Genomic DNA, 57,671 nt, shown 5'->3' on the forward strand with positions numbered 1-57,671 from the left:
CCATGCCGCCGAGGGTGCCGAAGGCGCCAAACAGGTCAGCGGAGCCGAACAGGGAGAAGTCGGGCAGCTTGCTGGTGTTGGAGTCCCAGACGGGGACGTTCAGAGACCAGCCGGTGGGGGACTGAAGCGAGCTGCCGGAGGGCACGACCTTCTCCAGGATGATGGAGAGGGCGGTGGAGGCGAGCACACCGTAGAGGATTGCACCCTTCACATTACGGATGAACAGCGCAATGGTGAGGAACAGGCCGAACAGGAAGACCAGGGTGGGCCAGCCGAGCAGGTGGCCGCTCACGCCGAAGGAGACGGGCACGGTGGTGCCGGCTGCGTCGGGCATGCGGCGGATGATGCCTGCGTTAACGAGGCCGATGAAGGCGATGAAGAAGCCGATACCGACGACGATTGCAACCTTGAGCGATTCGGGAACCGCGTTGAACACTGCGGTGCGGAAGCCGGTCAGCACGAGGATGGTCATCAGCACACCAGCCCAGACGACGAGGCCCATGATGGCGGGCCAGGTCAGGTTGGGGGTGGAGGCGATGGTGGTTGCCAGCAGCGCGTTCACGCCGAGGCCTGCCGCCATGGCGAAGGGCTGCTTGGCGATGACGCCCATGAGGATGGTCATGACGCCTGCGACCAGTGCGGTCATTGCTGCGACCTGCGGTACGCCGAGGGCGTTGCCGGATGCGTCCTTGCCGAGGCCGATGATGAGGGGGTTCAGCACGACGATGTAGCTCATCGCGAAGAAGGTGGCGAGGCCGCCGCGGAATTCTGCGGCGATGGTGGAGCCTCGCTCAGTGATCTTGAAGTAACGGTCCAGTGCGCCCTTGGCTTCTGCCTTGGGGCTCTGGGGAGCCGCGGTGTTCTCAGAAGACATTCGTGAAAATCCGTAGATACTCATAGTCGGGGCGTGACTCGGGGTTCCGAGCCCGCATAAAAAAGTGCCACTTCCCGGTGTGTTGGGGAGGTGACACTGTTGTTACCGAAATATTCTACGGTTAAAGTTTCTCTAAGCGTTAATCCAGGAAATTCCCAGCTTTCGTTCAGAGATCTTTTGTGGGAGGCGTAATAGCGGTAACTATCTCTCGCCCCTGCGCGAACAATGATAGTTTGTTAGGTTAGTAGACCCTAAGTTTCTGCTATATTCGAGGTGAAACATGCGTCGCCGGATGCCAGGTTCCGTGTGGTGAGCCTTTTTCGGCATAGATGAGAATTCGGCATAGATGAGAAGGAGCCCACCGTGACTGAAACTCCCCAAGAAAACACCGCTGAGAATTACCCCGCCGCGGAATCCCTGCCGGTACGCCAGCGCGCCATCGTAGCAACTGACCGCCCCGCCCGATACATCAAGCAGCTCGGCTCGCACATGGGCCGCAAGCTCGGCACCGCAGAACTACCCGACGGTCTGCGCCTCACCTTCAACCGCGATGGTATTTTCCGCGGCTACGGTGACCTGCGCGAAATCGACGGTGCCCTCGTCATGGAGGTACGCGCCGAAAACGACGAGTTGGCTGCTGGTCTGGCGGATGTGCTGGACCGCCACCTGGTCCGCTTCGGCGAACGCGACGAACTGGTCGTGACCTTTGAGGCGGTACCCGCCTCCTAGTCCCTGCTTTCTAGTCTTCGTTACCCTGCCCCGCCCTCCTGCACCTCGGAGGGTGGGGCAGTTCTATGCCCGCTGCGTGCGGAGGTGCCCGGGGTCGGATGCGCCGCCCTGCCCGGATTAGGCGACCCCTCCTGAATTAGGTGACCCCGCCCGGATTAGGTGACAGAAAATTATCCTATTTAGTGGGCGAAGACATATAAGCCACCGAACACCCGTCAATCCCCGGTAAAATAGGCAAGAAGTGAACACTAAGCTCACCGCCTGTTCGCGCCGCACCGGGCGCCGGACGGTGAACTTCGAAAGGAAGATTTTCGTGTCTGAAGCAGCACGCCCCCTGCGCGTCGCCGTTATTGGTGCAGGTCCCGCCGGTATTTACACCGCCGACATCCTCACCAAGTCTGAAGAGGTCCGCACCGGCGCCGTCGAGGTCGCCATCGACATCTTCGACCGCTACCCCGCCCCCTTCGGCCTGATCCGCTACGGTGTGGCACCGGATCACCCCCGCATCAAGGGCATCATCACCGCACTGCACAAGGTCCTGGACCGCGGCGACATCCGTTTCTTCGGCAACGTTGAATACGGCAAGGACCTGACCCTCGCCGACCTGCGCGAACACTACGACGCCATCATCTTCGCAACCGGCGCGATTTTTGATGCACCCCTGAACATTAAGGGCATCGACCTGGACGGCTCCTACGGCGCAGCAGACTTCGTCTCCTGGTACGACGGCCACCCCGACTACCCCCGCACCTGGCCGCTCGAAGCTGAGCAGGTTGCAGTGCTCGGTAACGGCAACGTCGCTCTGGACGTCTCCCGCATCCTCTCCAAGCACGCTGACGACCTGCTCGTCACCGAAATCCCCGACAACGTCTACGAGGGTCTGAAGGCTTCCCCCGTGACCGACGTGCACGTCTTCGGTCGCCGCGGCCCCGCACAGATGAAGTTCACCCCGCTCGAGCTGCGCGAACTCGCACACTCCCGCGACGTGGACATCGTCCTGTACGAAGAGGACTTCCAGTTCGACGCTGCTTCCGAAGAAGCAATGGAGAAGAACGCACAGACCAAGGTCATGATGAAGACCCTGCGCGGCTGGCTGGAAGACCAGAAGACCAACGAGCAGACCGCATCCCGCCGCCTGCACCTACACTTCCTGCAGTCCCCGCACGAGATTCTCGGCGAAGACGGCAAGGTCGTGGGCCTGCGCATGGAACGCAACAAGCTCGACGGCAACGGCGGCATCATCGGCACCGGCGAGTACGTGGACTACCCCGTACAGGCTGTCTACCGCGCAATCGGCTACTTCGGTTCCGAACTGCCCGAAATCGGTTACGACGACAAGCGCGGCGTCATCACCAACGTTGAGGGTCGCGTCGTGGACGAGAACGGCGAGGTCGTTCCCGGCCTGTACGCATCCGGTTGGATTAAGCGCGGCCCTGTCGGCCTGATCGGCTCCACCAAGTCTGACGCGCTCGAAACCATCACCCACCTGCTCGAGGACCGCGAGAACCTCTACACCGCACCCGAGCCGGAGGCAGAGGCATTCAGCGCCTACCTGGACTCCAAGGGCATCAAGTACACCACCTGGGAAGGCTGGCACCGCCTGGACGACCACGAGAAGGCACTGGGCGCCGCATCCAAGGATGCAGCCGGTGAGCCTCGCGCCCGCGTGAAGGTTGTGGACCGCGACGAGATGGTCAACATCTCCCGCGGCGAGTAATCCTTACCTCTAGCACGTAGAGCATAGAAATCGACCCCGTACCGTGAACCGGTGCGGGGTCGATTTTTGTCTATATATAAGGAAGCGGGGGAGTAGGGGGCTCTCGGAAAGTGCTCGCCCGGAAGAGTTATCGAAAGAGCGGTTAAAGAAACCCACCCCGCACCATGAGGTCATGCGGGGTGGGCTGGGTAGGTGCCGAAGACACTCGAGGACATACCCTCCGGCTACCCGGACGCGCAGCGAGCCCATGCAGTGACTCCACGTGCGGCGCATCCCTTAACGGGGTCTAGAAAGCTAAAGAAACACCAAGATTAGCTCTCTAAACAAGCGCATAGCCGTACGGTGTGTAGACTATGCACACTTTTTGAGGACGTCTTCAATGCCCAAAATGGCCTTGAGTACGGTTTCAGTTTCAGTACCCAGCTTCTTGCGGGTTTCACCAGAAATGACGGCCTTCACGATGTTCTTGAAGGTCTTCCACTGCTTGAAGGCGTTAACGAGTGCCTTAATAAGCTTGTAAATGGCGATGCCCAGCTGAATGACAAACTTTGCAATACTGACAACGCAGGCAATAACACCAACGGGGGAGAGCGCTGCGTGGGCGCGTCCATCAGACTTACGAACAGCGGCCTTAGCGCTTGCAATCTGACGGCCTGCGTCAGTGCCCTGGACGGTGGTCAGGTTGCCCAGTGCGCTCTCAATGCCGCTATTAACGCGGTTGGAGGATCCAGGCTTCGCATACTTCAAACGGGCGGGTACCTGCTCTAGGCGGCGCAGAATCAGCTTGAGCTGCTGGTCGGCAGTCATTGCCTTCTGCGGGTGCGCCATCTGCTGTGCCTGCGCTGCGGGTGCAGCTGCACAGCCGAGAGCGATGGTTGCGGTGCCTACGCCGAGTGCACGGAATGCCGTGCGGCGATTCATCGTTGCGGACACTGGATCCCCCTTTGGATCTCTATGCGGTTTATCGGTGCTGTAATGTGCGGTGACTTTACGTCTGGGGCTCCGGAAGTGGCCCCGTGCAAGGTCCGGAAGTGACCTCACGCCCTCTATAGTACGGTGCTCAAAGAGGGGGCTTCAAGCTATTTCAGGGGGTATTTTCAGCTGGCTTTCATCTCTCCTTGTCAATCGCTAGAGGTTTATCAAATCTTTATATTTCTGCGTCGTCATAATTGCATAGATATCTGCACTGAGAGAAAAATAAGCGTCTGACAAGCCGGTTTATTGTATTCCCAAGAGTGAATATTTGCATCTACGTGCATTCTGGCCTGTAGTTGCTTTGCGCGGCACATTTTTGAGGGTTCCGGGGGGTGCTGGGGTGAACCCTCTAGAGAGGTGTTGCTGTGCACTCTCTTGCAGATATTTGCGCCCAGGGTAGCGTCTTGCCTGCATGTCCTATATAAGCGCGTAGAAAGTTGTCGAAAATTTTTTGGAGATATTGTGGAGTTTTTTGGCCGCTGCGATGCGCATAAGAGGGGTGTATAAGAGATGTGAAGGTGGGTTTTTGGAATTCTTGCGGGACTGATGCCGGCATCTTCGGAACAAAATTTTGGAAGATTCTGAAGAAAATCTGTAGAAATCAGAGCGGGAAATAGGGCTTCTTTGAGGCCTCTGTAGGCGCCCAAAAGTCGCTAAAATCCCTCCAAAAGCTCCTGATATGGGGTGTTGTGAAGAAATTTTAAAATTTTTTGAAGTTTTTCTGAATCGTCATTGACTAGCTTAAATACATATGTGCCAGGCTATAAATGGTCGAAAATGGGGGTCAAAATCGGGCAAAATCGAACAAAACGGTTTGCGCGCCTCCGCAAACCTGTCATAGACTAGTGGAGGTTCGAACGACGGGATGAAGAAAACGGAACCTGTTCGATCGACTAGGCCCCCATCGTCTAGCGGCCTAGGACGCCGCCCTTTCACGGCGGTAGCACGGGTTCAAATCCCGTTGGGGGTACTTGCAAATCTCACGATTTGCAAAGCCAAGTTAGATGATATAGAATTTACTTCTGTTGATTCCAACAAGGCCCCGTAGCGCAGTTGGTTAGCGCGCCGCCCTGTCACGGCGGAGGTCGCGGGTTCAAGTCCCGTCGGGGTCGCTCTGGCCGCGTAATTTCAGATGATTATTCATCCGAAGACGCGGTCATTGCGTATCTAAAAGTAAATACGCAAGGCTCTGTAGCTCAGTTGGTAGAGCGTACGACTGAAAATCGTAAGGTCACCGGATCGACGCCGGTCGGAGCCACGAAATCCGCCTCCAGGCTTCTACAGTGGGGCGGGTTTTGTTTTTAAAAAACTTTGCGGTTGCAGATACTGAAAAACCGTCGAAAAGGCGGCATCTTGGGAATAAAACCCTCAGATGCCGCCTTTTTGTATATAGATTGTATACAGAGGCACCTGCCCTATAGCCACTGCAGAAAGCACCAACGCACCCATGACTGCCCAAAATTCAGCCGCCCAAAATTCAACCCACCAACGCCTAGAGGACTCACCTCAAATTCCGTGGGCAAAAAATGCTGCCACTGGTAGCACGCAGGCGGGCGGAATCCGCTTCGAGAACATCACCAAGAGCTACCCGAGCCGAACCGGTGAACCCACCACGGTGCTGCAGAACCTGAATCTGCATATTCCCGCCGGGCAGATTACCGTGTTCGTCGGACCCTCCGGCTGCGGTAAAACCACTAGTCTACGCATGATTAACCGCATGGTGGAGCCCAATAGCGGAACCATCACCATTGACGGCGTGAACGTGCACGAGAAGAACCCCTACGAGCTGCGCCGCAGCATCGGCTACGTGATGCAGCAGGGTGGGCTCATGCCGCACCGCACCGTCGCGCAGAATATTGCCACCGTGCCGCGCCTGCTCGGCGCCTCCCGCAAGGAGGCGCAGGTGCGCGCCCTCGAACTGCTCGAAGTAGTCGGTCTGGATCCTTCGTACGCCAAGCGCTACCCCTCCCAGCTTTCGGGCGGTCAGGTGCAGCGCGTTGGTGTGGCGCGTGCTCTCGCCGCCGATGCGCCCGTCCTGCTGATGGACGAGCCGTTCTCCGCAGTGGATCCGGTAGTGCGCACCGACCTGCAGAAAGAGCTGCTGCGCCTACAGGGGCAACTCGCCAAGACGATTGTGTTCGTCACCCACGACATTGACGAGGCGCTTCTGCTCGGCGATACAATTGCCGTCTTCGCGGAGGGTGGTCGCCTCGCACAGTTCGGTACTCCCGAAGAGATTCTCTACAGCCCCGCCGATGATTTTGTGCGCTCCTTCGTGAGTCGCTCCGTTGCCGGCCTGCTGGATGAGCAGACGGTGCGCCAGGCGCGTGCACGCCGACTTGCCGCCTCCCGAGAAGCACAGAATGGTGTGGTAGAAGGCGAGAAAAGCGAATGAGTCTTCTAGAAAATATTGTGCTCGCGGCACCACCTCTCGCCGCGCAGTCCCTAGTGGCATCACCCCTGGCGGCAAGCGATATGCACTGGGAGTGGGTCGCCACCAACAGCCAGCGCATCCTCGAGCTGACCCTCAGCCACCTCTACCAGGGCGTCGTGCCCGTCGCGATTGGCGCTCTCGTCGCGCTGCCGGTCGCCTACTACGCGAGCCGTCGCCGTGACCGCGGTTCCGAACGCCGCATCGGTGCGCGAACCCTCATGCATCTCTCCTCGCTGCTGTACACCATCCCCTCGATCGCGCTGTTCGTGCTGATGCCGCTCATTCTGGGAACCTCCATTATTTCCCCGCTGAACGTGCTCGTCGCCCTGAGCGTTTACTCCTTCTCGCTCATGGTGCGCTCCGGTGTGGATGCCTTCGACTCCGTACCCGATAGCGTGCACGAATCTGCACGCGCCCTCGGATACACGCCCCGACAGGCGCTGATGGAGCTCTACTTGCCCCTCGCTACGCCCGTCATTATGGCGGGAATCCGCGTGGCAACCGTGGCGAATATTGCGATGGTGTCCGTGGGTGCCCTCATCGGTGTGCCCTCGCTCGGCACGCTCTTCACCGACGGACTCGCGCGCAATATCCCTTCGGAAATCCTGGCTGGCGTGATCCTTAGCCTGCTGCTCGCGTTGGTCCTCGACCTGCTCCTTATCCTTCTGACGAGGGCATTTACGCCCTGGCAGGCGGCTACGGTTGCGAACCGCCGCAGTCCCGAAAGGAAGGCATAACCCGTGAACGTCATAGAACGAACCTTCGCCTACCTCATGGACGGCGCCAACTGGCAGGGAAGCGGCGGAATCCTCGTGCGCCTGCTCGAACAGCTGAGCGTCACCGCCCTTGCCACCGTCTGCGCGGCACTCATCGTCGTGCCCCTCGGCCTCTGGGCTGGGCACCACCGCCCGGGTTACGGCACCAACCGCGGCCGTAGCAACCTGCTCATGAGCACCGTTGCTGCCACCCGTGCGCTGCCCGCACTCGGTCTGCTCACTATCCTGGCACTCTGGCTGGGCGTCTCGACCCTGCCCTCCCTCATCGTGCTCATTATTATTGCGGCGGCGCCCCTGCTCGCCGGAGTTCTTGAAGGCCTCGCCGCCGTGCCGGAAGACCTCGTGGACGCAGCCCGCGCCCAAGGCCTGACCGAATGGCAGATTCTGACCCGCCTCGAAATCCCGCTCGCCGCAAACATGATGCTCGGCGGGCTCCGCTCCGCACTCGTGCAGGTCATCGCAACCGCGACCATCGTCGCCTACCTGAGCGGCGGAACCCTCGGCAGGTACCTCTTCGACGGGCTCGCCGTGCGCGACTACCCGCGCATGCTCGTCGCAACCCTGCTCGTGGCGCTTCTCGCCTTCGCCGTGGACGCGCTCATGGGCCTCGTGCAGCGTACGCTCACCCCCGCGGGGCTCACCATCAACCGGAAGAAGGCATGAACCCGATGATTCAGGCACCTAAAACCTTCTCTCGTCGCACTGCCCTAGCCGCCGCCGGAGCGCTCGGCATGGCGGGTATTCTCAGCGCCTGCGGGCTCAGCGGCGACAAAGTCTTCAGCGGCGAACATGAAGGAATCATTGTCGGCTCAGCGGCCTTCGCTGAATCCCAAATCCTTGCCGAAATCTACGCCGGAGCCCTCGCCCGGGCGGGATTCAACGCCCGTACCCAGCTGAGCATCGGCGCCCGCGAGGCGTACCTGGGGGCACTCGCCTCCGGTGCGGTGGACGTTATCCCGGACTACTCCGGCAACCTGCTGCTTTACCTCGACCCGAAGGCTACAGCTAGCACTGCGCAGGAGATTCTGCAGGCGCTACCCGCCGCCCTCGGCACCCTCACCACGGGTGGCTCCGGGGCTGAAATCCGCGCCCTGAACGCCTCCGAGGCGGAGGATAAGGACTCGCTTGTCGTTACCGCGCAGACCGCCCAGAAATACGGTCTGCGAAGCCTTGAAGACCTCGCCTCCCGCTGCACGAATCTGAAGCTCGGCGCCGCCCCGGAGTTCGCCGAGCGCGCCTACGGCATCCCGGGTCTGAAAGAGAAGTACGGATGCGCCCCCGCCGAGTTTGTGCCCCTCTCGGATGGTGGTGGCGCGCTGACCGTCAAGGCCCTGCTGGATGACACCGTGCAGGTGGTTGACCTCTACTCGACCACCCCCGCAATTGAGCAGAATCAGCTGGTGGTGCTGGAGGATCCGAAGAACATGATTCTGGCTCAGCAGGTGCTGCCCATTATCAATACCTCGCGAGTTCCCGACTCTGCGGCGGAGGTTCTGAACCGTGTCTCGGCGAAGCTCACCACCGCTGATTTGCGCACTCTCAATGACCGTGTTTCGGGTACCTCTAAGCAGGAGCCCGCGCAGGCGGCGGGTACCTGGCTGAACGAGCACGGCTTCTAAGATTCTGCCTGATATTCCACATAAATTCCTCTACAGGAATGGTTTAAGCAGAACCGACCTGGGAATATTCTAGAAATAGAATATTGCCAGGTCGGTTTATAGTCGTCCTTCTCCCACACGTCTCCCCACAGGTCAGGGGAGGGGCATACAGTAGCTTTTTAGCCCTCAATCAGTAGCGCCAGAGCCTCGTAGGGGCGCAGGCTCAGTGTCACCGTCTCAGCTGAATCAGATACGGCAGAATCCGCCGCAGCGGAATCGACCGCAGAATTCTTGTAATTACACACCAGCACGCGACCGGAACGAACGAATTCAGCCGGAACCTCAACCTCGGTCGGCTCACCGTAGAAGTTCGTCAGCACTAGCAGACACTGCGCCGGGCGGGTACCATCAGCAGGCAGCTCACGCAGGTACGCAAACACCCGCTCGTGATCCAGCGCGTAGGGCGCGTACGAACTCGCAGAGATGACCGGGTACTGCTTACGTAGGGCAATCAGGTTGCGGTAGTAGGGCAGAATCACGCCGTCGCGTTCCTCATCCTCCACCGAAATACCGGCACCGGTCGCCGCGTCACGCACCGGGGCGGGAGTCAGCCACGGCGACGTGGAACCAAAACCGGCAGTCGCCGGATCCGCGGCCCATTGCATCGGCACACGCGAATTATCGCGAGCCTTCGAGGCTACAATCTCCAGTGCCTGCTGCTCGCTCAGACCGCGCTCACGCAGCATCGCATAGGCGTTGTGCGCCTCCACATCCACATACTGCTCAATCGAGGAGTAGACCGGGTCAATCATGCCGATTTCCTCGCCCTGGTACACGTACGGGGTGCCGCGTAGCAGGTGAATCACGGTCGCCAGCATGGTTGCCGATTCGGCACGGTAACGCTCAACGTCACCAAAACGGTTCAGCGCGCGCGGCTGATCGTGGTTATTCCAGAACAGCGCGTTCCAGCCGCCGCCGGCCTGCATACCCAGTGCCCAATCGTTCAGGATCTGCTTCAACTTGGCAAAACGGAACGGCACCTTCGACCACTTCTCGCCGTTCTCGTAGTCCACCTTCAGGTGGTGGAAGCTGAACACCATGTCCAGCTCGTGGTTTGCCGGGTTGGAGTAGCCCACGCAGTTTTCGATGCTGGTCGAGGACATTTCGCCCACGGTCACGGTGTCATCATACTGACCGAAGGATGCGCGGTTCAGCTGCTGAATGCGGGTGTGCACAATCGGGGTGTCGGTGTATTGTGCCTTGTCCACGGTGCCTTCGGGGGCGTCGAGTAGCTCTTCACCCTTACCGATGACGTTAATGACGTCAAAGCGGAAACCGCGTACACCTTTCTCGTACCAGAAGTTCACGACCTTAAACAGTTCGTCGCGCACAGTCGGGTTGTACCAGTTCACGTCCGCCTGGGTGCGGTCGTACAGGTGCATATAGAACAGGGGCGTGCCGTGTTCATCCGTGTACTCGCCAAAGCGGGACCAGCAGGGGCCGCCGAACTTCGATTCCCAGTTGGTCGGTTCGCGCAGCTGACCATCCTCGGTGTATTTGCCGGGGCGAATGTAGAAGTAATCCCAGTACTCGCGCTCACCGGCGAGCGCACGCTGGAACCACTCGTGCTCGGTCGAAACATGATTGAGCACCATATCGAACATGACGCCCACACCGTGCTTGGCGAGGGCAGCAATCATCTCTTCGACGTCCTCCATGGTGCCCAGGTCGGGGTTGATGGCGTAGTAGTCGGAGATGTCGTAGCCGTTGTCGTTCTGCGGGGAGGCGAAGAACGGGTTGAACCACACCATGTCCACGCCCAGGGAAGCAATGTAGGGCACCTTCTCGATGACGCCGCGCAGGTCGCCGTAGGCGCCACCCGCCGAGGAGTAGAAGGACTTGGGGTACACCTGGTAGATGACGGAGGACGCGAAATCCTTGCCACCTGCCGGGGTGGTTGCAGGGCTGGTTGCCGGGGTGAGGGTGAGCGATGCGGTGGGTGCCTGTGTCATGGAAACCTTCTGAAATGTAAGCAGGGTTCAGCGTGTATAAATCAGTGTGTTGGAAACGAACCGCGCCGGTGCTGCGTGTGCTGCTACGTATGCACAGCGAGGCCCGTACGCGGCAGGCACAGCGGCCCGCCGCCTCCCGGTGCGTTCGCCGACTGAATATCGCCGCCCGGAACCTGGGCTCATTCCAGATTAGGGGGCATAATGGGGTGATGTCCCCCGTCTACCCCAAAGGGGGCAATTCTGCCGCAGATCCGGCACAACCCCCGTGGCCTCAACCCTCCCACCGATAGGCGGTTGCAGGCTCGTGCGCGTTTCGATGCATGAAACCAAAGTGACCCTGAGCTGAAGAGCGTTGGACGCCGCGCGTAAAATCAGTACTTGCATCACTACGGAAGGTAAAACAATGCCAGAACTGCGTTCACGTACTTCAACTCACGGCCGTAACATGGCTGGTGCCCGCGCCCTGTGGCGTGCCACCGGCATGGGCGATGACGACTTCGGCAAGCCCATTATTGCTATTGCGAACTCCTTCACCCAGTTCGTGCCCGGCCACGTGCACCTGAAGGACATGGGTGAACTGGTCGCCGGCGCGATTCGTGAGGCTGGCGGCGTCGCCAAGGAATTTAACACCATCGCTGTTGATGACGGCATCGCGATGGGTCACGACGGTATGCTCTACTCGCTGCCTTCCCGCGATCTGATTGCTGACTCGGTCGAGTACATGGTCAACGCGCACCGTGCCGACGCGCTGGTCTGCATCTCTAACTGTGACAAGATCACCCCCGGTATGCTTCTGGCGGCTATGCGCCTGAACATCCCCACCATCTTTGTCTCTGGCGGCCCCATGGAGTCCGGCGAGGGCATTGAGGGTATTGTTGAGCACCGCCTTGACCTGGTGGACGCCATGGTGATGGCTGTTGATGACAGCGTCAGCGACGCTGCGCTCGCCCAGATTGAGAAGAATGCGTGCCCGACCTGCGGTTCGTGCGCGGGTATGTTCACCGCGAACTCCATGAACTGCCTGAATGAGGCGATTGGCCTGGCGCTGCCCGGTAACGGCACCACCCTGGCTACTCAGGTTGCTCGTAAGGAGCTGTTCCTGGATGCTGGCCGCCGCATCGTTGAACTGTCCAAGCGCTACTACGAGCAGGATGACGAGTCGGTTCTGCCGCGCTCCATTGCGACCAAGGAGGCGTTCGAGAACGCTATGGCGCTGGATGTGGCGATGGGCGGTTCGACCAACACTGTGCTGCACACCCTGGCGATTGCTCACGAGGCGGGTGCTGACTTCACCCTGAAGGATATTGACCGTATTTCGCGTCAGGTTCCCTGCCTGGCGAAGGTTGCCCCGAACTCCACTAAGTACCACATTGAGCACGTGCACCGTGCCGGCGGTATTCCTGCCCTGCTGGGTGAGTTGAACCGTGCCGGCCTGCTGCACAAGAACGTTCATTCTGTTCACGCTGACTCGCTGGACGAGTGGCTGGACGAGTGGGATATCCGCAGCGGCAAGGCGAGCGAGAAGGCGAAGGAACTGTTCCTCGCTGCTCCCGGCGGCGTGCGCACCACTCAGGCGTTCTCCACCGCGAACAAGTACGAATCCCACGAGACCGACGCCGAGAACGGTTGCATCCGCGCCGTGGAGCACGCGTACACCAAGGACGGCGGTCTGGCGGTCCTGTACGGCAACATTGCCCAGAACGGCGCGATCATCAAGTCTGCTGGTATTGATGAGGAGCTGTTCCACTTCAAGGGCCGCGCCTTCGTGGTCGAGTCGCAGGACGAGGCTGTGCACGAGATTCTGTCGAAGAACGTGAAGGAAGGCGACATTGTTGTCATCCAGTACGAGGGTCCGAAGGGTGGCCCCGGCATGCAGGAAATGCTGTACCCGACCTCCTACCTGAAGGGTCTGGGCCTTGGCAAGAAGTGTGCGCTGATTACTGACGGTCGTTTCTCCGGTGGTACCTCGGGTATTTCTATCGGTCACGTCTCCCCGGAGGCGGCTGCTGGCGGCGCGATCGGCCTGGTGCAGACCGGTGACGAGATTGAGATTGACGTGAACAACCGCATCCTGCGTGTGAACGTTTCGGATGAGGAGCTTGCTGCTCGCCGCGAGGCGAAGGGCGCTGCACCGTGGCGTCCGACCAAGCCGCGTGAGCGTCAGGTATCGAACGCCCTGAAGGTGTACGGCATGCTGGCTGCTTCGGCTGATAAGGGCGGCGTGCGCATCCTGCCCGAGGACGCATAAGCCCCTCACGTATCGTGTGAGAATTTAATATCTTGCCCTGATGGGCTGGCGCCCCGTTCCGCGGTTTTTCTGCGGGCGGGGCGCTGTTCTTTGTTCGCGTATTTGTTTACCGTCGTGGGATACCCGGTGCGGCGTATTGCCTTGTCAGTTGCGGTGCAGTAGGGTGTAAGAAGGTATTTAGGTACCCGATTCACCGACTCAGCACAACCACTCAAACACAACGCAATTCGCAACCCTCACAAGGACGTATTCATGGTTACCCTGCCCGCACGCGCACAGCGTGCTTTTACTCGTCGTGCCCTGACGGCTCTTGCCTGTATCGGTGCGCTCGCTTTGAGCTCTTGCTCTGCTCAGCCGCAGGCTGATGATTCTGAAACCGCCCCGATGATGGTGGCGACTTCTTCTGCGCCCGTTGATGCAAAGACCCTGTTCACCGCGGCGGATGGCTCCTGGAAGCCGAATACTGTGCAGATCTCTGCCGGCCTGGATTCCCCGGTAACGTACGACTCGGTAGCGACCCCCACGGATGAGCCGAGCACGGACGCCGAGTACGAGGCGGCATACGCCTCGGCGAGTGGCTCTGCGAACACTATTGATGCGGGCACCCGCTGCGGTGTGACAAGCCTGCTGGGTGGTTCCGCCGGTATTTACGTGTATGACGGTTCGGATTGTGCCAAGGCTCAGGAGGCGGTGCGCCTCTTCAACAGCCGCAAGAACCAGGACGGCGCGGCGAGTGTTGAGTGGTACCAGTGCGCTACGAAGGTGCAGGGCCGCGACTACATTACGGGTGCCTGCTTCACGCAGGGTGGTAGCGTTGAGAAGCCGCGCCTGGCGCTGATTCCGGCACAGACCCGCATGCTGTCGGGTACGCTGACTTTCGCTGAAGCGTACGGTGGCGGCACTTTCGGTCAGGGTGATTCTGCGAAGACTGTTGAGGCGCTGCGTTTCACCAGCCCGGACTCTAAGGTCGCGTGTTCGGTGACCCCGTCAGGTGTGGACTGCCAGGCGCTGGTGGGCGTGACCCTGGAGGGCTGGGATGCCGCATCCGGTAAGGCGCAGCAGCGCGTGCACATGGTGCAGGGCCAGGCGCCCGAGGTGAGCCTGGTCGGTCAGACCGCCACCCCGGAGCCGGTGAATACCGAGGGTATTACTGCACTGCCGACCGGTCAGGTGGTGACCGCGTATGGTTACACCTGCAAGTCGGTGAATAGCGGTAAGGTGCATTGCGTGAGCGCGACGAATGGTTTCACGCTTGATTCGGTGGAGGTCGGTTTGGAACGCCGCTAGACCGAGCATAAAGGCGCGCCGCGAGTAGCTGCGCTCGTCTCCAAGGGTGATATACGAAGGTGCCCGGCGCCCCTCACAGAGGGGGTGCCGGGCACCTTCGGTATTTAACGTCGCTTAGCGGAAGTTGACGATGCGAACGTCCAGCTCGGAGGAGAGCAGCGGCTCCCATGCGGCAACAGCCTTCTGGAAGTGCTCGGCGCCCATGTGCTTTTCGAGTAGTTCCTGGGATTCCCATCGCTCGATGAATGCGAAGTCGGTGTCGGAGACGGCACCGAAGTCGTAGCTGACGTTGCCTTCGTCCTGGCGGCTTGCGGTCACGAGCGGTTCGATGGTCTTGAGGAATTCTTCGACGTGCTCGGGCTTGACGGATACTCCGGCGTAAACACCAATCATGGGGCTCTCCTTATGGGGTGGGCGGCGTGAGGCCGCGTTGTATATGACTCTTTTACCGTACACCTTCACCCCCGGTTCGGGGAGGCAATGGTCGTGGTTTTCTTGCGCTGTGGCGGCGGGTGAGAGGATTTTCGGCTGGCCCATTCGCTAACTGTAAAAAAGGTGTTTTATATTTGCGTGCCCCTTTCTTTTCGACCTATAAAAGAACGAGGACGATACACCGCATGAATGGAAGGAGAAGCGGTATGGCACACATGGGGGGTGACACTCATGGGATTTTCACCGGCGCATATCAAACGATGCACCCTGACTTGGGAGGCTCCCGACTATAGCGCCTCGTACCCTGCCGGGTACACGAATCAGGGCGTTGCTGTGATTGCGGTGGCTCAGGAGCATCGTACGGCGCAGGGTTTTTGCTATTCGGCGTTGTCGACGGTGGTTTTTATTTCTAAGCAGGACGGCACCCGCACGGTGGTGAATGAGGAGCTGATGCTTTTCACTCACGTTCATTCCCTGATGGAGTGCTGTGATGAGGTGCATCCGCGTCTGCTGGGTCGTGCCGTGCTTTCTGCGTGGGATGTGGTTCCTGAGCAGTACCGTCAGAACCTGGTGACGATTGCTGCTGACCGTAAGAATCTGAAGCATCTTTTCCGTGATTGCGACCAGTTGAAGGGGATTATGGAGTACCGCGCCTTTGAGAAGGTGCTGGACCCGTACGATAACCATTCTTTGGGTGAAGTGCATGTGAAGCTTGCTGGCACGCCCGCGTATGAGCGGATGCAGGCTGAGGTGTGTGCGGCACGTACCGCTGTGGATGAGATGGTGGAGGAGGCACTGACCCCTCGTCCGCTGGATCAGCTGCAGGACTATAGCGTTTTCACGGATTGTTCGTTCCGTTCGACTCACAATAAGAAGTATCAGCGTGGCGGCCGTATGGGTATCGCCGGCGTGAGTGAGGACGGCTTCTATTTTCATGCCCACTATGATGGCGTGAACATTATGACCGGTGAGCTGTCTGCAATGTTGGCGGCTTATACGGTGTTCCATAGCGGTTCGCGCCGCCTGATTATTCATACGGATTCTTTGGGTGCGTTGACGTTTGTGTTGCGTTTGGCGCATAGCCGTTGGGCTTTTGAGGCGTGGGTTTCTGAGGGTATTCAGGATGAGCGTGTGGTGTCTCAGATGCGTGCTTTGACGGAGGCTATCCGCGAGAAGCGTGTGCTGGTGAAGCATGTTCCGGGCCATACGGGCCACGGTTTGCAGGAGAGTAGCGACTCTGTGTCGAAGATGCATCGCCATTTTCCGGGGCAGATTGTGGATAAGCGTCATCAGAGCGAGTTTAATCAGCGTTGCGAGTCGATTATTACTGCTTTGTCGGGGTGTGCGAAGGCTGTTCGCCTGCTTGCGCCGGAGTGGTTGCAGATTAAACCTTCTTCAATCCACACGGGAAACCGTTTATGGCGCTAAACTAGTCCAGGGTAGAAATGAACGCGCGATACATTCGCTGCATACGAAGGTATGCGATGTCGGAGGTGTCGCGTGTTTCTTTTTGCCCTTTTGCCTTCTCCGCATGCGCTTTTACGAGGCTCACCTGTAGCGCTGCTCTAGCTTGTAGCCCCGCGCATCCTGCAATGGTGCGTGGGAAAAGAATGCGGGGGAAACGAAAGCTCCCCCTGAGCGTCGAATCAATCGAACTCAGGGGGGGAGCTTTTAGGTTATTTACCAGCGTGGGTGAACATAATCTTCACAATCGCAAGAACAATAACGGCGAGGGTGAGCCACACGGCGCTTCGGACAGTACGCCAGCAGATTGGCTCGCCGCGGTAGCGAGCAATCGCGAAGTTGAGGGTAAAAATACGCCACACCACGGTCACAAGACAGAGAATAATAGTGCAGTCAAAAATGATGTCGTAGGTGCCGCCGGGCGGTAGGAATGTCGCCAGAATCAGGAGCGCCACGGGGTACACGGTCGTACCCAGAATAGGGCTCGCGTTGCCCAGCGCGTGCTTGACGAAATCTCGCGGCGGGGTGCCGCCGTGCAGCACCCGGTACTCCTGCATTTCTGAGATGACGTGGGCAATGTAGGTGGTCAGACCGGTACCCGTAATGTAGAGGATTGCGGTGCCGTCAAAGATCGCGTTCGCGTCGTGAATGCTCAGCAGAGCCGCCAGCACCAAGAAATTACCGTAGGTGTACGCAGAGATACGGTGAGCAACGTCGTGCGCATCGAGTTCAGCGAATTTACGGCGTGCTTTACGGAATAGAAGGGGCATTCGATAGTCCTTTGGCGGGTGCGGGGATGAAAACTCAGACCCCCGAGTGTGTGACAAATAGCTTAGAGGAGCGATGACCACAGTCGGCAGAGGTTCTCCACCATCTTGATGCGGCGCGGGCGCTCCGCCCACTGGGTGTACAGCAGCTCGGTGCAGACCTGCTCGTATTCGGCGCATACTTCATCCAGCATCGCGACCATGCCGCGGTCAATGACGAACGTTGACACTTCCATGTTCAGTGAGAAGGAACGCGGGTCCATATTGGACGAGCCAATGAACGTAATTTCGTCGTCGACCATCATGAACTTGGAGTGCAACACGGTCGGGCTGGGGTACTGCAGAATACGCACACCCGCCTGCAGCAGCTGCTCGTAGTAGGAACGCTGCGCCATGTTCGGCAGGAACTGGTCGCCCTTCTCGCACACAATCACGGTGGTTTCAATACCGGAGTAGGCGGCGTTCGTGAGTGCCTGCAGTAGGGTCTCTTCGGGCACGAAGTAGGGCGAGCAGATGGTAATACGCCGCTCGGCGTTGTAGATCAGGTAGTTAATGAGGCGCAGGTTGTTTTCGGTTTCAAAACCGGGGCCGGAGGGCACAACCTGGGCGCGCATCCCATCCTTGTAGTAGGGGATATTGGTGTTAATTTCTGCCAGGATCAGCTGGTTCGTTTCGGAGTACCAGTCGGAGACGAAAACGGCGTTGAGCTCTTCAACGATGGGGCCGGTGCAGGAGAAGGTCAGGTCCTTCCACTCCAAGCCCTTCTTAATGTTTTCGGGCATGTCGTAGGAGCGGTGAATAGCGTTCTGCGAACCGGAGAACGCGACGCGTCCGTCCACGACGAGGACCTTGCGGTGGTTACGCAGGTCGGGTCGCTGCCACTTGAGTTTCCACGGTTTGAGCGGCAGCATGAGGCGCCACTGCATACCCGAGTCGTTGAGCATTTTCACGAGTTTCTTATAGGACGGGTATTTGCGGGAGCCGATGTGGTCGAGGAGTACGCGCACCTGTACACCGCGTTCGTGGGCTGCGAAGAGGGCGTCCCAGAGGACTGCGCTCGCCTCGTCGTAGGCGGTGATGTAGAACTCGAAGTGCACGTATTTGGTGGCGCGGTCGACTTCTTCCGCCATGGCGACCATTGCCTCGTGGTTGTCGGTGTGGAGGGTGAATTGGTTGCCGCCGACCAGGGGGAGTGAGCCCAGGGTGTAGTTGAGCTGGCTGGCTGCCTTTGCGGGGTCGGAGAGGTCGTCGGTGCGGGTGAGGAAGGGCTTGTTCTCGCTGACTTCGCGGATCAAGTCGTTCATGGCGTGTTGGCGTGCGCGGCGGTAGGCGGGCAGGCGCGAGGAGCCGAAGACGAGGAATGCGATGAACCATACGAAGGGGATGAAGAAGATGGCCATGAGCCAGCCCAGGGCAACCACGGGTTTGCGGTTGTAGGGGAGCCAACAGAGGGCTGCGAGTCGGATGAGGATATCGGCGATGCCGAGTGCGAGGCGTAGCCAGTCTGGCAGGAAATCGAGATAGGCGGGGGCAAACAAGTTCATCCCTCTATTATGCCGATGTTTTGTGTGGGGCTGGAGCTTAGCTGGCTATGCTGTGGGCCTTAACGCCAAAAATGCACTTGAGCATTGTGTGCAGTGATGAAATAATTGCAGTTATGCAGAAAAAGGAACAGAGCCTTCGCGAACGCCGCCGCGAACAAACCTGGACGGCAATCCACGAAGCAGCCCTCAAACGCGTCCGCGAACACGGGATGCGCGGAACCACCGTTGAAGAAATCGCCCAGGAGGCGGGCGTCTCCCCGCGTACCTTCTTCAACTACTTCCCCTCTAAAGAGGATGCCGTCCTGGGTCTGCGCGAACCGGTGGTCAGCGAGGAAATCCTCGAAACAGACCGTGCCCACGAGGATGACAACACGATCATTCGTGTAACCCACCTTCTCTGGGAGGTCATTTTCCAGAGCTTCCACTACGCCAAGGGCAAGGACCCTCGAGCTCCCTATCAGGAGTTCCCCGAGTCCGCGAAACGAATGAAGATGCACTACATGAAGTGCGAACAGGTGCTCACCGAGTACCTGAACACCATCGACTGGGTGGCTTTTGATGCTGCTGGTCGCCGCGGCCCCTTCCCGCGCCGAACCCCCGCTGACCCGCTGACCGATCACTTCCGGGAGCGATCACGCGCAAAGGTCCAGCTTGCCTCCGCGGTGCTTCGTCAGCTGGAGTTCGCCCGCGACCTGGAAGATAAAGAGGATATTGCCCGCCATATCCGCCAGACGGTGAAGACCTTCCAGTTCCTGCTTTTTGAGCAGAACCGACCGGCAATCTAGCGGCGGTTCACTGCTACAAACTACAAAAGCCCGCCGGAAACCGAATCCGAGGCCCCGAATCGAGGCAACCGAATCAAGAACCTGGCGGACACATAACAGAAACATATAGAACGTAACTAAGGATTATCGATGAGTACAGAGGAAAAGAAGCTACCTCAGCCGCCAGCCGGCGAGGCTAAGCAGGAAAGTAAAAACCGCATCCGCGCCATGTTCCTGGGCCTGGTCATTGTGATGCTCATGTCCTCGCTGAACCAAACGATTCTGGCGCCGTCGCTGCCCACGATTGTGGGTGAGCTTCACGGCGTGGAGCACATGAGCTGGGTGATTACTATTTTCATCCTGCTTTCGACGATTACGATGCCGGTCTACGGCAAGCTTTCTGACCAGTTCGGACGCAAGCCCTTCCTGATTTTTGCGATTGTCGCTTTCATGGCGGGTTCGATTGTTGGTGCGCTCGCTCAGGACATGAACTGGCTGATTTTTGCTCGTGCCCTGCAGGGTCTGGGCGGCGGCGGTCTGATGATTCTTTCTCAGGCTGTGATTGCTGATGTGATTCCTCCCCGCGACCGTGGCCGCTACATGGGTATTATCGGTGGCGTTTTTGCGTTCTCGTCGGTGGCTGGTCCGCTGATTGGTGGCTGGATTACTGAGGGGCCGGGTTGGCGTTGGGCGTTCTGGCTGAACCTGCCGCTGGCTATTCTGTCGATTCTTGCGGTGATTTTCTTGCTGCCGCACCGCCCGTTCCGTGAGCGTGAGAAGCACAGCATCGACTACCTTGGCTCGCTGATTCTGATGGCGGGTACGAGTGCGCTGGTGCTTGCCACGATTTGGGGCGGTAACCAGTACGAGTGGACCTCGCCCGAGATTATTGGTCTGCTGGTCTTCTCTGTGGTTGCTGCGCTGGTGTTTATCCCGGTGGAGAACCGTGCGGCTGAGCCGGTCATGCCCATGTACCTGTTCAAGAATCGTAACTTCCTGCTGACTCTGGGCGCTTCGCTGGCGCTGGGCGTGGCAATGTTCGGTGCGGTGGAGTACATCCCGACTTATCTGCAGATGGCGCTGGGTGTGAGCGCTACGGTGGCCGGTCTGCTGATGATCCCGATGATGGGCGTCATGCTGGTGGTGTCCATTGTGACGGGCCGCGTGGTGTCGAAGAGCGGTCGCTACAAGCGTTACGTGACGAGCGGTACCGCGATTGTGGCGCTGGGCCTGTTCCTGCTGTCGACCGTGACTATTGAGACTCCGACCTGGCTGTTCTGTGTGTACCTTGCGGTGATGGGTGCCGGTCTGGGTATGTCCATGCAGTTCTTGACTCTGATTGTTCAGAACGCGTTCCCGGTGAGCGTGGTTGGTACCGCGACGGCGTCGAATAACTTCTTCCGTCAGGTGGGTGCTACTGTGGGTGCCTCGCTGGTGGGTGGTCTGTTTACCTCGCGTCTGACCTCGCTGATTTCTGAGCGTATGCCGCAGCAGGCGCTGCAGTCTTCAGGTAGCCATGCGTCTTCGTCTCTGACTCCTGAGCTTGTGGCGTCTTTGCCGGAGCCGGTGCACGGCATCATTGTGAATGCCTATAACGATGCGTTGATTCCGCTGTTCCTGTACCTGGTGCCGCTGGGTCTGGTGTCTACGCTGCTTCTGTTCTTCATTCGTGAGGATGCGCTGGCGACGACCCTGGAGACTGAGCCGGCTGTTGATATTGCTCGTGCGGCGACTGGCGCGATTCCGGTGATTACTCCGGAGATGGCTGCTAAGGACGCGCAGGCTTTGAAGAGCATGCACGGCTCTGCTCGTGCTCGTATTGATGAGTCGTTGAGCTCGGAGGCTTCGCCGGATTCGGAGCCTAACGCTAAGAGCTAGGGTCTTAGCACTAGATGCGGAGGCGTTGCCTTCCTATATAAGTGGCGCCCCGGTGCGAGTCGTGTGCTCGTGTCGGGGCGCTGTTTTTGGCTGAGTTGCCTTAAATAGCGCGCTTAAGAGGTGTGCCTTAGTGCTTGGTTTAGGGGTTGGAAGTGTTGGTTTAGTCCCTTAAATAGTGGGTTTACGTGGTGTTTTGCCCCATTAAAGCGCTTATCGAAAAGGTTATTACGTCCCTATGTCGAGAGAATTGTTTCCGATGTAAAATTTTCGTAAAAATTGTTAATCCGCCCCTTTTCCCCGGTATTCCGGGGCATTTTTTTACCCAGCTCCCTTTTAGCTTGCATACAGGCTGTTCTAAGGGGTGAAAGTGCCCAATGTGGGTTTGGTGGAAGTGTTACAGGCTATATAAGATAAAGTACATATGCTCCTAGTGACAGTCATCACGAAGCAGTGCACTGGGACAGCATGACACACATGCCTTAACACCGACATCTACACAAGGAGGGGAACCGTCCCATGTTTAGGTACATCCTCCAGCGATCGCTGACGTACCTCGTCATGGTCTTTATTACGACCACGATGGGTTACTTTGCAGCGGTTACTGCCCTGAAGCCTGCCCTCTTGGAGCAGGAAAAGGTTCCGAAGCCTAGCCCCGAGCAGGTGAACCGTAACTTCGCATCCCTGGGTCTCGATCCCGAAATGAACCCCTGGGACCGCTACGTTCAGTGGCTGACCAATGTGGTCACCAAGTTCGATTGGGGCCGTAGCCCCAACGGCGCGTACATTAACCAGGAATTTGGCCAGCGCGTGTGGGTTTCTACCCGCCTGCTGCTGGTGGCTACCATTCTCTCGATTGTGATTGGTATTGCCCTGGGTGTGTACTCGGCAGCTCGCCAGTACAAGTTCTCTGACCGTGTTATCACCGGTTACTCCTACCTGGTCTACATTATCCCCGCTCCCGTTGCTTACTTCGTGGTGCAGCAGGGCGCGACCACTATCAACAACATCGCCGTTGCTAATGGTGGAGAGAAGATTTTCTATGTGACCGGTATTTCGACTCCGGGTCTGACCGGATTCTGGGAAATCACCATGGATATGGCGGCGCACTACGTCGTGCCGACCTTCTGTATGACCATCTTCGGTTGGGCTGGTTACCAGATTGCACAGCGTCAGTACCTGCTCGATAACGTGAACGCTGACTTCGTGCGTACCGCTCGTGCTAAGGGCTTGACCCGTAACCAGGCGATTACTCGCCACGCACTGCGCGTCTCCTTCATCCCCGTGGCACAGTCCATCGCGTACCAGATTCCGATGATTTTTGCGGGTGCATTCTTCGCCGAGACCGTCTTTGCATGGCCCGGTATCGGTAAGTGGTCGATTGACTCCATTTCCGCGCAGGACGTGAACGCTGCGACCGTGACCCTCGCGTACGGTTCTGCACTGTTCGCTGTCGGTGCGATCATCGCTGATATCGCTACCACCATCGTCGACCCCCGAGTGAGGATCTCATGAGTCAGGTAACTGCAACTTCCTCCGTACCGGTGGTACAGGAGAACGGTGACTTCAAGGTCATCAACAAGAGCGTTATTATTCTGCGCCGCTTCCTGCGTAACAAGGCTGCAGTCTTCGGTCTGTGCGTGTTCATCGGCATGGGTCTGTTCGGTCTGTTCGGTAAGTACCTGACCAAGTACAAGCCCAACGACATTGACTACATGGCGCTGGGTGAAGGCCCCTCGGCCGAGCACTGGTTCGGTACCACCATCGCGGGTAATGACGTGTTCGCCATGATGTCTGAGGCCGTCTGGACCTCTCTCCAGATTGGTGTGGTCGTCGGTTTGGCCACTGTGTTCATCTCCGCAGTTTACGGTTGTGTGATGGCGTACTTCGGTGGCTGGATTGACAAGATTATGCTGTTCATCCTCGAGACCCTGATCATGGTTCCCTCGCTGCTGATTCTGGCAATTCTGATTAACGGTCAGGTTGGTAAGCAGATTCAGAAGAGCGTCCCCACCTGGGTTCTGCTCTCTGCAGTGCTGATTGCCTTCGGCTGGATGGGTAGCGCCCGTGTTATTCGTGCAATGGCGCAGTCCCTCATCAACCGCGACTTCGTGAAGGCTGCACGCTACATGGGTGTGCACCCCTTCAAGATTGTGATGCGCCACCTGGTTCCGAACATTGGCTCCCTGCTGGTTCTGAACTTCACCAGCGGCATCATGGGCGCTGTGCTCTCTGAGGTCGCTTACTCCTTCATCGGCATCGGTATTAAGTACCCCAACTACTCGCTGGGCTCGCTGATTTCGGATGCTTCGCAGCAGATTAACACCCTGCCGCACATGTTCTGGTTCCCGGTTCTGTTCTTCTTCCTGCTGGTTGGTCCGCTGGCCCTCATGAACGACGGTCTGCGTGACGCATTCGACCCGACTTCGATGTCGGTCGGTAAGATCAAGAAGTCCAAGAAGAACGAGAAGGCAGAGGCACCCGCTGCCGCTGCAAAGGAGGCGAAGAACTAATGAGTACCTCTCCCGTTCTGAGCGTTAAGGACCTCAACGTCCGCTTCAACACTGAGAATGGCGTCGTGCACGCTGTTCGCGGTGTGAACTTTGACCTGTACCCCGGTAAGACCCTGGGTATTGTGGGTGAGTCCGGTTCCGGTAAGTCCGTTGCTTCCATGGCGATCATGGGCCTGCACCCGACCACCGCTGACATCACCGGTTCGGTTAAGTACAACGGCACCGAGCTGCTGGGTCTGAGCGATAAGGAAATGTGCGCATACCGCGGCAAGGAAATCTCTATGATTTTCCAGGATCCGCTGTCCTCGCTGACCCCCGTGTACACCATTGGTGACCAGATTGCTGAGGTGCTCAAGGTCCACAACAAGGGCATGAGCAAGCAGGCTATCAAGGACCGTTCCATCGAGCTGATGCGTATGGTGGGTATTCCTTCGCCGGCTGACCGCCTGCGTTCCTTCCCGCACGAGTTCTCCGGTGGTATGCGTCAGCGCATCATGATCGCTATGGCGATTGCGAATGACCCCCGCGTGCTCATCGCCGATGAGCCCACCACCGCGCTGGATGTGACCATTCAGGCGCAGGTGCTGGAGGTTATGCAGAAGGCTCAGGAAGAGACCGGCGCAGCGACCATCATGATTACCCACGACCTCGGTGTTGTGGCTGGTATGGCTGACGACATTCTGGTGATGTACGCCGGTAAGCCGGTGGAGATTGCGAAGGCAGAAGACCTGTACAAGCATCCCTCCCACCCGTACACCATCGGTCTGCTGGGTGCGGTCCCGCGTGTGGACCGTTCCGAGAAGGTCTCCCTGGTTCCGATTGAGGGTACCCCTCCGAACCTGATTAACCCGGTGACCGCGTGCTCCTTCCGCCCGCGTTGCCCCATCGCTAAGAGCGGTGGCCAGTGCTGCCAGGACTCCAACGGCGAGCCCGATCTGCAGCTGCTGGAAGGCGTTGGCGAGGGTCACTACTCCTCCTGCACCATCTCTCAGGAGCTGGTCGGTAAGACCGCTGACGAGCTGTACCCGGTTCCGGAACCCCCGGTATCGAAGTACGACGGTATTCCGCGTGAGGAGCGTGCCCCCGTCCTGGAGGTCCGCAACGTCAAGAAGCACTTCCCGCTCATGAAGGGTGCACTGATTAAGCGCCGCGTGGGCACTGTGAAGGCTGTGAACGGCCTGTCCTTCGATATTCGTGAGGGCGAGTGCTTCTCCATTGTGGGTGAGTCCGGTTGTGGTAAGACCACCACCCTGCTGGAAATCATGGAGTTCAATAAGAACACCGACGGTGAGATTCTGATTAACGGAACCTCCACCAAGGACGGCAAGTCCGCAGGTGAGATTCTTGAGCTGCGTAAGAACCAGCAGATGGTGTTCCAGGACCCCACCGGTGCTCTGGATCCGCGCTTTACCGTTTACGAGGTGCTGGCTGAGCCCCTGGAAAACCAGGGCATGAACAAGGCAGACATCAAGAAGCGCGTCATCGAGCTGATGCACATTGTGGGTCTGCAGCCTGACCACGTGAACCGCTTCCCGAACCAGTTCTCTGGTGGTCAGCGTCAGCGTATCGGTATTGCTCGTGCGCTTGCTGTGAACCCCAAGCTCGTGGTTCTGGATGAGCCGGTGTCCGCACTGGACGTGTCCGTCCAGGCTGGTGTGATCAACCTTCTGGAGGAGCTGCGTGCAAACCTGGGTCTGAGCTACCTGATGGTTGCTCACGACCTCGCGGTGATTCGCCACGCATCCGACCGCGTTGCAGTGATGTACCTGGGTCGTATTGTTGAGATCGGTGACGTCGACCAGGTGTTCGACAACCCGATTCACCCGTACACCCGTGCACTGCTCTCGGCGATTCCGGTTCCGGACCCCGAGGTTGAGGCAAAGCGCCACCGCATTATGCTTGAGGGCGACCTGCCCACTCCGGTGAACGCGCCTAAGGGCTGTGGCTTCTCGAGCCGTTGCCCGGTCTTCAAGCTTCTGCCTGAGGACAAGAAGCGTCGTTGCTTGGAGGAGATGCCGGAACTGACCCCCGTTGAGGGCCAGGATCACGGTTATGCTTGCTACTACCCTGAGGCTGAGGCCGCTACGGTGTAGCTCTAGAGTCGGCTGAATAAGTCGCATGTGTGCCGAGGGGCGAATATTCGTTGAATATTCGCCCCTCGGGTTTTTTATGCCCGGTATTGGTGGGCTGTACGTTGTTCGAGATTGTCACCTAGTGAGACGGTGCGAGCCGCAGAATGTGGCGCTAGGCACTGAAATCCTCCAGGAAACAGATAAAACTGCACTGACTAGGTATAACCTTTCTCACCATTCAAGATATGAATATTTATGGAAGGGCTTTCCTGCCGGCAGTAAGCCATAATTAAGCCTGTGGGTGCGCCGCTAGGGGCGTACCTCAAGGAACACATTCATAGACCGGCACTAATTCATCGCTCACCGCAGCCTATTGCGGCGCATGAGCAGGGAACCCTTGACGCTTTCCTGCAGGATTATTGAGGGTCAAACGTATAAGAGGACACTCTCATGGAGAAGAATTTCATCCTGAACCGTCGTACCGTTCTCGGTGGCGCTGCAGCACTGGGTACCGCGGGCGTACTGGCTGCGTGCGGCTCGTCCAAGGACTCCAAGGCAACCACCCAGGGAGCAACCGCGGGTACCGATGCCAAGGAACTTTACGACATTGCTGAGACCGCTGTTTCGGACCTGAAGCAGGGCGGTACCCTGCGCCTGTCTGTGACTGCACTGGGTCCGAACTTCAACCTCTTCGGCACCGGTGTTACCTCCTACACCCAGGCTGCTCTGAGCCCCATGTACTACAGCGGTCTCTGGCAGGCTAACCCCATGGGTAAGCGCACCCTGTCTACCGACTTTGCAAAGAGCTTCGAAATCGCTGAGGAAAACGGTCTGCCCGTTGTCTCCATTGAGCTGAACCCCCAGGCTAAGTTCAACGACGGTACCCCCATCGACTACAAGGCGCTGCAGGCTACCTGGAACATCCTCAAGAGCGTCGATGGCGACTACAAGATTGAGACCAGCGGTATCTACAGCAGCGTTGGCTCCGTTGAGCGCGACGGTGATGACTTCAAGGTCAAGGTCACTTTCGCAAAGCCGTACTACCCCCTGAACATCCTCTTCGGTGAAATTCTGCACCCGGCTCTGCTGGATAAGAACCTCTTCAACGAAGGCTTCGTGGACAACCCGCACCCCGAATACGCTACTGGTCCCTTCACTGTAGCTGAGGGCGGCTGGAACTCCTCCGAGAAGACCCTGACCCTGACCCGCAATGACAAGTGGTGGGGCGAGAAGCCTGTTCTGGAGCGCATCGTCTTCCGTCAGATGGATTCCGCTGCTGAGCGTGCGGCGTTCAAGAACGATGAAATTGACGCTGCTCCCGCTACCGCTGCTGCAAGCTACAAGGAGCTGAAGGAAATTGCTAACACCGAGATGCGTCGCGGTGTTCGCCTCTTCTCCGGCGGCATGGTCATGAACCCCGCCCGCATGCAGGACGTTGCTCTGCGCCGCGCTGTGGTCGCTGGCATGAACCGTGAGGCAATTGCCAAGGTTCGTTTCCAGGGTCTGGATTACGAAGAGAAGCAGCCCGGTTCGATGATTCACATGCCCTTCTCCGAGTACTACCAGGATGTCTACCCGACCCCGAACAACGATGCAGCTGCTGCATCGAAGATTCTGGAAGAGGCAGGTTACACCAAGAACGGCGAGTTCTACGAGAAGGACGGCAAGCAGGCTGCCTTCAAGTACTCCGTCTTCGGCGAGGACCCCACCTCCAAGGCTGTTGCTCAGACCGTTGTTCAGCAGCTCAAGGCTGTCGGCATTAATGTTGAGCTCGAATCCCGCGCTGCAAGCGAATTCGGTAAGGCAATGCAGGCTAAGGACTACGACGCAACTGCATCGGGCTACGCTCTGAGTGACCCGGATGCTACCCAGGCTACCCAGCAGTTCTACCTGCGTGAGAAGCCCGAGGACGCTGGCACCGACGAAATCAATGAGATGATCGAGAAGATGAAGCTCATTGCTGACGACAAGGAACGCAACCTGGCATGTAACGAGATTGAGAAGAAGCACCTCTCTGAGATTGCTGTGCTGGTTCCGCTCTTCAATGGTCCCGAGTACAAGTTCGTCAAGAAGGGTCTGCGCAACTACGGCGTTTCCCTCTACCAGGGCAATGGTATTCACTGGGAGAAGGTCGGTTGGGCTAAGTAAGTCCTCTTCCCTTCACCTACTAGGTGAATAGCCTGGAGCTATATGAAAGTGTCCACCCGGATCATCCGGGTGGACACTTTTTGCATATCTGGAGGGGTGCTTTGGGTGCTTTTGTATATCGATGTAGGGGAGCGGTGGTATAGCTATCCGGAAAAATCCGAAAAATTCGCACAAAAACAGGGTATTCATGGTATGAATATTCAGAAAATACGATAAATATTAAGAAATATTGTGAAAATGCTTGGTTTCCGCTCCCGAGGTGCGCTACAGTGGAGTCATACAAAGTTATGCAGTGCTCTGTATAAATAATCATTACTTCGGGGATACGGGATAAACCCGCCCGCACAAGACAGAAGGAAACCACTCCCATGACCGCCAACACCGCATACACCGCGAGCAGCCACGAAGCGACCAAGAACAGCTTCAGCCGCCGCGCCCTCATTGGCGGCACCGCGGCTCTGGGAGCTGTAGGTCTGCTCAGTGCCTGCGGCAACGGCAGCGCAAGCTCTGAGAAGACCAAGGCAGCCGGCGCCGGTGCCAATATCGAAGACCTCTACAACATCAACGCTCAGGACGTGAACAGCCTGAAGAAGGGCGGCACCCTGCGCCTGCCCGCCGGATCCATCGGTCCGAACTTCAATTTCTACACCCAGAGCGGTAACACCAGCGATAACGTCAACGTTATGAGCACCATCAGCCAGGCCGGCATGTGGAACCTCGACTTTGACGGCACCTACAAGCTGAACACCGACTTCGCTGTCTCCTTCGAGCACAGCAAGAAGGACGATAAGATTCAGGTTGCCGTCAAGCTCAACCCCAAGGCTGTCTTCAACGATGGCACCCCCATCACCTACAAGGCGCTCCAGTCCACCTGGAACATCTTCAAGAGCCTGGATAACGGCTACAACATCGTCACCAGCGGCATCTACGAATTCGTTGAATCCGTAGAAAAGGGCGAAGACGACTACAGCGCAACCGTCACTTTCTCCAAGCCCTTCTACCCGCTGCAGAGCCTCTTCTCTGAGATTCTGCACCCCGCACTGGAAGACGTCGAGCTCTTCAACAACGGCTTCGTGGATGAGCCCCACCCCGAGTACTGGGCTGGCCCCTTCACCCTGGCGGATAAGGGCTGGGACTCCACCGCGAAGACCTTCAGTGTTGTGCCCAATGACAAGTGGTGGGGCACCAAGCCCCTGCTGGACAAGATTGTCTTTACCCAGATGGAGTCCAGCGCTGCACGTGCCGCGTTCAAGAACGACGAAATTGACGCTATCGGTGCGAGCACCTCCTCCACCTATGCCGAGGTGAAGAACATTGCGGGTACCGAACTGCGTAAGGGCACCCGCCTCTACGCCGGTGGCCTGGATATCAATCCCCGCCGCGTCAAGGATGCTGCCCTGCGTAAGGCAATCTTCGTCGGCACCAACCGTGAAGCACTCGCAAAGATTCAGTTCCAGGGTCTGCCCTACGAGGAAGCTATCCCCGGTTCGATGATTCATATGCCCTTCTCGCCCTACTACCAGGATTCTTACCCGACCCCGAATAATAGTGTTTCGGAGGCGCAGAAGATTCTGGAGGCCGCCGGCTACACCAAGAACGGCGACTACTACGAGAAGGACGGCACGAAGGCTGGCTGCGCAGTGGTGGTCTTCGGTGACGATCCGACCAACAAGGGTAAGGCTCAGACCTTCACTCAGCAGATGAAGGATGTCGGTATCGAGATCCGGATTGATCAGCACGCCGATAGCGAGTTCGCCACCATTCTGGGCAACTGGGACTACGATATTTCCTTCAGCGGCTACTCGGTCTCTGCTGACGCGACCGAGAGTACCAAGCAGTTCTACTACTCCGAGAACAACGAAGGTATCGGCAGCAAGGAAATCGATGCCCTCATCGACGCCATGACCCTCATTGAGGATGACAAGGAACGTAACCTCGCCTGCAACGAGATTGAGAAGAAGCACATGGCGGAGTTCGCCTTCCTGGGCACCATTACGAACGGTCCTGACTTTGTGATGGTCAAGAAGACTCTGGCTAACTACGGTCCGCGCCTGTACAAGTCGATGGACTGGGCTGCTGTGGGCTGGATGAACTCCTAAAAGGTGCCTGTCTTGCGAGCGGGTCGAATGCGTATATGCGCGTTCGGCCCGCTTTGCTGTGCCCGTTGGCTATTTCTGGAGGTGGGGGAGGGGTGTTGCGCGAAGGATAGTGGGGTTGTGTCGATATGGATTTAGGCCCGCTGCATTAGGGTCGGGCGTAATAATTGAGAAATATTTATCGTGTTGCGCACCTGTAGTGATTTATGTGGTGTACACTACTAAAAATATTAAATGTGGCTTAGAACATAGCTTTAGGTCACATTATTTTGCATGGCTTGACCTGCCCGCCCATCACCGCAGATAGCAGGCGCTCCTGCAGACGGAAACCCCGCCTCCAGAGCACGCAAGCCACCCACTCTACACTGCAAACACTGCATCAGCGCAGTCCACACCCACAAGGAGCCCATCATGAGCCCCCACCCCATCCCCTCCCTCTCCGGATTCAACCCGATCATGAGCCGCCGCGTACTGTTCGGCGGCGCAACCGCCGTCGCTGCTGCCGGCGTACTGAGCGCTTGTGGCTCCTCGTCCTCCAAGACCGAGCACAAGGCAAGCGAAACCCCGTTCTATGAAATCAACGAGCAGGATGCCTCGAAGCTCAAGCAGGGCGGTACCCTGAACCTGAGCACTTACTCCCTTGGTCCGGACTTCAACCGCTTCTCCCAGAACGGCTCGAGCACCTCCGTCTCCGAAACCATGGGCGTTATCGCCGGTGCCGGCATCTGGCGCAGCACCTTCAAGGGCGAAGATGAGCTCGACCCCAACTACTGCCTCGGCTTCGAAGCTAAGGAAGTAGACGGCAAGATCACCGCAGAGGTTCGCCTGAACCCCAAGGCAGTCTTCAACGACGGCACCCCCATCGACATCGACGCTCTCAAGGCAACCTGGCAGATCCAGCGTGACCCCGACGGCGAATACAAGATTGCCGCAGCAGGTATCTACGAGTACATCGAAAGCGTTGAAGCTATCGATGGCGACCGCTACCACGCACGCGTTGTTTTCAAGACCGCACACAACCCCGTCAAGGGTCTGCTCTTCGGCGGAATCCTGCACCCGGCAATGCTCGACGTAAACCTCTTCAACGAAGGCTTCGTGGACAACCCCCACCCCGAGCTCGGTTGCGGCCCCTTCACCCTGGCACCCAACGGCTGGAACTCCTCCGAGAAGACCTTCACTGCTGTGCCCAACGACAAGTGGTGGGGTGAGAAGCCCAAGCTGGACCGCATCGTCGTGCGTGAAATGGCAGACGCTGCAGCTCGCGCCGCCTACAAGAACGGCGAGCTGGACGTCGTGGAATCACGTACCCTCAGCGCCTACAACGAGATGAAGGACGTTGCAAACTCTGAAATCCGCCGCGGTCGCCGCCTCTTCGCCGGCGGCATGAACCTGAACGCAGAGCACATCACTGATGTTGCTGTCCGTAAGGCAATCTTCCTGGGTATCGACCGTGGTGCTCTGGCAAAGATTCGCTTCCAGGGTCTGCCCTACGAAGAAGAAGTTCCCGGCTCGATGCTTCTGTTGGGTTCCTCCCAGTACTACCGCGACAACTACCCGGCACGTAACCCGGAGGAAGCACGCAAGGTCCTGGAGAAGGCAGGCTACACCAAGTCCGGCGACTTCTACGCGAAGGACGGCAAGACCATCACCTTGAAGCTGACCACCTTCGGTGATGACGCCACCACCAAGGGCCAGGCACAGACCTTCATCCAGAGCATGAAGGAAATCGGCATTAACTTCGAGCTCGATTCGCGTGCACAGTCTGAATTCTCGAAGGTTGTTGGTAACCGCGAGTACGACGTAAGCATTTCGGGCTTCGGCGTGACCTCCGAGCCGACCAGTGCAGCCGAGTACTTCTACCACTCCAAGAACTGGAACGGCGTCGGCACCCCCGAAATCGACGCTATGGTCGACGAGATGGTCACCATCCTCGATGACGCTAAGCGCGCCGAGAAGTGCAACGAAATTGAGAAGAAGCACATGAGCGAGGTTTGCCTCTTCATCCCCTTCCTCAATGGCCCGGACTTCAAGGCATGCCGCCCGAAGCTCGCTAACTACGGTGCGTTCCTCTTCAAGACCACCGACTGGTCTACCGTCGGCTGGATGGCATAAGCCGCAGTTTTAAGCTCCCTGCCCCCTATACGTTTTCGCAGTGTCGTATAGGGGTGGGGAGCTTTTTCTTGTGGAGGGTTCAGCGCGCTTTAGTTGCCCCGACGCTGTGCTTGTAACTTGTAACGACTCTCAAAGTACCGGGTGTGACGCGCTCGCGCGCCAATGCTACATAATATTTCATTTTTTAGTTTTCGCACGCGGCTTCCGCATGATGATGCGGTTTCAGGCGCTGAACCCGTGATTTTTAGACGGTGTATAGTTCTTCCACGGATTGGACTGTGGTCTGCGTCGCTTCTTTTGGGGGTATACTGTGTTTCAACCACAAACAATGTGGGGGCTCTCACAAAGGTGATGGGCGGGAGCTTCGGCGCTCCCGAAAAATCAGCGCACAACACGGTGCGCTTATCGAATAGCACCCGAGCCCTCCGGCATGAGGAGAATACATGACTCATCTACGTATTAATCGCCGTACCCTGCTGACCGGCACCGTTGCCCTGGGTACCGTCGGCCTGCTCGCTGCATGCGGCGGCGGCTCTGACAAGAAGATCAGCGGTAAGGCTGCATCAAGCACCGAGGAAATCGTCAAGAACCTCGAAATCAACAAGCAGGACCGCTCCTCCCTCAAGCAGGGTGGCGAGTTCCGCGGTAGCGTCTCCGCAGTCGGCCCGAACTTCAACATTCTGACTCAGAGCGGCTACACCACCGAGAACCTCACCGCATTCGGTGGCGCCTGCAACATCCCCTCCGCTATCGGCTTCACCTCCCTAAGCCCTGCTGGCGAATACAGCCTCAACGACGACTATGTCAGCGACTACAAGGCAGAGACCGTTGGCGGCGTGCAGACCATCACCTTCAAGCTCAACTCTAAGGCTGTCTTCAATGACGGCACCCCCGTTGACGTTGAGGCAATCCGCGCCGCGTGGACCGTCTACCGCAACCCTGATGACGGCTACAACGTTATCGCCGCTCCCTTCTGGCAGCAGGTAGCATCCATCGACCCCGTGGATGGCGACAAGACCCGCGTCAAGATCGTCATGTCCAAGCCCCTGTACCCCGCTGAGACCCTCGGCCTGCTCGGTCTGCACCCCGCACTGACCGACAAGGAGCTCTTCAATAACGGCTTCGTGAACAAGCCCATGGATCAGTACTGGTCCGGCCCCTTCAAGATTGGCGAGTGGAACTCTTCGGCTAAGACCCTCACCCTCGTGCCCAACGACAAGTGGTGGGGCGAGAAGCCTCTGCTGGATCGCATCATCTGGCGCGAAATGGGCGACGAAGCAGAGCGCGCAGCGTTCAAGAACGGCGAGCTGGACAGCATCGGCTTTGCTGGCCTGGCAACCTACAACGCCGTCAAGGGTCAGCCCGGTGTCCAGATTCGCTCCGGCCAGAGCGTCGGCGTGATCAACCTGCAGTTCAACCCGACCCGCGTGACCGACACCGCCCTGCGCCGTGCAGTCTTCGCCGCGGTTGACCGCTCTCAGCTGGCTAAGGTCAAGTTCGGCCAGATCAACTGGGAAGAGCCCCTGACCGGCTCCATGATTGCTATGCCCTTCCAGAAGGGCTACCAGGACGCTATGCCTTCTAACCCCGGCCCCGAGGCTGCGGCAAAGATCCTGGAAGCAGCAGGCTACTCCAAGAATGGCGACTACTACGCCAAGGACGGTAAGACTGCAGGCTTCTCCATCACCTACTTCGGTTCGGATGCAACCTCCCTGGCTCAGTTCCAGAACCTCGAGCAGCAGCTCAAGGCAGCAGGTATTAAGCTCGAGCAGGACAACCAGCCGCAGTCCCAGTTCAACTCCGTGATGGGCTCTAAGCAGTACGACTGCGCCTTCTCCGGTTGGGGTATTGGTGCTGACCCCGCAGACAGCGTTCAGTACTTCTACACCAGCGAAATCAACGAGGGTGTGGGCGATCCTGAGCTGGATAAGTACATTGCCTCCATTTACGAGAAGGAATCCCACGAGGAGCAGTTGAAGATGGCTGCTGAGGCTGAGAAGCAGCACATGGAGAAGGTCGCTATTTACTTCCCCTACGCTAACGGCCCCAGCTACGTAGCTGTGAAGGAGAAGCTGGCTAACTACGGTCCTTCCCTCTTCGCAACCAGCTACACCGACCCCAAGCGCTGGGTCAATGTGGGTTGGCAGAACTAAAGCCACATGTTAATTTTCTGGATTCCTATTCGGTAGTTTCTGAATTTTCGGAGGCGCCGGTATAAGGCTCTGGAGGGTGAAGTCCCGCGGTATTCCGCCTCAGCGGCGGGGTACTGCGGGGCTTTTCTGTGTTTTTGATGGAGGGTTTGTGGTGGGGTGGTTTCGGGGATTGGCTGAAATATTTTCCCTAAAACGGTGAACTAGGTCATAGTGCGTGGGAAATGTGTGTATACTAATCTCAATGCAAAATGTGCGTGCTGTCACAAAGATGTGCGGGTTGTGTTCCCCCGCGTACAAAAATTCAGCATCTCACCTAACCGAGGAAAACTAATGACCACTTTCACTCTCAACCGTCGTACCCTGCTCACCGGCACCGTTGCCCTGGGTACCGTCGGCCTGCTCGCAGCCTGCGGCGGCAACTCCTCCAAGAACGAAACCAGCGCTCTCTCTGCCGGTGACGACCTGTCCAAGGCAGTCTCCTACAACGAGAAGGATCGCTCCGCCCTCAAGGACGGCGGCGAGCTGCGACTGAGCGCTGATGGCATCGGCCCGAACTTCAACATCCTCAACACCAACGGCTACACCGCCGGTAACCTGAATATTCAGGCGGCTATCAACTCTGCCTTCACCGGCGGCTTCTACGCTGACTTCCGCGGCGAGTCGCACATGAACAAGGACTACGTCACCGAATACAAGGCGCAAACCGTTGACGGCGTGCAGACCGTGACCTTCAAGATCAACCCCAAGGCAGCCTTCAACGACGGTACCCCCATCGACGTGAACGCCGTCAAGAGCTACCAGACCATCTACACCGCCGCGGCATCCGGTTCGGACTACCAGATCACCCCCTCGCCCATCTGGGAACAGGTCGCAAGCGTCGAGGCTGTGGACGGCGATACCCGCCACGTGAAGGTCACCATGTCCAAGCCCTGGTACCCCATCGAAGGCAGCTTCACCTCGTTCCTGCACCCGGCATTCGCCGATCCCAAATTCTTCAACGACGGCCTGAACGACAAGCCCCTCGACCAGTACTGGGCAGGCCCCTTCAAGGTCGGCGAGTGGAACTCCTCCTCCAAGGTGCTCACCGTCGTCCGCAACGAGAAGTGGTGGGGCCAGAAGCCCGCTCTTGAGCGCATCACCTGGCGTGAAATGAGTTCCCAGGCAGAGCAGGCAGCTTACAAGAACGGCGAAATCGACTACGTGGATGCCAGCACCCTCAGCTCCTACAACGAGCTCTCCGGCGTGGCAAACACCGACATTCGCAAGGGTAGCGCTCTCAGCGTGGGCAACTACGAAATCAACCCCGAAAAGGTGCCCCTGCCCGTCCGCCGCGCATTCGTTGCAGCCCTCAACCGTGAGCAGCTGCAGAAGCTGCGCTACGAGAAGCTCGGCTGGAAGGAAACCCTGCCCGGCTCCATGTGCATGCTGCCCATGCAGGAAGGCTACCAGGACAACTACCCGACCAAGCTCGGCAAGGACGTCGCTACCAAGATCCTTGAGGACGCAGGCTACACCAAGTCCGGTGACTACTACACCAAGGACGGCGCTAAGGTCTCCTACCCGGTCATCACCTTCGGTAGCGACCCGGTTGTCAGCTCCACCGCGCAGTTCCTCGTCCAGCAGATGAAGGAAATCGGCGTTGAACTGACCATCGAGAACCACGGTGCCTCTGAAATGTCGAGCATCATCTCCTCGAAGAACTTCGCGATTAAGACCGGTGGCTACGGCATCACCACCTCCCCGGTGGATGCGGCGAACTACTTCTACATCTCCGAGACCAACAACGGTCACGGTAAGGATCTGGACTCGCTGGCAGCAACCATGATGTCCACCGAGGACCCGAAGGAACAGCTCAAGATCATGAACGAGCTGGAGAAGCGCCACCTGGACGAGGTCGCCATCTACGTGCCCACCCACAACGGCCCGAACTTCAAGGCGTGCCGTAAGGGCCTGGCGAACTACGGCCCCATGCTCTTCGGCCTGCCCTACTACAACCCGAACGTATGGATCAACGTCGGTTGGGAGAAGCAAAACTAAGCGTTGAGCACCGCTCACACACTCCATAAGGGGTAAAAGCGCTACAGCGGCGTGTTACAAAAGGATTAAAACCTTCTGTAGCACGCCGCTTTCCCGTTCCTAAGAGAGTCGCACGGATATACTTAAAACAAATGTGGGCATTCTGCCCGCAACCCCGGCAGAGACTGTCCTCCCGCCGGGTTGGAGTGTGGGTTACGCACCGTTCGCGTACCGCCTCCACAACACTGCGAATACTCTAGGAGAAATTCCATGAAGAGCATGTCTGTCTCTCGCCGTACCCTCCTGACCGGCACCGTTGCCCTCGGCACCGTTGGTCTACTGGCTGCCTGCGGCAGCTCGAAGGAAAAGGTTGGCGGTAGCGCCGCTAACAACGCTGAAGATATTCTGAAGAACCTTCAGGTCAACAAGCAGGACCGTTCCTCTCTCAAGCAGGGTGGCACCCTGACCCTCGCGGCTACCGCCCTGGGCCCGAACTTCAACCTGCAGACCCAGAGCGGCTACACCTCCAGCAACCTGGACGCTCTGGCACCCTGTAACATTCCCGCCGTGATGGGCTTCTACACCATGAGCCCCGAAGGCGAAGGCACCCTCAACCCCGAGTTCTGCACCGAGCACAAGACCGAGACCGTCGATGGTGTGCAGACCGCGACCTTCAAGATCAACCCCAAGGCTGCCTTCAACGACGGCACCCCCATGGACGTGAACGCTGTTCGCGCCGTGTGGAAGGTCTACCGCGCAACCACCGACAACCCCTACCACATCACCGACAACACCATGTGGCAGCAGGTTGAGAGCATCGAGGCTGTGGACGGCGACAACTTCCACGTCAAGGTCACCATGAAGGCTCCGTACTACCCCTCCGAGGGTCTGTGCGCCTTCGCAATCCACCCCGCACTGGAAGACGTCAACCTCTTCAACGAAGGCTTCGTTGACAAGCCCCTCGACCAGTACTGGGCTGGCCCCTTCAAGGTTGGCGAGTGGAACTCCTCCCAGAAGGTTCTCACCCTGGTCAAGAACGACAAGTGGTGGGGCGAGAAGCCGATCCTGGACCGCATCATCTGGCGTCAGATGGACTCCGAAGCAATCCGCGCAAGCTTCAAGAACGGCGAACTGGACGCCTTCACCTTCGTGGGCGCAACCAGCTACAACGCTGTGAAGGGCCAGGCAGGCACCGAGATTCGCCAGAGCCAGAACACCAACGTCAACATCATTCAGCTGAACCCCAAGCGCATCGAGGACCTGGCACTGCGCCGCGCAATCCTTGCTTCTGTGGACCGCGAGCAGATCGCTAAGGCATACTTCTCGCAGCTCGGCTGGACCGAGCCGCTGCCCGGCTCCATCATCGCGATGCCGTTCCAGAAGGGTTACCAGAACAACTACGCTGGTGACACCGGTGCACAGGCAGCCGCTAAGATCCTGGAGGCCGCAGGCTACTCCAAGTCCGGCGACTACTACGCTAAGAACGGCAAGGTTGCTGGCTTCGCTCTGACCTCCTTCGGTTCCGAGGCTGTCTACCAGGCGGTCTACCAGATTCTGGAGCAGCAGCTGAAGTCCGCAGGTATCCGCCTGAGCGCTGACAACCAGCCGCAGTCGAACTCCAACTCCGTGCTCGGCCAAAAGAGCTACGAAGCAATCTTCACCGGTTGGGGCGTTCTGCCCGACCTGGCTTCCTCGGCACCCTACTTCTTCACCACCGAGGTGTTCGGAGTCGGTGACCCCGAAGTTGATAAGCTCATCGAGAAGCTGCAGAACACCGAGAAGGAAGACGAGCGCATCAAGATCGCTAACGAGGCGGAGAAGCTCTACTACGAGAAGGTCGCAGTGTACCTGCCCTACGCAAACGGCCCGATGTACGCCGCTGTCAAGGCTAAGGTTGCGAACTACGGTCCGTCCCTGTTCAAGCAGAGCTACACCAGCGCTGACTACTGGGTCAACGTTGGCTGGCAGGAGTAGTACCGCTTGCGGTAACGCTCTAGTCGTCCTGTAGGACTCGAAATCCCGGGTACTCTCACGAGAGAGTGCCCGGGATTTTTCTGTCCCGCTTGTTCTGCGTCCTTTAGCTGGATACATTAGCGGGATATGTAATTACAAAAACTAGGGGAGCGCCACTCTAACTGGCTGCTACCACTCGCCCAGGTACAGGGCACGCTCCTGCAGGTACCTCAGCATCTTCGGGTTCTGCCGCAGATAGAAGATGCGGTAAATGCCGCCTCCAGCAACGATAAACGCCAGCGGGAAACCCAAAATCACGAGCACACGGCTCATATTGGCGGACAGGTCAAAAGGATCACCGCTGGTTGCCACCAGCACAATCCAGAGAGAATAGCCCACGCAGGCGAGCAGAGTGCCCCACATGCCGCGCACAAGCCAACTCACCAGCGTCACCGCAATGACCCACGCCAGCGCCAACGTGAACTGGTGCCGCTCCGCCTGAGCCCAAGGAAGCGCCCCCACGTAAATAATTGCGGGGATGCCCAGGTACCCGGGGATATTCAGCGAGGCAAGAATGTTCACGCAGAAATAGCCCAAGAAAATAGCGCTCAACGACGAGGACAGGAACAGGTGCAGGGGAATCATGCCGTCGCCGCTATAGGCTGCGGTGGGGCCCGCGTACACGGTTTCAAACATGAGGGTCAGCGGAGTCATCATGTACTCAATCCAGACGACCAGCGCAAAAGCACCGAAAATGCCCAGAGCCTGCATCAGAGCAATCAACCGTGAACGCGCATCGTGAGGAATGGTGAAGCTCTGCCCCTTCGCCTTGACGCCACAGACATGAACGACAGCCACCATTGCCGCGATGCACAGCACCCAGCGCACGAGGACCCCCGGCAGCTCAGGAAGACCTCCATAAGCCCCCGTAGCGGGGTCACCCCAGGCTCCGGGGAGCAACGTAATAGCGTGAGTACCCTCGGGGAGGCTGGTGGAGGAAGCAAGCCGGTGCGGCTCGTAGATAACCCACCACAGAAGGCACGCTGGAATCAGCGCGGAGAGCTTACGCAACAGAACCGGAAACGGCGCGGACTCGTAGACGAGCGCCTCAAGATTGAGCCGGCGCATCAGCCGCCGAACAGGAGAAAGAGCGCGTAGCTCTTTTTGCTGCTCTTCCCACACTCCGGTATCCCACGTCCTAGTATCAGAAGACATCATCGTACTCCATATCACCTGAGAACTTCCTTGTTGAGCGTATTCTTACATTAGCAGAAATACCCCCCCCGGCTAGTGCCTAAACCCCAGCAAACCCTGCCCAAAGAATCAGCACATCAGGAAACAGCACATCAGGAAACAGCACATCAGGAAGCAGGGTATAAAGGAAAGGGGCCCCACCACAATGGTGGGGCCCCTTAGAGCCTAGAAAGCGAACTACTTAGTGGTCACCTTCAGGACAGTGCTCAGGTTCTGGTGAGCAACGCCCGGCAGACCCTTAACCTCAGCGAACTTGCGGGTGTTGGTCACGATAACCGGGGTAATCAGCGGGTAACCCGCCTCCTTGATAACCTCAGGATCGAACTCAATCAGAGCGTCGCCAGCAGCAACAACATCGCCCTTAGCAACCTTCACGCTGAAGCCCTTACCGTCCAGGTTCACGGTATCCAGACCAACGTGAATCAGCAGCTCAATACCGTTCTCCAGCTTCAGACCCACAGCGTGGCCCGAGGGGTAGGTTGCAGCAACCTTACCGGCTGCGGGAGCAACAACAGTGGTACCGGTCGGCTCAATAGCCACACCCTCGCCCAGCTTGCCAGCAGCGAAAATCGGGTCCGGAACATCAGACAGAGCAACAGCAGTACCCTCAATGGGAGCGTGCAGCTCAATGACCTCACCGGCGGAAGCAGCGGGTGCAGCAGCGGCGGTCGCAGTAGCGGCAGCAGCCGGAGCAGCCTTAGCAGCAACAGCCTCAGCCTTGGGAGCGGCCTCAGCATCCTCAGCCTTACGCTCCGCAGCGTGCCTTACAGCGTCAGCCTTCGACTCGTAACCGAACAGCAGAACACCGGTCATAGCGCCGAAGAACGCAATAGCCAGACCAATCACGTACAGGTACGAGGGCTGCATAGCCGGAATCGACAGCAGCGAAGTGAACGCGAACGCGTAGGACTTAACGCCCAGGAAGGAAATGGTAGCACCACCAATAACAGCGGGAACCAGAATAATCGGAATCACGCGCTTGTAACGGAGCACAACACCGTACAGGGACGGCTCAGAAATACCACCGAGCAGACCGGACATCGACGCACCAACAGCGGTCTGGCGCAGCTCGCGGTCGTGCTTAGCCTTAATAGCCACACCTGTCACAACACCGAACACAGCGAAGTTGTATGCACCCATCGGGGACTGAATGAAGTCAGTACCCATGGTCTGCAGGTTGTTAATCATGACAGCGTTCAGCGGCCAGTGCAGACCCAGCGGAACCATGAACAGGTACAGGCCAGCAATCAGAGCACCAACCAGAGCCGGAGCCTGGTCGTTAACCATCTTCAGGAAGTCAGAGATACCCATAGCAACACCGATACCGATGGGGCCAACCAGGAACGCGGTCACCGGAACCAGAACGATGACCGAAATCATCGGTACAAACACCATCTGCAGCATCGAAGGAATAACCTTCTTCAGGAAGCGCTCAAACGGAGCCAGCAGAGCAACAGCCAGCAGCGGGGGGAAGACCTGACCGGTGTAGCTGAATGCGTACAGCGGCAGATCCAGACCAAAGAACGGAACGTTCAGAATCTTAGTGGTCTTGTCAGCCAGAGCAGTCAGATCGGTGAAGGTACCGGTCATCAGTGCAGCGGGGATAGCCGCACCAACCCACATGTTCGCGCCCAGACGCTTAGCAGCGGTAGCACCCAGCATGATGGGCATGAAGTTCAGAACCGACAGCGAAGCAGCCTTCAGGATGTACCAGAAAGCGAACTGCTGCATCCACTGGGTGTTCAGAGCCTTAGCAGCCTCCGGGTCAGCCACACGAGCACCGTTAATGATGTCGATGTTCACGCTTTGACCGGTCAAGTCAGTGTACTGGCCGAAGAAGCCCAGCTGCTGCAGGAACACAATCAGGGTCAGAATCATCGAGGTACCCAGAAGTGCCCACAGCAGAGGACGGAAGGAGTCAGACAGAACGTCGAAGACGTTGGTAAGCCAGCCGGACTTCTTGCCCTCAGCCTCAACCTTGGTGTCACCCTCAGCGTGGCCGGACATAGAAGGCAGAGCGTTGATTTCGTTGTACACAGCCTCAACGCGATCGCCCAGAACAACCTGAGTCTGGCCGGACTGCTCAATCACAGAGAGAACGCCGGGCAGGCCCTCAATCTTCTTGTTCTGCACTGCATCGTTAGACACAGGAGTGACACGAAGGCGGGTTGCACAGTGAGTAATGTGCGCGATGTTCTCGGGGCCACCCAGGCCGTCAAGAATCTTCTCGCCAAGTTCGCGGTTATTCACGATACTTCCTTAGATATGCGGTCAATGTCTATGCGGTTGTTGCCGGAGGCTGTGCCTACCTGACGCTGCGGTAGCCGAAAAGCCCCGGAAAACACGTCCAGAAAACACAAAAGACCCGAGTCTCTCGACCACCGGAAGCACTACACTCGTGCCCACTATGGAGCTTCGGTACAGCAAATAGAGGGGATTCTCGGCAGATATATGCTGCCGTCCCATACGGTGTTGAGTAACTCAGGTCTTGCCTGCCAAACCAGTAACAACCCTGAAGAAGGTTTCCCTTCTCAAATAGTTCCCTGTAACTCTAAGGGTTTTCCCAGGTTAAGAGCAAGGTGAGAGGCAAAAGCTATCAGAAGCTGTTAAATGTTTCACCCAAGTGATAGCTGAGAATAGCTGAGACACGCTCTCGGCGCTGACTGCGGGGAGCCTCCCGGCTGGAAATCCAGCAGGGCTCAGGCAAAGCCTAGGCAGGGTCCCAGAGCCCTCCGGTACGCCCAGATACGCCCCGGACCGGGCACTTTCGAAGACGGCGCTCATGAAGACGCGGAAGGGCCCCGCATCCACAAGATACGGGGCCCACACGCTACCGAAGTAGCTACCTTTCCGACTAACTACTTAGCCGGGAAGAAATTCAGCGGAGCAACCTCCAACTCAGGGTAATTACGCTTCTGCCAACGGCGGTTACGATGCGCATTCACCTCAATCAGCGCGGCACCCAGAGCACCGGCACCCAGAGCCGTCCACAGCAGATGCGGAAGCACAGTAACGAACTGGTGGTACTCCACCAGAATCGGCACGAACAACGCCGCGAAGAACACCGCAAGCAACGCACCAAACAGCAGAACACGAGCACGGTTGAACGGACGAGCCACCGCAGCCAAGTTCCACAGACCCATCATCACCAGGGTAATGAACGAAGCCGTCTGAACCTGACGGATATCCTCAACACCCATGCCGCGAGCCGTGAACGTCACCGCCAACAGCATCGCAACCACAATAATCGAGTTCGGAACCGTGTAATTCAGCACGCGGCGCAAGAAGCCCGGCACATAACGGCGCGAATTCGGCAACAGAGTCAACGCGAAGGACGACGCACCCACAATCAAGAAGTCCGCAGTCGAGTACTGACGCGGCAAGAACGGGAAGGTCAAACCGAAGAGGCTGAACAGAACGCCCAGAAGAATCGCGAAGCCAGTCTTCGTCAAGAACAGGTTCGCCACCATCTCAATGTTCGTAATGACCTGACGGCCCTGCTCCAGCGCAGCCGGCAGAGACGAGAACTTACCGTCCAAAAGAACCAGGCGAGAAACAGCCTTCGTCGCCGGAGCAGCGTTACCCATCGCAATACCCAAGCTTGCATGCTTAAGCGCCAGAGCGTCATTAATGCCATCACCGGTCATCGCCACCACATGGCCGCGCTCCTTCAGAGCAATCACCATGTTCTTCTTCTGCTCGGGCGACACACGACCGAAAATATTGTGAGTAGCCGCAGCCTCAGCAAGCTCCGGACCGTTCTCAGGCAGAGTCGACGCATCAACCGCGCCCGCAGAAGTATCCATGCCCGCAGTCTTCGCAGCCGCAGCCACAGTGAACGGGTTATCACCCGAGAAGACCTTCAGAGTCACACCCTGACGGTGGAAATACTCCACAATTTCAGGCGCATCCGCTCGCACATTCTCACGGAAAATCACGAACAGAACCGGGGTAGCATCCGACGGGATCTTCTGGATCGGCTCATCCTTCTCATTGCGAACCACCGCAGAAGCATGCGCCAAAACCATCGTGCGCAGACCCAGCGCCGCCAGCTCGGCGGCACGCTCACGCTCAGCGGTGCCCTTGGCGAGAAGCGCCTCCGGAGCACCCAGAAGCCACGCGCCCGAATCCTTAAACTCAATCGCGCTAAAACGCAGAGCCGAGGAGAACGGCACAATACCGCTCACCGACGCCGAAGAAGCATCCGGGAAGCCACCGGTCAGAGCTGCAGCGGTCGGGTTCGCGTTCTCATCGTGACCAAACCACGCCAGCGCCTCATTCCAACCGGCAGGCAGAGAAGCACGCCAAGAAGTGTGCTCCGCCGAGTCAGCATCCGGGCCCTCAGCCTCAGCAACGGTGTCCAGCGGGCGCACCGAATCAAAAATCACGCCACCCTCAGTCAGGGTGCCGGTCTTATCGAAGCAGACCACATCCACACGAGCCAGAACCTCAACCGCAGGCTGCTCCTGCACCAGGATGTTGTGCTTACGACCCAGCGCCACAGCCGCCGCCGCAAACGCCAGAGTAGTCATCAGCGCCAGACCCTGCGGAATCATCGAAGCAACCGAGGACACCACAGCAATAGAAACCTGCTCCCACAGGTGGTTCTGCTGCACGGTCTCCAGGCCACCAGCCGCCTGAATCTGACCCCACGACACCACAGGAATAATGATCGCAAGACCCACCGTAATCCAGCGGACCACACGGTTCAACGCATCACGCAGCTCAGACTGAATACGCGAGAACTGGCGCGCCTCATCAGAAATCTTGCTTGCACGAGAATTCGCACCCACGTGAGAGAGCAGGACGCGGCCGGTACCACCCAGCACACTCGACGCCGACAGCACCATATCGCCGGGGCGCTTAGCAATCGGGTCGTTCTCACCGGTCAGCAGGGACTCATCCAGCTCCAAAGAATCGGAGGTGAGCACAACAGCATCCGCCGGAACCTGATCGCCGCGCTTGAGGATGACAACGTCACCCTCAACCAGCTGCTCCATCGGAACCTCAACGCTCTTACCGTCACGCACGGCAGTAGCGGGGGAGCGGTCCAGCAGGGAGATGCGGTCCAGCTCAAGCTTCGCCTTGTACTCCTGCACAAAACCAATCACCACGTTAGCGATAACAGCCCCCAGGAAGAGCAAATCAGCCCAACGCTGGTACATGATCACCACGGCACCACAGGCACCCAACACAAAGTTGAAGACCGTGAACAGGTGCGCACGCATAATGCTCCACAGCGTGCGAGAAGACTTATTATTCTGGGTATTGACCCTACCTTCAGCAGTCAGGCGAGCAACATCATCGCTGCTCAAACCGTGCTGGGCAATATCGAAAGATCCGCTATGCGGTGTTTCAGAATATTCGGGAATGTAGCCGGCAACGGCAGGCGCTGCCGTTTTCTGCTGAGGATCCATGCGGGGGTCTCTTTCTCGAATGGATGGAATGCTGAACTGAATAGAGTTCAGTATTGCGGACATTACCTTTCAGTGTATCCGTGCAGGAGGGGATAAAGATAATCTCCGCCCTGTAATGAACTGATATTTACAGTCATTCCAGAACGGAGATTTAATATATGCGAATACTGGCATGTTTTGAGGTGGAAAGTGTTTGCGGATGGTTCGCTAACGCCCCTGTAAAACCAGTAAGCCAGCAGACTCAGCGCGCTAGCAGACTCAGCGTTCCGGCAGAATCAACAAACGATTCGTCACCGGATGCCTCAACACCTCAATCGGATGCTGATACACCTCAGACAACAACTCCGCCGAACACACCTGCTCAGGGGTGCCCGAAGCAACCACCTCACCACCACGCAACAACACCATACGGTCAGAATACGCAGCCGCCACATCCAAGTCATGAAGCACCGTCAACACCGCAGCACCCTCAGCAGCCAACTCACGGCTCACCCGCAACGTCTGCTCCTGATGCGTAATATCCAACGCCGCAGTCGGCTCATCCAAAAGAATCAGCGGAGTCTGCTGAGCAAACACACGCGCCAAATGCGCACGACCACTCTCACCACCGGACAGGGTCGTAATATCGCGATCCGACAAATGAGTCACCGACGTACGCTCCATCATCGAAGCAACCACGGCGTCATCCTCTTCAGCGCGCTCCGTGCCCTTCCACGGGGTACGGCCCATCTGAACCACCTCATGCACCGTGTACGAAAACGCCACATTCAACTTCTGCAACAGCATCGCACGCTGACGCGCCATCTGACGGGCAGGAATTGAACCCAGAGGGGCGCCATCCAACAGAATCTCACCGCCACTGGGCGCAATATCACCAGCAATCACACCCAACAGAGTCGACTTACCGGCACCATTAGGACCAATCAGCGACACAACCTCGCCCGCAGCAACCGACAGAGACACATCATTCAAAATCTGACGCCCACCAGCGTTAAAACACACACCGTACAGGCTCAACAACTCACTCACGAAGCACCTCCGCCCTGGCCCAGGGAACGACGCAACAACACGAAGAACGTCGGGCCGCCCACCAAAGCCGTAAAAATACCAATCGGCAAATCAGCAAAAGGAACCAGCGTACGCGCACCCAAATCAGACAGCGCAATCAACAGCGCGCCACCCAAGGCCGAAGCCGGCAACAACACACGATTCGACGGACCCAAAATCATGCGCAACAGGTGAGGGATAATCAGACCAATAAACGCAATAATGCCCGCATACGCCACCGCAGCACCCGTCAACAAAGCCGTCGCCGCAATAGACACCGCACGTAGGCGCTCCACGTTCACACCCGAATGCTGCGCCGCACGCTCACCCAACGCCAGAACATCCAGCGAAGAAGCCATCACAAAACACGCTACCAAGCCGATCAGAATAACCGGCCACACGCTCGCCACAGCCTTCCATGTGGAACCGTTCAGCGAACCCATCTGCCAGAACACAATCTGATCGCGGCTCGTCGTATCAGCAATAAACATGAGGAACGCAATAATCGCATTCGCCACCGCGGTCACCGCAATACCCGTCAAAATCATCGACAGGACCTTCGCACGACCCGAAGAACGCGACAGGAAATACACCAGCGCAGTAGCCGCCAACGCACCCACAAACGCGAATGCAGGAGTCGTGAAAATACCGAAGAACTGCAGGTTCAAAACAATCGACAAACACGCGCCAACCGCCGCACCCGAGGAAACACCAATCACGCCCGGCTCAGCCAACGGGTTACCAAACACCGACTGCATCACCGCACCGGAAGTACCCAAAGCGGCACCCACCAGCACGCCCAACAGCACACGCGGGAAACGGATATTCCACAGAGTGCTATCCGCCAGCTGCATCGCCGGGTTCTCCGGCGCAAGACCCAGGCGGCGGCCCACAGAAGCAACCACCTGATCAGTCGGGATATTGTACTGACCCAAACCCGCAGACAGAACCATCACAACGCACAGTGCCACCGCCAAAAACGTAAACGTCAGACCGGCACGACGCCGACGCGACGCACGATAATCCCGCGCACCCGCCGCACTCTTTACGGTAGCCACTACTGGCCCCCCGCAGGAGTCGAGTACGCAGCCTTAGCCAGCGACAAAAGCACCGCCGGAGTATTCGGGCCATAGGACAGAATCTGGCCGTCACCCATATCGATAATGCGCTTATTCTTACCGGCAGTCGTCTCACCCACACCCGGGCGAGCCAAGAAACCATCCAAACCGCCGGTGGACTTAATGCCGCCGCTCATGGTCAGAATGACATCCGGGTTCAGCTTCACCAGCGCCTCACTGGTCGCCGGAATAATATTCGTCGCGTTCTGCTCAGACGCCACATCCTTGCCGCCAATAGCCTGAATCAAATCGTCAGCGCCCGAACCCTTGCCGAGCACAAAGAACACGCCAGCGGTACCGCGCACGTACAGGAACGCGAACGACACCTGCTGTGCACCCTTCGGGGCGACGTCCTTGAGCACCTGCAGAGCATAATCCAGGTCCTTCTGCACGCGGGCAGCAACCTGCTCGCCCGCCTCCGGAACACCAAGTGCCTGCGCAACAGCCTTGAGCTGCGGAATGATCTTATCCATACGACGCTCATGATCGAAGACCACCACGGTCACGCCCGCAGCGCGCAGCTGATCCACAATCTCAATCGGGCCGTTGCTCTTATCCCACAGCACCAGGTCCGGGGAGGTCGCCAGAATCGCCTCAGCGTTCAGGTCGTGACCGTTCTGGGTCACCAGCGGCAGATGAGCCAGCGACTGCTCCGTCGAGGAGGTGACACGACCGACCAGGCGACCGCCCAGACCCAGCGCAATCATCTGCTGAGCCAGAGTGCCGTACAGGTCCAGTGCCAGCACACGGTCAGCGGACTTAACGGTCACCTCGGTGCCGTTGAAATCCTTGAACGTCACCGGGAAAGCCGGAGTGGGGGTATCGACCATCGGCTGAATTTCGGGGGTATCTGCGGCGCTATTGGGGCCGCGCAGAGCCTTCTGATCAGGGGCAATAGAAGAACGCAACTGATCGGCAAGGTTCTCCAAAACGGTGCGGGTGCTCTGCTCATCCACCACAGCCTGCGAAGCACTTGAAGAAGCGGCCGGGTTCTGAGTACCCACACCGCAAGAGCTCAGCAGGAACGCGGAAGTGATGGAGAATGCCGCATACTTCACTGCATCGCGGCGGTTCAGGGCAGAAGAAGAAAGGGAAGAAAACATCGTCGTCTCACAGAAAAAAGGGAGTTAGGAAAACTGGGGTAGGCGCCGGGGTAAAACCTGGCATCTGAAGCGGGGGTGCAGTGAAAATCTGCACCCCCGCACGGACCGTGTCGGCTCACCGGTGAACCTCGTGATTGAGTCTCACAGGCGAGCCGACAGTGTGGGCATCCTCGTGAGGTGCCGTTATGCCTTCTTTCGGCGGCGAGTGTACACGACGGTACCCGCGCCGGCTGCAACAGCGATGAAGCCTGCAACCAGGGTGCCCTCAACACCGGAGGCGCCGGTGGAAGCCAGAGGCTTACCGGTGACCGGGTCGCAACCCTCACCCTCGTAGACGGTCTCGGACACGGTCTTGGTGGTGGTCTTCGCGCCGTTAATCGCCGCGGAGAAGCTCAGCGGAGCCATGTCCTTACCGGCATCGTAGAAGCCAGCGAACGCCTTCGCGCCCTCAGCGGTCAGGGTGGTTGCCGCACCGTTGACGCTCACAGCGTCAGAGGAGCTCTGCAGACCCGAAAGATCCACCTTCAGCAGTGCCACCTCACCGTAGTTAGTTGCCTTGCCGGAGGGGTCATTGCTGTTCATGGTTGCGTAGAGAGTGCCGGAATTGCCGTTAATCTCAAGGCGCGGGTTCGCAATGGTGGTGTCCAGAATGCCGTGGTGACCGGTGAAACGAACCGAACCGCTGAAGGAGATGGAACCCTTACCGCCCTTGAAAGTGCCGGTACCGTTAGACCAGTTGAACGCATCCGAAGAGTAGGAGGTGCCGTTCAGCTCCCAGCTACCGTTCGCGATGCCGCCGCGCACGTAGTTGCGGAAGGAATCACGCACGCCCCAGCCAAGGTTTGCGCTCTTAATGGTGCCGTCGGACGCGCCCTGCTCCTGCACCTCGCGGGTGCGGGTGACGGGTACGCAGACAGGCTGTGCCGGGTTGTTGCTGACAGAACCGTTCGAGGAGGAACCGCCGTTAGAGACGCTGCCGGAGGTGCCTGCCGAACCATTAGAACCGGAGCCGTTAGCGCCGGAGTTATCGGAGGAGTTCGAGGAGCTGTTATCGGAGGAGCCGTTCTCAGAACCCTTGTTATCGGAGGACTTGTTCTCAGAGACGCGGGGAACCTCAACGGTGTTCTCTGCGGTCTGCTCGCTGAGCTTTACGGAGAAGCTCAGCGGTGCCATGGCGTTGTCGGCACCGCGGTACTGGCCCGCGAAGAGCACCTCGGAACCTTCAGCGGTGAGCGCGACTGCTGCGTTCTGCGCCGAGAAGACGCCGTCCTTCACGCTCGCGCCGGAGAGGTCCACCTCGGCGATAGCCAGGCCGGTCTTAGAAACGGACTTACCGTCGCGGGTCAGCGCGTCAACGTCAGCGACCAGGGTGCCCTTGCCGTTGACGACGACCAGGCGCATGTTCTTGATGGTGCTCTTGAGCTGACCGTTGTGGCCGGTGAACTCTGCGGTGCCCGCGAAGTTGATCTGACCGGTCTTGGTCTCGGGGTTGTACACGCCGGATGCCTGAGTGTACTTGAAGCCGCCAGCTGCGGTCTTCTCCATGCCCTCAACGTTCACGGAGCCGTGCGCGAAGCCGGTCAGGTACTTCAGGAAGGACTCGCGGATATCCCAGCTGAGGGTGCCGGACTCGACGACGTTGCCGGTGACCTTTTCTTCACGCTTGGGCTCGGTGGTTGCGGCGGGGGAGGAGGGTGCCGCGGAGGTGGGAGCTGCGCTCGGTGCTGCAGAAGTGGGCTCTGCAGGCTTGGGGTCTGCGGGCTTGGGTGCCTCGCTGGTCGGTGCGGAGGAAGGCTCTGCGGTCGGCGCAGCAGTCGGCTTGGCGCTGGGTTCAGTGCTGGGCTCAGGGCTCGGCGCGGGTGCTTCCTTGGTCACGATGGTTGCGGAGAAGCCGAGCGCATCCAGCTCCTGACCTGCCTTGTAGAAGCCCGCGAAGGCGCCGGTTGCCTCTTCGGAAAGCTTGACGCGGGTGCCGTTTTCCTCGTCAACGCTGGGCAGGGTGATGGTGTTACCTTCAACCTTCAGGCCGGAGGCGTTGAAAGTGCCGAGGGTCATGTTCTTGGTTTCGACCAGGTCGTTCGGGGTGGTGTTGCCGTTGTAGGGGCGCGACTGAACGTTGGCGCGCACGGTGCCCACGCCGTCCTTAATGGTGACGGAGAGGTCGGAGATGATGACTTCCAGCAGGCCGTGGTGTGCGGTGTAGTGAATCGAGGAGCCGGTGAAGGTGACCGAGTATTCGCCGTTGGCTACGGTGCCTTCGGCGGAGGTGAAGTGGTAGGAGCCGTCTTCGTTGGTGGTGACGCCGGTCAGTTCCTGGGAGCCCTGGGAGAAGGGACCGTTGATGTAGGAGCGGAAGGACTTCTTCAGGCCCCAGTTGACGGTGACGTCCTGCAGGCTCTGCTCTGAGGCTGCGGTTACCTCACCGGCGCTGACGTGGGAGTTGGTTTCAACTGCGAAGGCTGCGGGTACGCCAGCGACGCCGCTGAGGCCGATGGTTGCCGAAGCCAAGAACGCCCAAGTGCGCTTGGTGAGAGAGGGGGTAGACATTCGGTGTCTCCTTGAATTTTGTGATTGTGGTGTTCGTATCAAGTCTAGCCCTATTAGCCTATGTTTGTGTAACTTAATGCCTAGGGTGACTTGTGTATGAGGTTTACCTTAGCAAATTTTTTGTGAGAGCTATTGCCAAAACCGGTTTTTGGTGACAATATGTCATTAACAGGTTTTGGTGACATCGTGTCACTAAAACATTTATTGTTCACCCACAAGCCACTTTAGGAACTCACCATGACTATTACCGCCCCCGAAACCACCCAGGAACGCTTCTCTGCACGCCTGAAGGAAAGCACCAAGCACGTCCACGACAACGCCGAACACTCCACCTTCATGGAAGACCTCATGGGCGGCTCCCTCAACACCGAGGCATACCTGTGCCTCATCAACCAGTACGTGCACATCTACGAAGCACTCGAAGCAGTCTCCGAACACTACCGCGCAGAACCCAGCCCCATTACCGAACCCTTCACCCACCCCGGCCTCGACCGCGCAGAATACATCCGCGCAGACATCCGCGCACTCGGCCAGGAAGGCGACATCGACGCGCCCCTGCCCGCAACCGCAGAATACGTAGAGCGCATCCGCGCTACCATCAACTCCCCCGAACGCTACCTCGCACACCACTACCTGCGCTACCTAGGCGACCTCTCTGGCGGCCAGGCAGTCGCAGCGCTCGTCACCCGCCACTACGGCATCCCCGCCGAAGCGTTGAGCATGTACCGCTTCACCGAACTGCCCAAGCCCAAGGTCTTTAAGGACGGCTACCGCGAACTGCTCGACAACGCACCCCTGACCGACGAACAGCGCGAAGCCCTCATCGAAGAATGCATCGAAGGCTTCCGCATTAACGCCTCCCTGTTCGCGCAGCTGGGCCGCAAGGTCGCCGAGGCATAAACCCAGAACGCGCATAAACAGAACGCCTCAACGCACAACCTCTCACCGCTCAATGCACAAGCCCGCGGGCATAACAAAAGGGGCGGATGCTTTCACAAAGCATCCGCCCCTTTCGGCGTTAGTTTCAAACTAGTCGAAGACTAGCCCTTAGCAACCTCACCGAAGTGAGCTGCCAGAGTGCCCTCGTGAGCTGCACGCAGCTCATCCAGGTCAATGGAAACCTCATCCTGGAAGTCCAGAGCGTTCGATGCAGCATCCACCACACCAATACGTGCGAAGGGGAACTGGCGAGCGGTGCACATATCCTTGAAGCGCACCTCCTCAGAACGCGGAACCGAAACCACAACACGGCCCAGGGACTCCGAGAACAGCAGGGTGAACAGGTCCAGGCCGTCACGCTCAGCAACCTCACCCAGGCCGATGCGGGCACCGGTGTTGAAACGCAGGCAAGCCTCCGACAGAGCAGCAGCCAGACCACCGGCAGACACGTCGTGAGCGGCATCAATCATGCCGTCACGAGACATGTTCACCAGCATGTCACCCAGCTGACGCTCCAGAGCCAGATCAACCTTCGGCGGCTGACCGCCCAGGTGACCCTTGAAACGAGCCCACTCGGAGCCGTCCAGCTCATCGCGAGTGGTACCCAGCAGGTAGATAGCCTGACCGTCATGCTCAGGAGCCCAACCCGAGGGGGTGCGGCGGGTGACGTCATCCATCACGCCCATCATCGCTACCACGGGGGTCGGGTTAATAGCCTTGCCACCGGTCTGGTTGTACAGGGACACGTTACCGCCGGTCACCGGAACACCCAGCTCCATGCAGCCATCAGCCAGGCCGCGAACAGCCTCAGCGAACTGCCACATGACATCCGGATCCTCGGGAGAACCGAAGTTCAGGCAGTCAGACACAGCCACGGGGCGTGCACCAACGGTCGCAACGTTACGGTACGCCTCAGCCAAGGACGCGCGAGCACCCTCGTACGGATCCAGGTAGGTGAAACGAGGGGAGGCGTCGGTCGCCAGAGCAACACCGAGGTTGGTGTTCTCGTCCACGCGCACCACACCGCCGTCGTCCGGCATGGACAGGGCGGTGTTGCCCTGAACGTAGCGGTCGTACTGGTTAGTGATCCAGGACTTGGAGCACATGTTCGGGGACGCCATGAACGCCTTGATTGCCTCGCCCAGCTCCTTACCGCGCGGGCGGGAATCGTCAGCAGCCGAACCGGTGAAGTGGTTAGCCTGAACGTCATCCTGCCACTCCGGGCGTGCGTAAGGACGCTCGTAAGTCGGGCCGTCGTGTGCAACAGTGCGGGGGTCAACATCCACGATGACCTCGCCGTCCCACTCGATGACCAGGCGGCCAGAGTTGGTGACCTCACCGAGGAAGGAGTACTCCACGCCCCACTTGTTCATGATCGCTTCGAAGCGCTCCACGTTCTCGGGGGAGACCACAGCCATCATGCGTTCCTGAGACTCAGACATCAGAATCTCGCCCGGGGTCAGGGTGGGGTCACGCAGCAGAACCTTGGTCAGGTCCACGTGCATGCCGCCCTCACCGTTAGAAGCCAGCTCGCTGGTTGCGCAGGAAATACCCGCAGCACCCAGGTCCTGAATACCCTCCACCACGGAGCCCTTGAACAGCTCCAGGCAGCACTCAATCAGAACCTTCTCAGCGAAGGGGTCGCCCACCTGAACGGCAGGACGCTTCGAAGGCTTGGTGTCATCGAAAGACTCGGACGCCAGCACCGACGCACCGCCGATGCCGTCGCCACCGGTGCGCGCACCGAACAGAACAACCTTGTTGCCCACGCCCGATGCGTTCGCCAGGCGGATATCCTCGTGGCGCATAATGCCCACAGCCAGTGCGTTGACCAGCGGGTTTGCCTGGTAGCAGGAGTCGAACTCAACCTCGCCGCCGATGTTCGGCAGGCCCAGGGAGTTACCGTAACCACCAATACCGGCAACCACGCCGCCAATAACGCGGGCGGTGTCCGGGTGATCAATCGCGCCGAAACGCAGCGGATCCATCACAGCAATCGGGCGTGCACCCATGGAAATAATGTCACGCACAATACCGCCCACACCGGTCGCAGCACCCTGGTAGGGCTCCACGTACGAGGGGTGGTTGTGGGACTCAATCTTGAAGGTAACAGCCCAGCCGTCACCAATATCGGTCACACCGGCGTTCTCACCGATACCGACCATCAGGTCCTTCTTCATCTCATCGGTGACCTTCGCACCGAACTGCTTCAGATGAACCTTAGAAGACTTGTAGGAGCAGTGCTCGGACCACATGACCGAGTACATTGCCAGCTCAGCCGCGGTAGGACGGCGACCAAGAATCTCCTTAATATCCTCGAACTCGTTCTCCTTCAGGCCCAGCTCAGCCCAGGGGAGTTCGGTGTCCGGGGTTGCCGCCGCGTGCTCGACGGTGTCGAGGTTAAACTGCTTTTCGCTCATAACTTCTTAGAATCCTTGTCGTGCGTTAGCGGGCGTTAATCAGGTTGGCAAGAACGGAGGTGAACACGCCGAGACCATCGGCGCCACCGCGCAGAGAAACCTCACCAAAACCAGAAGAGGAAGGACCGAAGCCAGGCTCCACAGCGTGCTCCGGGTGCGGCATCAGACCGACCACGTTACCGCGCTCATTGCTGATACCAGCAATGTCGTTACGGGAACCGTTCGGGTTGAAACCAACGTAGCGGAACACCACGCGACCCTCAGCCTCCAGCGCCTCCAGAGTCTTCTGGTCAGCAACATACTGACCGTCCTGGTTCTTCAGAGGGACAACAATCTCCTGGCCAGCAGCATAGTTGCTCGTCCAGGAGGTGGAGTTATTCTCAATGCGCAGAATCTGGTCACGGCAAATGAACTTGCGGTGATCGTTCTTAATCATCGAACCGGGCAGCAGGTGAGACTCAGTCAGAATCTGGAAACCATTGCAAATACCCAGAACAGGCAGGGGAGCGGAACCGGAGGTACCAGCAGCGTTAGCGGCATCAATCACCGAACGCATCACGGGAGCCTTCGCAGCAATAGCGCCAGCACGCAGGTAGTCACCGTAGGAGAAACCGCCAGGAATAATGACGGCATCAACGTTCTTCAAATCAGCGTCGTCGTGCCACAGCTCAACGACGGTACCGCCAGCCAGACGGACAGCACGCGCAGCGTCACGGTCATCCAGGGTGCCGGGGAAAGTCACCACGCCAACGCGTGCATCAGCGAAAGCGGGGTTCGGGGAGTAAGTAGAAAAGTCGCCAACCAGGGGGACTTCAGTAGGTGCGAGGGACTCTGCCATAGGTATTAGTCCTCCAGAACCGAAACGTTCACAACGTCTTCGATGACAGGGTTCGACAGCAGCTCTTCAGCAGCCTTGCGGGCAGCTGCGAGGTGCTCCTCAGTAGCCTCACCCTCGACGGTCAGCTCGAAGCGCTTACCCTGGCGAACATCCACGAAGGAATCAACGCCGATACGGGGCAGCTCGTGAGAAATAGCCTTACCCTGCGGGTCAAGAATTTCGGGCTTGAGCATAACATCAACAACAATACGGGCCATGTGTGGGCACTCCTTGGGTGCGTGGGTTCTGTATGAGCCGTATCTCATCTTACCGTACTAACGACCGTAACGGGGGTATGCGTTCGGTTGGTGGATACTCTAAGAGGCTCGAATCACGTCTTTTACGCCTCGAGGGGCGGAAGATAGCGCTCGCACACCGCAAGCAGGCGCTCACGTAGCCCAATGGAACGCTCCGACAGCTCACGCTGAATGCGTACGTATTCAGCCTTGCCCTCGGTCGTCTCCACTGGAATCGGCTCGTACCCCCAGTCGCGAATATCGTAGGGGGCGGCGCGCATGTCCAGCTCGCGCGCATCCCACGCCAGGTCGAAACAATCCATGACCAGGGTTGAATCAACCAGAGGTAGCAGCTTGTACGCCCACTTGTACACGTCCATATTCGCGTGCAGGCACGCGGGCTGCTCCAGCACACGCTGCGTCTCGCGGGTCGGCTGCAGTTCGTTCATCGGTGCCGCCTGCGGCATGAAGAAACGGAACGCATCAAAGTGCGAGCAGCGGATGCGGTGCTCCTCCACCACGCGGTCCGTACCCTCCGCGCCCAGGCGCAGTTCCAGGTAGTCGTGGCGGATGTTGTTCTCCACTGACTTGTACGCCATCGCCCACTCGTGCATGCCGAAGCAACCGAACTGCCCCTTCTTCGCGGCGGTGTTGCGCAGGATCTCGTGGGTGAAGGCGAGGGCGGTAGCGCGGCGCTCCACAAAATCGGTGACGTCCACCGTGACGGCGGAGGCTGCATCCGCCTGGGCACGCGCCACCTGCGGGGTGCAGCCAGCGTCAAGGAGCTCCTGCTCGGTTGCATGCCGGTAGAAACGCCAGGAGGTGCGCTCGGGCGCATCCAGCAGAATGATGCCGGCGCCGGGGTGCCAGCGCTTGAACTGGCCGGGCTTGAGCGTGTAGTAGGTGAAGAGGAAATCTTCCACGGGGTGCACTTCGTGGCGGGCGCGACGCTGCGCAAACGGGTCGGCGTAGCGGCCGGCACGCGCCTCATGTGCTGCCTCTGCGGCACGCCATTGACGGGCATCCATCACCTGGGAAAACACAACACTACTCATGCTTCTAGCCTAAACGATGCCGCGACAAGGTAGGGCAGAAAGTAAAACTACTTTATTCAGTGAAGGTGTCAACAAGACCGTGTTCATCCTCGAGTTCCCAGAGCTCTTTGAGAGCTTGCTCCTTCTGAGCAACGGTCTTCTTGAGAAGTCCCTTACGGAAAGCATCGGCATCCTCGGTGCGGATACGGAAGTGGCTACCCACCTTATGCGCCGGGAGGTCACCAGAGCGAATAGCCTTCATGAGCGTGGGGCGGGAAATACCGATACGCTGCGCCGCAACGGTCGTCGTCAAATCTTGGGGGACAGGCTGAACATCAATACTCTGCCCGTTAGCCAAGGCATGGAAGACGTGCTGAATGACCTGGTTAAGGGCGTCGCCAAGCTGCTGGCTTTCTCGACCCGAAACGGTCAGCTCAATGGTGGTTTCTTCAGAATTCTTGAGAATCTCCCGCGCCTCTGCGCGAGCCTGATTGAGGGTATCTTCCTCCAGGGGGTTGGTTAGGGTGGTGGTCATTATCTTCTCCTTGGTGCTGTTGCCGGCAGAGTCAACGTCCGAAGATGCCACGTCGGTGGGGTGCATATCATTCGGTTGGAGGCTCATTGTGGTTGATACAACCCTACCCCTATCTGAAATAACTGTAAAGCGTTTCAGTTATTTCACCTATACACAGACAAAAGGGAGGGGCGGTGCCGGATCAAACCAGCACCGCCCCTCCCGAAGCGTACAGCCCACAAACGAGCTAAACCCTAGCGGCCAGTACCACCGTAAACAGTAGCCTCACCCTCAGCGTCCAGACCGAACGCAGTGTGCACCGCGCGAACAGCCTCATCCAGCTTGCTCAGCTCAGTAATCACCGAAATACGGATCTCAGACGTTGAAATCATGTCAATATTCACGCCAGCAGTCGATAGCGCATCAAAGAAAGTGAACGAAACACCCGGGTTAGTCTTCATACCCGCGCCAACCAGCGACAGCTTACCAACCGACTCGTTGTAAATAACCTCCTGGAAACCCAACTCAGCCTGCGCAGCCTTCAGCGCCTTCAGCGCAGCATCGCCCTGAGCCTGATCCAGAGTGAAGGAAATATCGGTCACGTTC

General features: G+C 58.3%; 40 protein-coding genes and 3 tRNA genes (2 of these 43 running past the window's edge). 24 read left to right on the forward strand and 19 right to left on the reverse strand.

Annotation, left to right across the window (positions count from 1 at the left end):
- Window positions 1-874: the 5' portion of an NCS2 family permease gene (locus tag HMPREF2942_RS01515; RefSeq protein ID WP_070685216.1), read on the reverse strand. Its footprint begins 593 nt before the window's first position; the window shows 874 of its 1,467 coding nt (coding positions 1-874); it begins with the start codon at window positions 872-874; its stop codon lies beyond the left edge, outside the window.
- A 363-nt stretch (window positions 875-1,237) separates the two neighbouring features.
- Here HMPREF2942_RS01515 and HMPREF2942_RS01520 point away from each other — a divergent pair, with 363 nt between their 5' ends.
- Together HMPREF2942_RS01520 and HMPREF2942_RS01525 are read left to right on the forward strand one after the other, a co-directional pair.
- Window positions 1,238-1,603, forward strand: coding sequence for a DUF2218 domain-containing protein (locus tag HMPREF2942_RS01520; protein ID WP_070688082.1), 366 nt, complete (start codon window positions 1,238-1,240; stop codon window positions 1,601-1,603).
- Between the two features lie 313 nt (window positions 1,604-1,916).
- A complete protein-coding gene (locus tag HMPREF2942_RS01525) occupies window positions 1,917-3,320 on the forward strand; it encodes an FAD-dependent oxidoreductase (protein ID WP_044150832.1) in 1,404 nt (467 codons plus the stop codon).
- A gap of 351 nt (window positions 3,321-3,671) precedes the next feature.
- Here HMPREF2942_RS01525 and HMPREF2942_RS01530 read toward each other — a convergent pair whose 3' ends face one another.
- Window positions 3,672-4,253 carry a hypothetical protein gene (locus tag HMPREF2942_RS01530; protein WP_049346590.1) on the reverse strand — a complete coding sequence of 194 codons (582 nt, stop codon included), beginning with the start codon at window positions 4,251-4,253 and terminating at the stop codon, window positions 3,672-3,674.
- 939 nt (window positions 4,254-5,192) lie between these two features.
- Here HMPREF2942_RS01530 and HMPREF2942_RS01535 point away from each other — a divergent pair.
- The 7 genes from HMPREF2942_RS01535 to HMPREF2942_RS01565 all read left to right on the forward strand — a co-directional run bounded on the left by HMPREF2942_RS01535 (window position 5,193) and on the right by HMPREF2942_RS01565 (window position 9,124).
- Window positions 5,193-5,265, forward strand: a tRNA-Glu gene (locus HMPREF2942_RS01535).
- 68 nt (window positions 5,266-5,333) lie between these two features.
- Window positions 5,334-5,407, forward strand: a tRNA-Asp gene (locus HMPREF2942_RS01540).
- Window positions 5,408-5,480: 73 nt separating this feature from the next.
- Window positions 5,481-5,553 (forward strand) — tRNA-Phe (locus HMPREF2942_RS01545).
- A 189-nt stretch (window positions 5,554-5,742) separates the two neighbouring features.
- Window positions 5,743-6,690 (forward strand): ABC transporter ATP-binding protein, encoded by a 948-nt coding sequence (locus tag HMPREF2942_RS01550; RefSeq protein WP_070688084.1) that lies wholly within the window; start codon window positions 5,743-5,745, stop codon window positions 6,688-6,690.
- The gene (locus HMPREF2942_RS01555) at window positions 6,687-7,466 is read left to right on the forward strand and encodes an ABC transporter permease (protein WP_070688086.1); all 780 of its coding nucleotides are present in this window, start codon (window positions 6,687-6,689) and stop codon (window positions 7,464-7,466) included. The genes HMPREF2942_RS01550 and HMPREF2942_RS01555 overlap by 4 nt, the downstream gene beginning before the upstream one ends.
- A 3-nt stretch (window positions 7,467-7,469) precedes the next feature.
- Window positions 7,470-8,168: an ABC transporter permease gene (locus tag HMPREF2942_RS01560; protein ID WP_070688088.1), complete on the forward strand. Its 699-nt coding sequence runs from the start codon at window positions 7,470-7,472 to the stop codon at window positions 8,166-8,168.
- A 5-nt stretch (window positions 8,169-8,173) separates the two neighbouring features.
- The gene (locus HMPREF2942_RS01565; RefSeq protein ID WP_070634579.1) at window positions 8,174-9,124 is read left to right on the forward strand and encodes an ABC transporter substrate-binding protein; all 951 of its coding nucleotides are present in this window, start codon (window positions 8,174-8,176) and stop codon (window positions 9,122-9,124) included.
- A 158-nt stretch (window positions 9,125-9,282) separates the two neighbouring features.
- On the opposite strand, the gene HMPREF2942_RS01570 is transcribed toward HMPREF2942_RS01565, so the two are convergent.
- A complete protein-coding gene (locus HMPREF2942_RS01570) occupies window positions 9,283-11,115 on the reverse strand; it encodes an alpha,alpha-phosphotrehalase (RefSeq protein ID WP_070634561.1) in 1,833 nt (610 codons plus the stop codon).
- A gap of 403 nt (window positions 11,116-11,518) precedes the next feature.
- Between HMPREF2942_RS01570 and ilvD the strand changes: the two genes are divergently transcribed.
- Together ilvD and HMPREF2942_RS01580 are read left to right on the forward strand one after the other, a co-directional pair.
- The gene (gene ilvD / locus HMPREF2942_RS01575; RefSeq protein WP_070593568.1) at window positions 11,519-13,363 is read left to right on the forward strand and encodes a dihydroxy-acid dehydratase; all 1,845 of its coding nucleotides are present in this window, start codon (window positions 11,519-11,521) and stop codon (window positions 13,361-13,363) included.
- Window positions 13,364-13,615: 252 nt separating this feature from the next.
- Window positions 13,616-14,650, forward strand: coding sequence for a hypothetical protein (locus tag HMPREF2942_RS01580; protein ID WP_049338253.1), 1,035 nt, complete (start codon window positions 13,616-13,618; stop codon window positions 14,648-14,650).
- 114 nt (window positions 14,651-14,764) lie between these two features.
- On the opposite strand, the gene HMPREF2942_RS01585 is transcribed toward HMPREF2942_RS01580, so the two are convergent.
- Window positions 14,765-15,043, reverse strand: a complete 279-nt coding sequence (locus tag HMPREF2942_RS01585; protein ID WP_049338252.1) for a putative quinol monooxygenase — start codon at window positions 15,041-15,043, stop codon at window positions 14,765-14,767.
- A 270-nt stretch (window positions 15,044-15,313) separates the two neighbouring features.
- Here HMPREF2942_RS01585 and HMPREF2942_RS01590 point away from each other — a divergent pair, with 270 nt between their 5' ends.
- Window positions 15,314-16,510 (forward strand): RNase H family protein, encoded by a 1,197-nt coding sequence (locus HMPREF2942_RS01590; RefSeq protein WP_049346605.1) that lies wholly within the window; start codon window positions 15,314-15,316, stop codon window positions 16,508-16,510.
- Between the two features lie 248 nt (window positions 16,511-16,758).
- On the opposite strand, the gene HMPREF2942_RS01595 is transcribed toward HMPREF2942_RS01590, so the two are convergent.
- Together HMPREF2942_RS01595 and cls are read right to left on the reverse strand one after the other, a co-directional pair.
- Window positions 16,759-17,316, reverse strand: a complete 558-nt coding sequence (locus HMPREF2942_RS01595; RefSeq protein ID WP_005507226.1) for a hypothetical protein — start codon at window positions 17,314-17,316, stop codon at window positions 16,759-16,761.
- Window positions 17,317-17,378: 62 nt separating this feature from the next.
- Window positions 17,379-18,857, reverse strand: coding sequence for a cardiolipin synthase (cls, locus tag HMPREF2942_RS01600; RefSeq protein WP_070688090.1), 1,479 nt, complete (start codon window positions 18,855-18,857; stop codon window positions 17,379-17,381).
- Window positions 18,858-18,970: 113 nt separating this feature from the next.
- Here cls and HMPREF2942_RS01605 point away from each other — a divergent pair, with 113 nt between their 5' ends.
- The 11 genes from HMPREF2942_RS01605 to HMPREF2942_RS01655 all read left to right on the forward strand — a co-directional run bounded on the left by HMPREF2942_RS01605 (window position 18,971) and on the right by HMPREF2942_RS01655 (window position 38,580).
- Window positions 18,971-19,642: a TetR/AcrR family transcriptional regulator gene (locus tag HMPREF2942_RS01605; RefSeq protein ID WP_246823120.1), complete on the forward strand. Its 672-nt coding sequence runs from the start codon at window positions 18,971-18,973 to the stop codon at window positions 19,640-19,642.
- Between the two features lie 129 nt (window positions 19,643-19,771).
- Window positions 19,772-21,499 (forward strand): MDR family MFS transporter, encoded by a 1,728-nt coding sequence (locus HMPREF2942_RS01610; RefSeq protein WP_070688092.1) that lies wholly within the window; start codon window positions 19,772-19,774, stop codon window positions 21,497-21,499.
- A 516-nt stretch (window positions 21,500-22,015) separates the two neighbouring features.
- Entirely contained in the window at window positions 22,016-23,011 is a 996-nt protein-coding gene (locus tag HMPREF2942_RS01615) for an ABC transporter permease (protein WP_005507218.1), read from the forward strand.
- Window positions 23,008-24,009: an ABC transporter permease gene (locus HMPREF2942_RS01620; RefSeq protein ID WP_005507216.1), complete on the forward strand. Its 1,002-nt coding sequence runs from the start codon at window positions 23,008-23,010 to the stop codon at window positions 24,007-24,009. The genes HMPREF2942_RS01615 and HMPREF2942_RS01620 overlap by 4 nt, the downstream gene beginning before the upstream one ends.
- The gene (locus HMPREF2942_RS01625; protein ID WP_049359635.1) at window positions 24,009-26,102 is read left to right on the forward strand and encodes an ABC transporter ATP-binding protein; all 2,094 of its coding nucleotides are present in this window, start codon (window positions 24,009-24,011) and stop codon (window positions 26,100-26,102) included. The genes HMPREF2942_RS01620 and HMPREF2942_RS01625 overlap by 1 nt, the downstream gene beginning before the upstream one ends.
- Before the next feature lie 429 nt (window positions 26,103-26,531).
- The gene (locus HMPREF2942_RS01630) at window positions 26,532-28,229 is read left to right on the forward strand and encodes an ABC transporter family substrate-binding protein (protein ID WP_070483309.1); all 1,698 of its coding nucleotides are present in this window, start codon (window positions 26,532-26,534) and stop codon (window positions 28,227-28,229) included.
- A 368-nt stretch (window positions 28,230-28,597) separates the two neighbouring features.
- Window positions 28,598-30,328, forward strand: a complete 1,731-nt coding sequence (locus HMPREF2942_RS01635) for an ABC transporter family substrate-binding protein (RefSeq protein ID WP_070688094.1) — start codon at window positions 28,598-28,600, stop codon at window positions 30,326-30,328.
- Between the two features lie 408 nt (window positions 30,329-30,736).
- On the forward strand, window positions 30,737-32,437 hold the full coding sequence (locus tag HMPREF2942_RS01640; RefSeq protein ID WP_049354461.1) for an ABC transporter family substrate-binding protein: 1,701 nt from the start codon (window positions 30,737-30,739) through the stop codon (window positions 32,435-32,437).
- Window positions 32,438-32,880: 443 nt separating this feature from the next.
- Window positions 32,881-34,590, forward strand: a complete 1,710-nt coding sequence (locus HMPREF2942_RS01645) for an ABC transporter family substrate-binding protein (RefSeq protein WP_070688096.1) — start codon at window positions 32,881-32,883, stop codon at window positions 34,588-34,590.
- 330 nt (window positions 34,591-34,920) lie between these two features.
- Window positions 34,921-36,627 (forward strand): ABC transporter family substrate-binding protein, encoded by a 1,707-nt coding sequence (locus HMPREF2942_RS01650; protein ID WP_049346618.1) that lies wholly within the window; start codon window positions 34,921-34,923, stop codon window positions 36,625-36,627.
- A 249-nt stretch (window positions 36,628-36,876) separates the two neighbouring features.
- Window positions 36,877-38,580 carry an ABC transporter family substrate-binding protein gene (locus HMPREF2942_RS01655; RefSeq protein ID WP_070688098.1) on the forward strand — a complete coding sequence of 568 codons (1,704 nt, stop codon included), beginning with the start codon at window positions 36,877-36,879 and terminating at the stop codon, window positions 38,578-38,580.
- A 168-nt stretch (window positions 38,581-38,748) separates the two neighbouring features.
- On the opposite strand, the gene HMPREF2942_RS01660 is transcribed toward HMPREF2942_RS01655, so the two are convergent.
- The 7 genes from HMPREF2942_RS01660 to HMPREF2942_RS01690 form a co-directional block, all read right to left on the reverse strand.
- Window positions 38,749-39,777, reverse strand: a complete 1,029-nt coding sequence (locus tag HMPREF2942_RS01660) for a dihydrodipicolinate synthase (RefSeq protein ID WP_239662192.1) — start codon at window positions 39,775-39,777, stop codon at window positions 38,749-38,751.
- 213 nt (window positions 39,778-39,990) lie between these two features.
- Entirely contained in the window at window positions 39,991-42,063 is a 2,073-nt protein-coding gene (locus HMPREF2942_RS01665) for a glucose PTS transporter subunit IIA (RefSeq protein WP_070629216.1), read from the reverse strand.
- A gap of 608 nt (window positions 42,064-42,671) precedes the next feature.
- Window positions 42,672-45,230, reverse strand: a complete 2,559-nt coding sequence (locus tag HMPREF2942_RS01670) for an HAD-IC family P-type ATPase (RefSeq protein WP_070688100.1) — start codon at window positions 45,228-45,230, stop codon at window positions 42,672-42,674.
- A gap of 258 nt (window positions 45,231-45,488) precedes the next feature.
- Window positions 45,489-46,259, reverse strand: a complete 771-nt coding sequence (locus HMPREF2942_RS01675; protein WP_070688103.1) for a heme ABC transporter ATP-binding protein — start codon at window positions 46,257-46,259, stop codon at window positions 45,489-45,491.
- Window positions 46,256-47,335: a FecCD family ABC transporter permease gene (locus tag HMPREF2942_RS01680; RefSeq protein ID WP_070688105.1), complete on the reverse strand. Its 1,080-nt coding sequence runs from the start codon at window positions 47,333-47,335 to the stop codon at window positions 46,256-46,258. Before HMPREF2942_RS01680 ends, HMPREF2942_RS01675 begins: the two co-directional genes overlap by 4 nt.
- Window positions 47,335-48,498: a heme/hemin ABC transporter substrate-binding protein gene (locus HMPREF2942_RS01685; RefSeq protein ID WP_049338235.1), complete on the reverse strand. Its 1,164-nt coding sequence runs from the start codon at window positions 48,496-48,498 to the stop codon at window positions 47,335-47,337. The genes HMPREF2942_RS01680 and HMPREF2942_RS01685 overlap by 1 nt, the downstream gene beginning before the upstream one ends.
- 183 nt (window positions 48,499-48,681) lie before the next feature.
- Window positions 48,682-51,045 carry an HtaA domain-containing protein gene (locus HMPREF2942_RS01690; RefSeq protein WP_070688107.1) on the reverse strand — a complete coding sequence of 788 codons (2,364 nt, stop codon included), beginning with the start codon at window positions 51,043-51,045 and terminating at the stop codon, window positions 48,682-48,684.
- Between the two features lie 237 nt (window positions 51,046-51,282).
- Here HMPREF2942_RS01690 and HMPREF2942_RS01695 point away from each other — a divergent pair, with 237 nt between their 5' ends.
- Window positions 51,283-51,945 (forward strand): biliverdin-producing heme oxygenase, encoded by a 663-nt coding sequence (locus HMPREF2942_RS01695; RefSeq protein WP_012904199.1) that lies wholly within the window; start codon window positions 51,283-51,285, stop codon window positions 51,943-51,945.
- A gap of 140 nt (window positions 51,946-52,085) precedes the next feature.
- Here the strand turns inward: HMPREF2942_RS01695 and purL are convergent, their stop codons facing one another.
- The 6 genes from purL to HMPREF2942_RS01725 all read right to left on the reverse strand — a co-directional run.
- Window positions 52,086-54,404 (reverse strand): phosphoribosylformylglycinamidine synthase subunit PurL, encoded by a 2,319-nt coding sequence (gene purL, locus HMPREF2942_RS01700; protein ID WP_070688109.1) that lies wholly within the window; start codon window positions 54,402-54,404, stop codon window positions 52,086-52,088.
- Window positions 54,405-54,429: 25 nt separating this feature from the next.
- Entirely contained in the window at window positions 54,430-55,242 is an 813-nt protein-coding gene (gene purQ / locus HMPREF2942_RS01705) for a phosphoribosylformylglycinamidine synthase subunit PurQ (protein WP_012904196.1), read from the reverse strand.
- A gap of 5 nt (window positions 55,243-55,247) precedes the next feature.
- Window positions 55,248-55,499 carry a phosphoribosylformylglycinamidine synthase subunit PurS gene (purS, locus tag HMPREF2942_RS01710; RefSeq protein WP_005507194.1) on the reverse strand — a complete coding sequence of 84 codons (252 nt, stop codon included), beginning with the start codon at window positions 55,497-55,499 and terminating at the stop codon, window positions 55,248-55,250.
- Window positions 55,500-55,621: 122 nt separating this feature from the next.
- Window positions 55,622-56,572 carry a 3-methyladenine DNA glycosylase gene (locus tag HMPREF2942_RS01715; RefSeq protein WP_070688113.1) on the reverse strand — a complete coding sequence of 317 codons (951 nt, stop codon included), beginning with the start codon at window positions 56,570-56,572 and terminating at the stop codon, window positions 55,622-55,624.
- 52 nt (window positions 56,573-56,624) lie between these two features.
- A complete protein-coding gene (locus tag HMPREF2942_RS01720; protein WP_070593554.1) occupies window positions 56,625-57,086 on the reverse strand; it encodes an excisionase family DNA-binding protein in 462 nt (153 codons plus the stop codon).
- Between the two features lie 233 nt (window positions 57,087-57,319).
- Window positions 57,320-57,671, reverse strand: partial view of an aspartate kinase gene (locus tag HMPREF2942_RS01725; RefSeq protein ID WP_070688114.1) — the final stretch only. Its footprint extends 944 nt past the window's final position; the window shows 352 of its 1,296 coding nt (coding positions 945-1,296); its start codon lies beyond the right edge, outside the window — the gene reads right to left on this strand; it ends in the stop codon at window positions 57,320-57,322.

The organism is Rothia sp. HMSC071C12 (assembly GCF_001813895.1).
GTDB lineage: Bacteria > Actinomycetota > Actinomycetes > Actinomycetales > Micrococcaceae > Rothia > Rothia mucilaginosa.

Excerpts from the sequence above, each read along its gene's own strand:
- HMPREF2942_RS01550 (WP_070688084.1), top strand. The coding sequence starts at position 5,743 with ATGACTGCCCAAAATTCAGCCGCCCAAAATTCAACCCACCAACGCCTA.
- HMPREF2942_RS01555 (WP_070688086.1), top strand. The coding sequence starts at position 6,687 with ATGAGTCTTCTAGAAAATATTGTGCTCGCGGCACCACCTCTCGCCGCG.
- HMPREF2942_RS01565 (WP_070634579.1), top strand. The coding sequence starts at position 8,174 with ATGATTCAGGCACCTAAAACCTTCTCTCGTCGCACTGCCCTAGCCGCC.
- HMPREF2942_RS01570 (WP_070634561.1), bottom strand. The coding sequence starts at position 11,115 with ATGACACAGGCACCCACCGCATCGCTCACCCTCACCCCGGCAACCAGC.
- ilvD (WP_070593568.1), top strand. The coding sequence starts at position 11,519 with ATGCCAGAACTGCGTTCACGTACTTCAACTCACGGCCGTAACATGGCT.
- HMPREF2942_RS01580 (WP_049338253.1), top strand. The coding sequence starts at position 13,616 with ATGGTTACCCTGCCCGCACGCGCACAGCGTGCTTTTACTCGTCGTGCC.
- HMPREF2942_RS01585 (WP_049338252.1), bottom strand. The coding sequence starts at position 15,043 with ATGATTGGTGTTTACGCCGGAGTATCCGTCAAGCCCGAGCACGTCGAA.
- HMPREF2942_RS01590 (WP_049346605.1), top strand. The coding sequence starts at position 15,314 with ATGGGATTTTCACCGGCGCATATCAAACGATGCACCCTGACTTGGGAG.
- HMPREF2942_RS01595 (WP_005507226.1), bottom strand. The coding sequence starts at position 17,316 with ATGCCCCTTCTATTCCGTAAAGCACGCCGTAAATTCGCTGAACTCGAT.
- cls (WP_070688090.1), bottom strand. The coding sequence starts at position 18,857 with ATGAACTTGTTTGCCCCCGCCTATCTCGATTTCCTGCCAGACTGGCTA.
- HMPREF2942_RS01605 (WP_246823120.1), top strand. The coding sequence starts at position 18,971 with ATGCAGAAAAAGGAACAGAGCCTTCGCGAACGCCGCCGCGAACAAACC.
- HMPREF2942_RS01610 (WP_070688092.1), top strand. The coding sequence starts at position 19,772 with ATGAGTACAGAGGAAAAGAAGCTACCTCAGCCGCCAGCCGGCGAGGCT.
- HMPREF2942_RS01615 (WP_005507218.1), top strand. The coding sequence starts at position 22,016 with ATGTTTAGGTACATCCTCCAGCGATCGCTGACGTACCTCGTCATGGTC.
- HMPREF2942_RS01620 (WP_005507216.1), top strand. The coding sequence starts at position 23,008 with ATGAGTCAGGTAACTGCAACTTCCTCCGTACCGGTGGTACAGGAGAAC.
- HMPREF2942_RS01625 (WP_049359635.1), top strand. The coding sequence starts at position 24,009 with ATGAGTACCTCTCCCGTTCTGAGCGTTAAGGACCTCAACGTCCGCTTC.
- HMPREF2942_RS01630 (WP_070483309.1), top strand. The coding sequence starts at position 26,532 with ATGGAGAAGAATTTCATCCTGAACCGTCGTACCGTTCTCGGTGGCGCT.
- HMPREF2942_RS01635 (WP_070688094.1), top strand. The coding sequence starts at position 28,598 with ATGACCGCCAACACCGCATACACCGCGAGCAGCCACGAAGCGACCAAG.
- HMPREF2942_RS01640 (WP_049354461.1), top strand. The coding sequence starts at position 30,737 with ATGAGCCCCCACCCCATCCCCTCCCTCTCCGGATTCAACCCGATCATG.
- HMPREF2942_RS01645 (WP_070688096.1), top strand. The coding sequence starts at position 32,881 with ATGACTCATCTACGTATTAATCGCCGTACCCTGCTGACCGGCACCGTT.
- HMPREF2942_RS01650 (WP_049346618.1), top strand. The coding sequence starts at position 34,921 with ATGACCACTTTCACTCTCAACCGTCGTACCCTGCTCACCGGCACCGTT.
- HMPREF2942_RS01655 (WP_070688098.1), top strand. The coding sequence starts at position 36,877 with ATGAAGAGCATGTCTGTCTCTCGCCGTACCCTCCTGACCGGCACCGTT.
- HMPREF2942_RS01660 (WP_239662192.1), bottom strand. The coding sequence starts at position 39,777 with ATGATGTCTTCTGATACTAGGACGTGGGATACCGGAGTGTGGGAAGAG.
- HMPREF2942_RS01670 (WP_070688100.1), bottom strand. The coding sequence starts at position 45,230 with ATGGATCCTCAGCAGAAAACGGCAGCGCCTGCCGTTGCCGGCTACATT.
- HMPREF2942_RS01685 (WP_049338235.1), bottom strand. The coding sequence starts at position 48,498 with ATGTTTTCTTCCCTTTCTTCTTCTGCCCTGAACCGCCGCGATGCAGTG.
- HMPREF2942_RS01690 (WP_070688107.1), bottom strand. The coding sequence starts at position 51,045 with ATGTCTACCCCCTCTCTCACCAAGCGCACTTGGGCGTTCTTGGCTTCG.
- HMPREF2942_RS01695 (WP_012904199.1), top strand. The coding sequence starts at position 51,283 with ATGACTATTACCGCCCCCGAAACCACCCAGGAACGCTTCTCTGCACGC.
- purL (WP_070688109.1), bottom strand. The coding sequence starts at position 54,404 with ATGAGCGAAAAGCAGTTTAACCTCGACACCGTCGAGCACGCGGCGGCA.
- purQ (WP_012904196.1), bottom strand. The coding sequence starts at position 55,242 with ATGGCAGAGTCCCTCGCACCTACTGAAGTCCCCCTGGTTGGCGACTTT.
- purS (WP_005507194.1), bottom strand. The coding sequence starts at position 55,499 with ATGGCCCGTATTGTTGTTGATGTTATGCTCAAGCCCGAAATTCTTGAC.
- HMPREF2942_RS01715 (WP_070688113.1), bottom strand. The coding sequence starts at position 56,572 with ATGAGTAGTGTTGTGTTTTCCCAGGTGATGGATGCCCGTCAATGGCGT.
- HMPREF2942_RS01720 (WP_070593554.1), bottom strand. The coding sequence starts at position 57,086 with ATGACCACCACCCTAACCAACCCCCTGGAGGAAGATACCCTCAATCAG.